Below are 43,495 nucleotides of genomic sequence, written 5' to 3'. Positions count from 1 at the left end.
TCACTTGACGCACTAAATGACATCGACGGCTTTATCGCCGCCGCGCTAGTAGACAGCGAATCTGGTCTTGCAATGGCCACGCTTGGCTCTGGCATCGACCTTGAGCTAGCAGCGGCTGGCAACACCGAAGTACTACGCTCTAAGCGCAAAGTAGCAGCAGCGCTAAATTTAGATGAGAACATCGAAGACATTCTTATCACTTTGAGCAAGCAGTATCATTTGCTACGTCCATTGGTACGTAATGACAGCTTATTTTTATACCTTGTACTTGACCGTCAAAAATCAAACCTTGCAATGGCGCGTCATATTCTAAAAGGTTTTGAGACGGAATTAGAGTTTTCGTAAGCCTGTTTATATTAAGTAATGAGTTATCTAAAGCATCTACCTGATAAGTAGATGTTTTTTTGCTTTATAGCTGTTTGATTTAGAGTAGCAGATTTGACTAATAGCTGTGCTGTTTAACCAATTTTATAAACCAAACAACCGTTATTTGAGCGCCAGTGAAGCTTACTGTATTTGTAATTGTACGTGGTTTTTGGGGCGGCTTTGGGCTAAACTGATGTGATTCTATAACCCGTTTTTTCGGTTGCACAGCGATTGTGTGGCGACCGACCATAACTAATAACAACAGATGACTATTATGAGTAATTTTGCGAGCAGCTTTGTCGATTTTAAAATTCCAAACTGGTTTGATAGCAAGCATTTAAGCGGCATGCTGCGCGGTATCGAAAAAGAAGGGCTGCGGGTTAAACCTGATGGCTACTTGGCGCAAACTCCGCATCCAGCCAAGCTTGGCTCCAAGCTCACCCATCCATTTATCACCACCGATTACTCTGAAAGTCTGCTCGAACTTATCACTGACCCAAAAACCTCTCCAAAAGAAACGCTAACCATGTTGCGCCAATTGCATTTATTGGTTTATCAAGGTATGCCTGAAGGCGAGCTGATGTGGCCATTGTCAATGCCGTGTATGCTGTCATCAAAAGATGAAGATATTCCGCTAGCAGACTATGGCAGCTCTAATACGGGTAAGCTAAAAACCCTCTATCGTAGTGGACTTGGTATCCGTTATGGTCGCCGTATGCAGACGATTGCCGGCTTGCACTATAACCTATCGTTTGGCGATGATTTATTTGCCGCGTGGCAAGCGCAAACGCCAAACGCGCAAGATTTGACCCTAACCGAATTTAAAAATGACAAGTATCTGGGATTGATTCGTAACTTTAAACGTCTGACCAGTTTGGTACTGTATTTATTGGGGGCAAGCCCTAGCGTTTGTCCGTGCTTTGTGTCAGGTATCGAGCATGACCTTGAGCTGCTCAATGACTCAACCTACTATAGACCGACGGCGACCAGCCTACGTATGGGCAAGCTTGGCTATACCAACAGCGTGCAAGAACATCTCGATATTCGTTATAATAATTTGCCCGAGTATATCAAAGGACTGCGCCGTGCGATTCAGACCCCGCATGCAAGCTTTGAGAAACTTGGCTTAGATGATGCCGACGGCAATCCGATACAAATCAATGACCATATTCTACAAATAGAAAATGAATACTATAGTCCGATTCGCCCCAAACAAATCGCGATGAGTGGCGAGAGCCCAACCGAAGCGCTTGAGCGTCGCGGTATCGCTTACGTTGAGTTTCGTGCTATCGACCTCGACCCTTATAGCGATATTGGCATTCGTTTATCTAGCGCCTGCTTTTTAGAAGTGATGGCGTTGTACTGCTTGCTGAGTGATTCGCCAGAGCTGCTGCCAGCAGAAGAAGAGGCGTTGGCGGTTAATTTAGAACGCGTGGTCAACGAAGGTCGCCGCGAAAACTTGCAAATCATTAATAATGGCGATGAACAAACCCTAGAAAGCTGGATGCTTATGCACTTAAGCCGTATGCAGCCATTGGCAGAGCTGCTTGACGCGCATTATGGTGGTAATGAATATCGGACAGCGGTTGCCTTGATGCAAGGTAAAGCGGGACATTCTGAATCAACCATCTCAGCACAAGTGAACTCGGATAGTAAACGTTTGGGCAGCTTATGGCAGCTTGGCTTTACTTTGGCGCAGCAGCATCGTGAGTCGATATTACAGCAGACGTTGAGCCCAAACACCCAAGCCAAATATGAAGTACTTGCCGAAAAATCTATCTTGCAGCAGGCAGAGCTTGAAGCCGCCGAAACCGAAGATTTTATGGAATTTTTACAACAGTATCGCTAATGGTTGATTAATTTGACCTTTTAACAGTCTACTTTTTATTAGTTTTATCCTATATCAATGAGCATTTTATAAGAGTATTCGCCCCATGCGACAGCTGACCACTTACCGTAATCTGCAAGTATTTTTAGTAATCATGGCCGTGATCGGTATGAGCTTTGCGCTATTTTTCTTACAGCGTTATATGGGATTTTCGCCTTGTCCGCTATGTATCTTTCAGCGCATCGGTCTGATGGTTATGGGCGGCTTTGCTTTGATTGCCGCTATATTTGACCCAAAATCAAAAATCGTCCGCTTACTATTATGGCTTGGCAGTTTGGCTGGGATTGGCTGGGCAGCAGCAGTTGCCGGTCGGCACGTATGGCTACAGCATTTGCCCGCCGACCAAGTGCCTTCTTGTGGGCCCGGCTTAGATTATTGGCTTGATACCCTACCGATGCAGCAAGTATTAAAAGAAGTATTTGCCGGCTCTGGTGAATGCGCGTCTATTGAGTGGACGTTTATGGGTTTGAGTATCCCTGAGCAATCTTTGATTTTATTTAGCATTTTGATATTGGTACATGTATTAATTTTATGGCGTATCGTGCGCCCTGCCCGCTAACCTGCTTCTACTACCCTTATGAGTAGCCAATAACCGTCCTGCACAATGCATGGACGGTTATTTTTTTGGCTCATATTTCAGGCGTTTTTAGCACGGTTAAAGCCATAGGGTTTAATTAACGACACGCTCTAGTCACTTTTACACTTTGATATATCCAAGGTGTTTATTTACCCTAATGGAATAACGGTAGTCTTAATTGCACTTTAAATGTATATAGCCAGTGTTTGCAAGACCTCAGCGCGAGCTTTGCTATCAAAACCATGAGGTTTATCACATAATTTAACGAAGTTAGGGTCGCAAGCGCTGCCTGTTGGCGCTAAGATTGTCCCTCACAATTTCTTTAACTTTTACCAAGACTTTAATTAGTTATCCTACTGACAAGGCTTAAACCCACTATTAAAAAATGTTTTTTGGTAACGCTATGATTACTCTCTTACCCTATTCCTCCGCTGCAATTACCGCTATGAGACGCTGTACGCGCCCCTTGCTAGCGCTGCCGCTCTGTTTGCTACTCACGAGCTGTGATAGCGCCTCATCTTCTACGACTGCCAATAACACAACGACGCAAGGTGCTCAGACTACCAATAGTGTCGCACTTGCTGACTTGCAGGATGTTGATGTTCAAAATAATCTGACTGACGATGCAGTGGATGAGGCAGATAATGCAGAAGGCCAATCACTGATAGCAGCGGCAAACTCAAGTGATAACAGTCGCCGCGCGCCGATGATTTCGGCCGCCAATAGCGACAGCAGCTTACAAGCCACCTTGATGGGCGATTATGGCGGTGTGGTACCGTGTGCTTCTTGCGATAATATCGAGGTTACCTTAAATTTATTCGCTGATGGCTCTGTGCTAAAAACCAGTGTTTTTAATGATGCAGCGCCGACCGTTCCGCCTTTGTTAGAATCAGGGGTTTATCGCCAAGATGACGATAAAATCACCATCGTTTATGAGAGAAAAAACATCGAAACCTATAAAATCAGTGACAACCATTTGATTATGATGGACGCTGATGCCAATCTTAACGATGACTACACCCTTTCTCGTAAATAAATAACTGCCTACCTCAGCCAAATTGAGAGTCCACACAACGCCTACTGACTAGGCGTTTTTTATTGGTCATCTTATGGTGTTTACTTTACAATGAGGCTTTGATTATTGAGCTGTCTACTAAACTGCCTGCTGCACCACTACCTGTTGGCTGACATTCAAGCTCAATCTCCTTTTTTTAAGCGTGTACGGAACGTCTATGCATATTCATATTCTTGGTATTTGTGGTACTTTTATGGGCTCGCTGGCGTTACTGGCGCGCAGCCTTGGGCATACGGTCACAGGCTCAGACGCCAATGTTTATCCACCGATGTCCACCCAACTTGAAAATGCAGGCGTGACCATTGCCGAAGGTCATTTGGTCGAGCATTTGCAGCCAGCGCCTGATTTGGTGGTGGTTGGTAATGCTATGAAGCGTGGCATGGATGTCATCGAATATATGCTCGATAGCGGCCTGCGCTATACCTCAGGGCCGCAGTTCTTATCCGAGCAAGTGTTGCAATCGCGCCATGTCATCGCTGTGGCTGGTACGCATGGTAAAACCACCACGACCACCATGCTGGCGTGGATATTACATTATGCCGGTATTGATACAGGATTTTTGATTGGCGGCGTGCCCTTGGTTAATACGAGCGATGAACACCTGCAACAAGTCTTTGCCCATAGCAGCTACTTGGGTGCTGAAAAAGTCGCTGATGGCAGTGGAGAAAAAATCGGCTACTTCGTTATTGAAGCCGATGAATACGATTCAGCGTTTTTTGATAAACGCTCAAAGTTCGTCCATTATCGCCCGCGTACCGCTATTTTAAACAATCTTGAATTTGACCATGCCGATATTTTCGCTGACCTAAACGCTATCCAAACCCAGTTTCACCATATGGTGCGTATGATTCCAAGTAGGGGCAAAATCATCATGCCAGCGGCGACCATCAGTCTAGAAGAGACTTTAGCAAAGGGTGTTTGGACGCCAGTTTGGCGGACAGCCGTTATTGATAAACAGTCAGTTGATTATAAAAAAGACGAGCAAAATTTACAGCACACTAGCGACTGGCAAGCCGAGCTTATCAGCGCTGATGGCGGTCAATTTAGCGTCAGCTTTGCAGGGAACGATGAGCATACCGCGATTGTCGATTGGTCGATGAGCGGCATTCATAACGTTAATAATGCGCTAGTTGCGGTTGCCGCCGCTTATAACATTGGAGTGGATATCAAAGCTGCGTGCGCGGCATTATCCGCCTTTGCTGGTATCAAACGTCGTATGGAGCTGATTGGCGATGTCAACGACATCTTGGTATTTGATGATTTCGCCCATCATCCAACCGCCATTACCACTACCTTAGATGGCGCTAAAAAGAAACTGGCAGACAGACGGATTTGGGCGATTATCGAGCCGCGCAGCAACACCATGAAAATGGGTATTCACCAAGACAGCTTGGCTGAGTCTGCCGTCCTTGCCGACCATACTTTATGGTATGAGCCAACCGGACTTGAATGGGGTCTAAAAGACGTCATTGATAATGCCAAAGCTAACAATCCCAATATCGCAAGCCAGCAAGTATTGTCTAGTACCGAGGCGATTATTGGGCATATTATTAATAACGCTCAAGCGGGCGATGCGATTGTCATTATGTCGAATGGCGGCTTTGAAGGTATTCACCAGCGTCTACTGACCGCGCTGCGCAATAAATAAATCTCCACTTATATAGCAAGCGTATTAAAGCCTGATTATTTCTAAAAGCATAGTTCGTTAAACGAGCTATGCTTTTTTTATGGTTACCTGCCGTTCTATAGATGACTTTTCTAACGTTTATAAGTTCATATAATTATTTGAATAATTTACACATTATAGTAATCAACGCTTTGTCACGTTAGCGACTTTACTACCGTTTTAACCTGCCGTTTACCTATTTCATCTGCTTGATAGCAAATATGGCTTTTTTCTCACATAGCCCGTACACAGATAACATTTCGTCGTTACTTTTTATAGTGGCTAATGATTACAATGAATTCATCAAATAAGTAACAGATTATAAATAACCGCATAAATTAAAAATATTAGGAGAATAACAATGAGCTTTATTTGGATGATTATCGTAGGTTTGGTCGCAGGTTTATTGGCACGCGCTATTAAACCGGGCAACGACCCGATGGGTTGGATTATGACCATCGTATTGGGTATCGTCGGTGCGATGCTTGGTGGTTTTGTCGCAGGTTTAATCGGTATCAATGCTGATGGTGGCTTTACTGGTCTTATCTTCTCAGTAATCGGTGCGATTATCTTACTATTTATCTATGAGATGATTATGAATAAACGCCGCGTATAACAAGCGCAAGCCATTACTTGTATTAAATTAGAGTATATAAAAAAGGTCTTACCCAGCGTAAGACCTTTTTTAATGACTGCATTTTCTATCTGAATTATGAGTCATAAGTTTTGCTTATGTTATTACCTAAAAAAAACAGGCTATTGATATGCATTACTTTTGCCCCCATTTATCTTATAATATCAGACCTATTTTATCTTTATCGTTGAGGTGAGCCTTATGGCGTTACTCCCTATTTTAAGCTATCCCGACCCGCGCTTACGCACGATTGCTAAGCCTGTCAAGGAAGTTACGGCTGAAATCAAAACCTTAATCGCCGATATGATTGAGACGATGTATGATGCGCAAGGTATTGGATTGGCGGCAAGCCAAGTCGACCGTCATATTCAGCTTATCGTCATGGATTTATCGGAAGACAAAGACAGCCCAAGGGTATTTATCAACCCGAAAGTCACGCCATTGGTAGAAGAAAAGCAGCCGTACGAAGAGGGCTGTTTGTCGGTGCCTGAAGTCTACGATAAGGTTGAACGTCCAACCAAAGTACGTATCGAGGCCTTGGATGAAAATGGCAATAAGATTGATGAAGAAGTCGAAGGCTTACTTGCTGTCTGTATCCAACATGAAATGGATCATTTAAATGGCGTTATCTTCGTCGATTATTTATCGCGTCTTAAACAAACGCGGGCGCGTGATAAAGTGCGTAAAGTCCTTAAAATACGCGAAAAACAGGGCGAGCAAATCGCGGATAAACAGCCACAAACCACCAACTCTTAATACATTTATATTTTAAGCCACGTTTGTTGTTCTCTCATTATCGTTAAAAATGATGGCTTTACGATGATAAGATTGGCTTTTATATTCTAACGTTTTAATTCTCTGCTATTTTTATTCTCCGACATTCACTGTCTTCATTAAGGGTTTCCCACCATGACCATGATCAAAATTGACCAATATTTTGACCCTGCCGGCTGGCAGAAATTTACCAAAGCTGCCGAAGGTCGCGAAACCCCGTTTTTGGTGGTCGACTTAAGCCGCATTAAAACAAAATATGCGGAAATGGTTGGTTTTTTTCCAAAGGCAAAAATTCATTATGCTATGAAGGCAAGCCCTGCGGTTGAAGTCATTAACTTATTGGCTGAGCTTGGGTCAAACTTTGACTGTGCGTCAATCTATGAGCTGGATCGGGTGCTTGATTGCGGCGTTGAGCCATCGCGTATCTCTTATGGCAACACCATTAAAAAAGCGCAGCATGTCAAATATGCCTTTGAAAAAGGTATTGATTTGTACGCAACCGATTCTGAAGCGGATTTAAAAAATATCGCTAAGCACGCGCCTGGTTCGAAAATATTTGTGCGTATCCTAGTCCAAGGCTCTGAAACCGCTGAATGGCCATTATCACGTAAATTCGGTTGCCATCCAAATATGGCGATTGACTTGTTGATTCAAGCGCGCGAATTGGGCTTGGTGCCGTATGGTATCTCGTTCCACGTCGGTAGCCAGCAAAAAGACGTCGCCGCTTGGGATGATGCGCTCGCCAAGGTCAAATATATGTTTGACTGGATGAAAAATGAGGAAGGCATTAAGCTACAAATGATTAATTTGGGCGGCGGCTTTCCGGCGAACTATATCAGCGAAGTCAATCCGGTCAAAGTCTATGCAGAAGAGATTACCCGTTATTTGACTGATGATTACAATGAAGATGAGATGCCAGAGATTATCCTTGAGCCTGGTCGTTCATTGGTTGGCGGCTCGGGTGTCTTGGTCAGCGATGTAGTGCTGATTTCGCGTAAATCAGATACGGATTTGACCCGCTGGGTATATACCGATGTGGGCTTATTCCAAGGCTTGATTGAGACTTTAGGCGAAGCAATCAAGTATCCCGTTTATACCCCAAAAATGGAAAACTCAACCAGCGAAGGCACGGTCGTATTGGCAGGCCCAACGTGCGACTCAACCGACATTATGTACGAGGAAGCGGGTTATCAGTTGCCAGAAGAGCTTGAGATTGGCGATAAAATCTTTTGGTTAACGACTGGTGCTTATACCAACTCGTATTCGTCGGTTGAGTTCAATGGTTTTCCGCCATTAGAGGTGGTTTATATTGATTAGTTTTTAACCAATCAATATCAATAACAAAGCGCGGTACTGTAATAAGCAGTGCCGCGCTTTGTTATCTTTGCTTCGCGACAATATTAATAATCAACTACTGTACCAATAATGAGATAGGTACGCTATTGCTGCTATTTAGCGTCCTATTACTGCCATAACCTGAGTTTTTACTTTGATTGTTTTGTGAGATTTGTCCAATATTGACCCACTGCCCGCGTGGCACGACAATGGTGCTATTCAATCTTTGCCCTTGCACGCTATTATTATAACCATAGTTATTATAAGAAGGATTAGCGCGCACGAGCTGTTCTTCTACTTGGGATAATTGTACTTCGACCTGCCCGTTTGGTAGTAGCCTTGGTGTCACCGCAATCCCTTGCGTCGTCGGCAATAATACTTGCTGCTGAATAATAATTTGCCCTGAAGAGCGATGAACATTCGAATAATTTGGATAGGCTAGATAGCTATTGGCAATATAGCTTTGGTTTAATGAGTAAAGCGTGCCGGTGCTAATGCTTGCTGCACTGCCAGACAAGGTTTGTACTTGATATAAATTATTACCATGTTGTTGGCTATTACTTTGGTTTATTACGCCAGTACCTTGAAGACCGCGATTGCTAATAATAACCCGACCTTGCTGGATATTACCTTGGGATTGGCTACTATTTCCAACACGCACAGCAACGGTCAATGCTTGCGGTTGACCGTCAATCTGATTGAGTAACTGCTGTACTTTTTGATAATTAGCAGCCGTGGTATGTAATACGAGCTTATCTTGATAAGTCGACACCGAGCCGCCGTCGCGACTGGCATTTAACTGCTGACGCACCGCTGGTAATAAGCGCTCGCCACCATAGGTATGAATGACATAGGTTTGATAAGCGGCCGCTTGTACGACTATTGGCAATACCGTCAAGCCTAACGTAAATGCTATCGGACGCGTATAACTTGTGGTTTTGGTAGCTTTTATCATAGCCAACGTACGGCCAAAACTTGTTATTAGATGTTCGCTAAACTTATTCATGTCTGACTCCTAGCAGTCATTCTGCTTTATCAATAAGTAACCGCTACCAAACCATCAATGAGAAACCTAATTCTTTAGGTTTAGTCATTTAAGCCTAAAACATCCTGCATGTTATATTGTCCAACTTCTTGCTTAATCACCCAAGTAGCCGCACGTACTGCACCAGCGGCAAAGGTCATGCGCGCTCGGGCACGATGGGTAATTTCAACCACTTCACCGTCAGCGATAAACATCACGGTATGATCACCGATGATTTCACCGCCGCGTATCGCATGAATACCAATACTGCCAGCTTCGCGCTCGCCTGTTTGCCCTTCGCGGCCATAAATGGCGACGTCTTTTAGGTTCTGTCCGCGCGCTTCTGCAACCGCCTCTGCCATCATATAAGCCGTGCCCGATGGGGCGTCGATTTTGTGTTTATGATGGGCTTCGATAACTTCTACATCGGCATCATTGCCAAAGGCTTTTGCGGCCATAGCGAGCAGCTTTAACGACAAATTAACGCCCGTTGAATAATTACCCGCATAGACGATAGCGATTTGCTTACTGGCTTCTTTTAATACTTGCTCTTGTTGCTCATTAAAACCTGTGGTGCCAATCACCATCGCAACTTTGTTCGCAGCGCAGATTTGCATATTTTGCTCGGTCGCATCCGGCAAACTAAAATCAATCAGCACATCAATGTCATTAATAACGGCTTTTAAATCATCGACAATTTGTACATTTAGACGACCGATAGCAGCAACTTCGCCAGCATCGGCGCCGACAAGGCTTGAGCCTTGACGTTCAATCGCGGCATTTAGCGTGGTTTGTGGGTTGTCCTGTACGGCTTCAATTAACATACGTCCCATACGTCCGCCAGCACCGATGACACCAACGTTAATAGTTTGCTCTTCTGTTTGTTGACTCATATCTTGTCCTAAATGTTTTATTTTCGATAGATTGGTTATTAAATTTATGAGGATAAGTTTAGCAAATATAATGGTTAAATAGTTTTTTATAGCATCACCAAAAAGGCCTATCGTTTCACGTGAAACAATAGGCCTTAAAATGACTTAAACAGTAGGGCTTAGCTATCAATCAAATAATTCGCCAATCTTTTTAAAGAAAGACTTTTTATGGGGAGACTGCTGATGCTTGCTGTCACCATCAAGCGTATCTTGGAATTGACGTAACAAGTCTTTTTGCTCGCGCGTTAGATTTACTGGCGTCTCGATGACCACACGACAAATCAAATCGCCTTTCATCGTCGTACGTACTGGCGTCACACCTTTACCGCGCACACGCAGCAATTTGCCACTTTGCGTCCCTTCGGCGACCTTGATTTTGACTTTGCCATCTAGGGTTGGGATTTCGACTTCTTTACCGAGTGCCGCATCAGTAATGCTCACTGGCACGTCCATATAGAGGTCAGCGCCTTGACGGTTAAAGACGTCGTGCGGTTTCACACGTACTTCAACGTATAAATCACCGTTTTGTACGCCAGCGCCGCCCGCTTCGCCTTCACCTGCTAGGCGGACACGGTCACCATCGTCAACGCCCGCTGGGATAGACACTTCAAGCGTGCGCGATTTATCTTTTACGCCGCTGCCATGACAGTCAGAGCAAGGGTTTTTAATCTGTTTACCAGAGCCGCCACACTGCGGACACGTCTGCTGCACGGCAAAAAAGCCTTGCTGCATACGCACTTGGCCTTGACCATGACACATCTGACAAGTGACCACGTCAGAAGCGTCTTTTGCGCCTTTACCATCGCAAGTATCGCACGGCGCAGGCGCGGTAAAGCTGATTTCTTTTTTACAGCCGCGCACCGCTTCTTCTAAGGTTAGCTCAATGACATAACGTAAGTCTGAACCGCGGCGCGAACGGCCACCGCCGCCGCGTGATTGACCAAAAATGTCACCAAAGTTGCCAAAAATATCGCCAAAAATATCTTGGAAATTGCCACCGCCGCCAAAACCGCCACCGCCCATGCCGTTTTCAAACGCCGCGTGCCCCATGCGATCATAAGCTGAGCGCTTTTCTTCATCGCTCAATACTTCATAAGCCATCGACGCTTCTTTAAATTTGTCTTCAGCATCAGGGTCTTCAGAATTACGGTCTGGATGGTATTTCATGGCCAGCTTGCGGTAGGCTCGCTTAATTTCCTTGCTGTCAGCGGTCTTACTGACACCTAATACTTCATAAAAATCGCGCTTACTCATGGGCTCTCCTATCGTCTTTACAGTCCACCGATCGGCCGATTCATCAACCCGAATCAATCTTCTCCTTTGCACTGCACGCACCTACTTACAGGTTTCACATGAAACGTGGGGAATAGGTAACAAAAAGAGGATAACTTATGAATCTTACGAGCGAATACGGCGGGATGCTGCTTAGCCAAATCAATTATTAAAAGTTTGCGCTATTTATGGAGATGATGGCAGGATTTATCAAGCACTGAGGCGTCTAAATTATAAATTATGAGGCTGTAGATGCCCTAAAAAAGGATTTATTAAGAATTGCACAAAGGTTTCCATACCTTTATAAGGCGTAGCCGTGCTAATATTTAGCGCGATATTGATATATATAAATACTGTTTTTAATTTTTTAACCATTAGATTTGCGCTAAGGTCGTATTTTTATGAAAAAGCTGATTGTTTTATTGATTATCATCGCCGTCGCTATCTATGGCGGTTCGCCTTATTACAGCGCTTATCAGCTTAAAAATGCCTATGACGCCAAAGATGGTGCAACGATCGCAGCGGCGATTGATTATGAGCAGGTGCGACCCAGTATTCAAAATCAGCTGACCAGCCAATTTGCAGTGACCATGACCAAATACCCATTGGTTGCCGAACTTGGCGGCGCGCCATTAACCGAAGCGGCCAACGGCTTTATTATCCAAGCGGTCGATGGCGCTATTACCGCGCAAAATATTGAAAAACTTATTAACACCCAAGGTCAAGCCAATACCGCAACCAAAGAGCTTGCCGCGGCATGGGCGATTGCTAGTAATCAAGTTGATTTAAAAAACCTGATTCAAAATCTAATCATTCAGCGCGGCGACGTTGATGCCGTAGTCAAAAACCAAATGCAGCAAATCATGCAAAAGCAAGCGGCCGAGCTAGAGCAACAAGCGGCGCAAGGTACCGATAGCGACAAGCCAAAACTGGCCTATTGTGGTATCAACTGCTTTACCATTAGCGGTCAGGTGAAAGGTTATCCGCTGACTATTGAAATGCAGCGCGATGGTTTGATCAATTGGAAAATCGTCGATATCATTTTGCCGCAATAATTGTTGCTAAAATATATTTACTAAAATCAAGGCTAAGCGCAATAAAAAATCGCCCGATAAATTATGTTTATCGAGCGGTCTTTTATAAACTGTTTGACTCAAAATGTCATATCATAAATTTATAACCACTAATCTACGCCCAAAAATTCTAAAAACTCTGGGCTCTCAAAGCTTGCTTGATAAAGAACGCCATCTTCGCGGTAAATAGCGGGCGTTGCCATGACCGCAAGTCCTGCTGATTTTTCACGGTTAGGCGTTACATAATCGGCTTTACAATTGGCTGGTGCAGGCGTCATTTTACCTTGTAGCATTGCTTTATCAAAAGCGCGGCGACGACCGTCTTCGCTAGCTTGACACCAGATAGCGCGCATCTGCTCAGGCGATTTTTCATAGATTGGATAACCGATGGTTTTTACCGTCACGCCTTTAGCATTAAGCATGGGTAGCTGTTGATGGAGACGGCGACAATAAGGACAATTGACGTCATTAGCGACATAAATAACCGCTTTCTCAGGGCTGGTGGCAGGATAAGTAATCAGTTGGCTGTGATCTAAGGTTGCAAATACCGCTTGGTTTTTAAGGGGCTCAAAGTTGCCATCAAGCCCGATAAACTGACCGTTTTCAATCACTGATATTTCACCATCGGTGATATATTGCCCATCGTCTGATAATAGAAATGGCACACCTTCTAAAGTCGCACCCCAAATGACTCCCGGCACGGCAGTATAAAAGAACGGCGTTTTGGCACTCATGTTTTTTAGCGCGCCCATATTTGCCAATAGGTCAGATTTTAGGCTGGCACTGACGGGCTTGCCCACTTGCAAGCTGCTGCTACGCGCTGGTTTTTTTGTGACGACGCGTTTGCTTGGATTTTTTTGTAGCTCGCCTTGGATGACATATTTGCCTTCTTTGGTGATATGCAGCGGCGGCTGGCCTGCCAAATTCACTTGATACATATTGGGTAATTTAGAGGGCACAATAGAAGTGATTTGCGTTTTGATACCGGCTTGGCTCAGCAGTTGGCGTAATTGACTATCCACAGCTTTGCTCACACTGCTAGTCGCTTGCGTACTTTGTATACTCGCACTATTCTGCGGCGCTTGGTTGACATTATTTTTGATAGTGTCAGTGGCGCTTTGCTGCGCACAAGCGGTGGTGGTCAATAATATGACACTGATTAAGCTGGCGGATTTTAACAGAGAGAATTTCACAGAAGACTGTCCTATTGATTTTTAATAGCAATACTTTAAAAATGCTCATTATTAATAAAGCTGACTATATTATGTAAAAATATAGATTAAAAAAAGATAGGCAGACTTTAGCACAAGGACAGTTTTTGCAAAGGTATTAGGGTTTAATTTTGCAAAACTGCTACTTAGCTTTAAGAGATAGGCAACACAGACAGTAGCCAGGGAATATAACGGTAAACAGTGGACATTAAAAAAGCAGCGCACTTTTTCATGGCTGCTTTTTTTGCAGAAAATTTTGATGACTGTTTAAGGTGCAGCAGAGCCTAATTTTAGAATTTAGCCACTTCTTCTGGCGTTAAGAAACGACTGTCGCCTTTCTCCAAACCGTCTAATGTGATATGACCAATGCTGGCGCGATGCAGCTCGGTGACTCGATTACCAAAATAGCCCATCATACGTTTTACTTGATGGTATTTACCCTGCTCCAAGGTCAAGCGTGCATGGGTTTCATCAATAAACTCAAGGGTAGCAGGCTTGGTTTCTTCGTGGTCGCCTTCTAAGAGGATACCTTCAGCCACTTCTTTGACCGCATTGGCTTGCGCGTCGCTGTCCATGGGACTTGCTAATGTGAGCTCGTATATTTTGGCATGCTCATGTTTAGGGCTGGTCACGCGGTGCAACCAACTGCCATCGTCACTGATAAGTAGGGCGCCCGTGGTATCGACATCGAGGCGTCCTGCAATACGCAAGCTGCCAAGCTCAGGTACCGCGATTAACTCGGTGACGATAGGATATTCTTTGGCTTTTAAAGAGCATTCAAAACCTTCGGGTTTATGGAGCAAGATATAGCGATTACCAGTCGCAACCGACAATGGCTCGCCCGCCCATAGTACTTCATCGTTGACGATATCGACATGCAGCCCTGGATCTTTGACCACCGCATCATTTACCGTCACTTCACCGGCGTGCAAAATCCGCTTTGATTCTTTGCGCGACAGCTCAGTGGCTTTACTTATAAATTTATCTAGACGCATACGCTTAACTACCATTCGTTTTATACTACCAACCTCGTATTAAAAGCCAACCATACAAGTACGGCTCTCGCGCTTGTCCGCTGTCTTAAACAGTGAGAAGTGGTACTATAATAAAAAATTAAATGAACACTGCGCCCAATACGGCAGGCAGTGAAAGTTAAGTAAGTTTACCATATCCAACCTAGACCTGATGAAATATGAGCTATCAAACGCTAAAACATGCGGTCAGCGCGCGCTTAGACATTAAAAAGTCTGAGTTTATTGCCTACGCCTATCCTGTGACCTCGCGCGAACAAGCGATGTTTCACGTGGAATATTTACGCGCGCAATATGCCGATGCGCGTCATCACTGCTGGGCGTATATCATCGGTGACCCCGATAACACCACCAGCGCAGGTTTTGACGATGATGGCGAGCCCAGTGGTACCGCAGGACGACCGATATTAAATGTCTTACAGCATAAATCTATCGGCAACGTGATTATCATTGTCGTCCGTTATTTTGGCGGTATCAAACTCGGTGCAGGCGGTCTAACTCGCGCTTATGCAGGTTCTGCGCAAGCGGCTGTTGATGAAATGGTTCTGCTACCCTACGTGCCGATGGCGCAAGTGCAAATAATCGCTGAGTTTGCCACCGAAGCACAGTGCCGCTACGTGGTTGAGGACTTGGGCGGTCATATTGATGATGTGACTTATAGTAAACAAGTGACCTTGACCGTAACGCTTGCTGAAGCAGATATCGATCGTTTAAAAAAGCGGCTGGCGATGGATGGGCGTGTCTTAGAGTCGCTATAATTGATAAGTATGTATGCAGAGCCATTTTTCTTAGTTCTTCTGAGTGGTAGTTCTAGATGAATTGCTTTGAGTGACCATTCGTTCACTGAGCGTTCACTGAAAAGCATTGGTTTTGGCAACCGCCGTCGGTATGATAAGGCATTGATTGTTAAAGACGATTTTAACGATCATTCATATAACCACTAAATAAGAAACCTTTATGCCAACATCGAAAACACATAAAACCTTTGCCCCTGCCCCTTTTAAACCGCCGTTTTGGCTAAGCAATCCACATCTACAAAGCATTTTACCCAAGTTTTTTGCCCCAAAAACGCCGACTTATCGCCGCGTGGTCGAAAAAGACTCTTTGGATGAAAGTGATATTGCTTATGACTTTTATGATGCTCATCCTATAGACGCCCAGTATATAAACTCAGCAGAAAATGGCGAACTTGAGCAAACGCCATTAATCGTGCTATTTCACGGTATGGAAGGCAGTAGCGACAGTCATTATGCGCGCGCGTTGGCATATCAGATGCATGCGCAAGGATGGCACTTTGTCGTCGCGCATTTTCGTAGCTGCGGCGGTATTCCTGCGAGCGGTCGCGTCTTTTATAACGCCGGTGACACCGGCGAGCTGCATCATATGCTTGAGAACTTGCGCAAAAACTTTGCCCATATCTATGCGGTAGGCGTGTCCTTAGGCGGTAATGCACTGGCAAAATATATGGGCGAATATGGCGACAAAGCGCTCTGTGACGGTGCGGCGGTGATTTCAGCGCCTGTCGATATGTCGTCTGCGGCGCTTAGTATGCACAGCTTTTTGAGTCACCGTATTTATACCCCGTATCTGCTGAATCCCATTATCAAAAAAGCCTTGGCGAATGACATTACCAAAGATGAGATTGACTCCATCAAAGCGGTCAATCGTATCAGTGACTTTGATGATATCTTTACTGCCCCGCGCCACGGCTACCGCTCTAACAACCATTATTATCACGCCTCATCGGCGCTGCCTTATTTGATAAAAGTGACTAAACCTTTATTATTAATCAGCGCTAAAGACGACCCTTTCCTTGGGTTTACCGCCACGCCAAACGATGTCTCCGATACTGTCACGCTTTTAGAAACTGAGCATGGCGGACACGTGGGCTTTATTCGTTATAACGTCGATAAAGACAAATCCACGCATCTTTATAAACAATCCAGATTTGATATCAATTGGTTGCCTGAAACGGTCAGCGCTTATTTTGAGTCTATTGGCGTAGCGTCTAACCATTTATAATGAGATTTGCCACTCTGCCAAACTTTACTTTTTTTACTTAACCTTTAACTCTTTGAGACTGCGCCATGTATCCATTTATTCGTTATGCCAGTACCATCGCTCGCGCCGCACTACAAGTAAAAAAGGGCAATACCTTAACGTTTAAAGATACCAGCGAGATTAGCTTTCGCTGTCGTCTGAGTGACATTGATAATTTCTTGGAGATGAATAATGGTCGCGTGCTGACGCTTTATGATATGGGGCGTACCGATTTTGCGGTACGGAGCGGACTTGGAACACAGCTCTTAAAACAGCGTTGGGGTTTAGTGGTCGCTGGTAGTACCATCCAATATCGCAAACGCATTCGCGCCTTCGATAAAGTCACCATGAAAACACGCATAGTCGGCTTCGATGAGCGCTGGATCTATATCGAGCAGTCGATGTGGGTCAAAGGCAAGCCTTGCTCCTCTGCCCTACTACGCACCGGCGTCACCGAAGGCGGCAAAGTAATCGAAACCTCGTGTGTCTTAGCGGCGCTAAATCAAGCAGATTGGGAGCTACCGCCGAGCGGCTATGTGGCAGAATGGATTATCAGTGATGCCGACCGTCCGTGGCCGCCGCAAGCTTAAGGCCAATAGCTCAACGGTTTTCGTAAGTCATAAGCACCACCTCTTAACCAAGTAACCTTATAAGTACTGTATAGCTACTATTTGCTAACAATACATTATATAAATAAGTATATTAAATGTTAGGATGGTAGTGAGGTTTTTTACTCAACTGAATAATGTTTAAATAAGAAACAGTCTACTAAGGAAAACAATATGGTTAATAATACGGAATATGTCGGCACGCTATTTGATAATAGTGACTCAAACCCAAGCAAAATCACTTTAGCTTTTACCATGGCAGGAATTGCCCTGAAGAAAGGGCACTCTGCTTCCGTGATTTTGATGGTAGATGCGGTGCATTTGGCATTACCAAACGCCTTGGATGACGTCAATATTGGCGCGCCATTTGAGCCAGCGGGCGAATTGCTCGAAGCCTTTATTGAAAAAGGTGGTCAAGTATTGGTCTGCGGCGCTTGTATGAAACATAATGGCGTTGAAGAATCAGCCATTGATAATCGCTTTACGGTCATCAGTGGTGATGACGTGGTTGAATTGCTGATGAATGCGAAAGGGTCGTTGCAATTGAATTAAGCGTTTAAGCTAAACAATAAGTTTAAGTAAATGGGTTTGTTTCCTAGTCGTCATTTTGATGGTTTGGAAGCTGACCTATTTTTTATTTGATTATTAATTACTAACCTTAGAAAAATATCGCTTTTATAGTGAAAATCTACTGCTTTTATCGCATAACGAAATAAACATTCTCTAACACGCACGCCGTTCAGCTTTGCTAAAGTAAGTCATGCAAATTTTCTCATAACATAACAAGGACGCCCGTCATGACCTTACTAAATACCTTTGATTTAACCTACCCTATCGTACAAGCACCGATGGCAGGAGCAACCACGCCTGAGCTGGCAGCGACAGTAAGTAATTTTGGTGGACTGGGGTCATTGGGAGGCGGAACGACGGCGCCAACGGTTTTAAATGAGCATATTAATACCCTTAAATCACTGACTGATCGCCCTTTTATGATCAATCTAATGGTGTTATCCGAGCACGATTCTACTACCTTGGATAACGAGATTCCTGCTTGGTTAGACGAGTATTATGAAAAAAACAACATAGATATGGCGTTACCTAAACGCCCTGCGCTCAATTTCTCTGAGCAACTTCAAGTCCTTTATGACAATCCCGTGCCTGTCGCTAGCTTTACTTTTGGTATTACCAGCGCCGAGCAGGTGCAGGGTTTAAAGGATTTGGGTACACGCGTCATTGGTACTGCCAATCATCCGTTGGAAGCGAAAGCATGGGCAGATATTGGCGTCGATGCGGTCTGTATTCAGGGCTCGGAAGCGGGCGGCCATCGCGGTGGTTGGCTGCCACAAAGCGCGAGCGATCCATTGGGTTTACTGACACTGATTAGTCAAACGCGTGCTTGCACCGATATTCCTTTGATTGCAGCGGGCGGTATTATGACGGGGCAAGCGATTAAAGCGGTGCAAACCGCCGGCGCTGAACTGGCGCAAATAGGCACGGCGTTTTTGACCACCGATACATGCGCTATTAATGATACGTATAAACAAGCGCTACTCGATGCCAGTCTGGGTAAGCGCAGTAGCGAAACACGTTTGACGCGACTGTTTTCAGGTAAGCAAGCACGCGGATTGTTAAATGACTATTTGCGCGATTTTGGTCAATTTGAGAGCGCGCATGAGTTACCGCCCTACCCACAATTAAATGCCATGACCAAAAACTTGCGTGCTCATGCAAAAAACAACCTCGATGCCGAACATCAATCTTTATGGGCAGGACAAGGGGTGGCGTTGGTCAGAGAAGAAAGTACGCTTGAATTGCTCGAGCGACTAGTAAAAGATTTATAACTTAAACGACTTTTTTAAAACCTTATAGACAATAAAAGAAACACCAGAGCATCTGATGTTTCTTTTTTATTTTAAAATAAATACTTTTAACCAATTCCTAACGCTGTGCGTCTACTATACTTCTAAACGCTTTGTAATCGTCTGCCGTTTGTTCCACCGCCTCGATCATTGGTACATGACCAATCTCTGGCATCATAATCACCTGCGCTTGCGGAATGATTTTTTTTATGAGATTGACCGTTTCAGGTTTAATAATCTGATCTTTATTACCCCAAACGACGAGCGTCGGAATGTTATATTGGGCAATGATTTTGGCGCGCTCTTCGACATTATCGGTGACGATTTGCTTGAGGATTTTGGCGTCCAGCTCTTTATTTTTGATACGCTCTTGCGCGAACACCGCTTTGACCGATTTTGGCAAATATGGCGGCTTATACATGACAAAATCATACATTTTGTAGAAGTCTTCATTGCTCTTAATCAACAGCGGATTGTTCTCTAATGTCGCGCCTTCTAATGATTTAGGAATGCCAGCTGACCAAAAACCTGCGCTATCGACGAGCCATAAACTTTTGACCTCTTTAGGATACTTTGCTGCATAAGCTACACTGATAGCGCCGCCCATCGAGTTGCCGCCGACATGAATATTGGACGCTAAGCCTTTGGCTTGCAGCAACTCATGTAAGCGCGTCGCTTGCGCCTCCGAGCGATAATCAGCGCTCATCGGTTTGCTCGACTCACCAAAACCAAGCAAATCAGGAATGATGAGATGATAGCCTTCTAACTGACGCGCGATACGGGTAAAGTTGTCTTTATTACCACCAAAGCCATGAATGAGTAATAACGGCTCACCAGCGACATTGCCATTTTCGGCATAGACCATCTTATCGCCAGAGGCCAATGTCAGCGCTTTGATTTCTAAATCAGACTTATTACGCTCATACTGGATAATCTTTTGGGTGGTATTGACCGCTAATTGGTTGGGCGCGGTGGTACAACCGACCATAGAAAGACTAAAAAGCGCGGCAAGAGCTAGGCGTTTTAAGAGCATCGAAACATCCTTGTTATAGTTATTAGAGAAAAAAGTTAAAGGCGGTTAAATCGCAATCTTAGCATAAGACTATTAAAGGCTAGTTTATTTAGTCAATAATTTATCGATGTAATCGGTAGCCTTGTCGTATCTATCATCATAGTTGCCGCTGATAATGTGATAGCGCACCCCAAACTCATTTAATAAAGATTTTAGAAATTGATTGTTTTTATCGCGAACTTGCACTTCACCAAAAGACCTCAAGCCGTCACCGACCCACTCAATATCTGTTTCCAAAAACAACCACAAGTCATAATCTTGTAGTTCGGCGATTTCATCAAGTATACTTTGTCTTATGCCCAGATAAGCCATCGAAAAAAACTGGGTCGTAATTGCTTCTGTATCCACGAAATACACCTTGTTTGCCGTTTTTCTAGCTTGCCTCTCATGATATTTATGTTCATAAGCAATCTGGGGAAAATCTTCAAGCAAGACAATTTCAGCGTTTATTTCCTCATAAAACTTGCGCCCTGCTTCTTCGACATAGCAAGTGTCGTAACGATGGGCTAAATTTTTTGCTAATGTAGTTTTTCCCGTACTTTCTGTACCAACGATAACGACACTTTTGGCAAAACAAGGCTTTACCGCGTCGGGCAACATATCCCAATACTCAATCGCGCCGTCACGACGTAGCTGGCTTGCGGATATAGGATAAAGCTTACGGTCGGCGTCGATGACAATATGCCTTGTTTTAGGATATAAGTCATCGAAGTAATCACTATAACTTGGTTCAGAACTAAAAATAAAATCAATGGGCTTGCGTATTAATGCTTTAATCCTATCAGCGCAGCTTTGCCAGTCAGGCTCAGCGTTAGCATGAGCTTGGGAATAAGCATTAGTACCAACATCGATATAAGTATCAGCATTTTTCTTAATATTGGTTTCTTCTATTGCATAGACGTGCACATTATCCAGCTCTTTAGTAATTTCATGCCACCAACGCAGTCTTTGCTCCACCGCTATCGGGGCGATTTTACTTTTATGAAAATAAACCTCACGCTCAAACATCACGTTATAAGTCACTATGAGGTAAAGCTTATCGACCATAGCTGCCGCTTTGCGCATCGCATGCACATGCCCTTTATGTACTATTAAGAACTTGCCACCAAACATACCTATCGTTTCTTTTTTCATATTGTCATTGTTTACTCTCGATTAGTTTTAGTACTACTACTGCCTATTACTACATTATATAAAAAAACGTTACCAGTCTAACCAAGATAGCACAGACAAGGTCATCTATAATGAGGGTTTTTATGTCATAAAATATAGCCAATTTGGATGGCGCAAAAGGATAAACATTGAGTAAGACAACTACCTCCACTGCTAAAAGCCGTGACCTCACCCAAGGGTCAATTGCCAAAACCATGCTGCTATTTGCCTTGCCAACCCTTGGCTCATCAGCCTTGCAGTCGTTGAACGGCTCGATTAATGCCGTCTGGGTAGGTCGGTTTTTAGGGGAAGAAGCGCTGGCGGCGACGGCAAACGGCAACATCTTGATGTTTATTCTCATCTCCTTCGTTTTCGGTTTTGGTATGGCGGCGACTATTTTGATTGGTCAAGCTATGGGGCGCCGTAACGACACCATGGTGAAAAGAACCATGGGCACGGCGCTGGGTAGTATTATTCCGATCAGTATATTGGTGTCGGCAATCGGCTGGCTATTTGCTCCACTGCTGCTTAACCTGCTCGGTACGCCAGCAAGTGCGGTAGAGCTTGCGCTGACCTATCTGCGGATGATTTTTGTAGCGATGCCTGTCACTTTAACTTTTACGCTAATCATGATGGCGCTGCGCGGAACGGGCGACTCTACCACGCCGCTTTGGTTTATCATTATTTCGGTCGTTATCGACCTGATTTTGACGCCGGTGCTGATTTTGGGTATCGGCCCCTTTCCTGAATGGGGTATCTTTGGCTCGGCTTTTGCAACCGCTGTCGCTAACGCGCTGGCGCTGATTGGCATGATTGTCACTATGTATTTGCGTGGTTCTGTGCTGACACTTAAGCTTCCCGAGCTGCATTTTTTACGCGCAGACAAAGAGATTTTGAATTCGATGTTTTCAAAGGGTCTGCCGATGGGGCTGCAGATGATTGTTATCTCATCAGCGGCGCTCACGATGCTGTCGCTGATCAATCGTGAAGGGGTGCAGACCACGGCCGCTTATAGCGCAACGCAGCAGCTTTGGACCTATGTGCAGATGCCGGCAATGGCGCTCAGTGCAGCGGCCAGTGCCATGGTCGCACAAAATATCGGTGCCAATCAATGGAACCGTGTTGCGGGCATCACGCGCTGGGGGCTTATCTTTAACGTGATATTGACGGGCGCTATGATTGGGGTATTAAGCATTTTTGATGAGACTATTTTGGAGCTATTCCTCGGTAGTAACAGCGCCGCCGTGCCGATTGGGCGCCATATTCAGTTGATGGCGACATGGGGCTTTATCTTTTTTGGCATCGCGCAAGTTTTCTTTGGTACCATGCGTGCCAACGGTTATGTGGTTTGGCCGCTGATCGTCATGGTGATTTCGATGTATCCTGTGCGCCTTGGCTTTGCGTTCGGGCTTTATCCATTCCTTGGAGCCGATGCGCTTTGGCTATCGTTTCCAGCAGGCATGGTAGCAACGGCGTTGATGGGCGCAGGATTATATCTATACGGCGGCTGGCGCAAAGGTAAAAATATGCCAGCCGAAGAAGCAGCGCAAAGGTCGGAGGAGTTTCGCGCCCAAACCGGCACCAGTGCCTCGTTTCGCGATATTTTACCGACCACGGTATGGAAACTCTCACCTTTACGCCGTATTACAAGGCTGCGTCGTCGACTACAAAAACGCCTGCAAAAACACCGTATGAGAAGAAAACATAAACGTTCCTCGCGCGGTTTATAGGTAGTCAATGCAATGGGTTTAAGTTCAACCGTTTTAAAATTAACTATTTTAAAATCACTAACCTTAAAATCAAGAACTTAATAAAAAATCCACCGCTGCTGCTGCATGAATTGCAGTGGTATCAAATATAGGGATTGGGCTGTCTACTTGCTGAATCAGCAGTCCAATTTCGGTACAACCCAAAATCACACCTTCTGCGCCTTTATCCGCTAAGTCTTCAATCACTTGCTGATAATACTGGCGTGAGCTATCAACTAGCTGACCTTGACACAGCTCCTCATAAATAATGCGATGTACCTCTGCTCGTGCGCCTGTCTCTGGTATCAACACTTGCAAACCCGCATCTATCAAACGCTGCTTATAAAAATTCTCTGTCATGGTGAACTGTGTGCCAAGTAGCGCAACTTTGGTTAGCCCTTGCTGCTTAATCGCCGCAGCGGTGACATCAGCAATATGAATAATCGGCAGATTGGTAGCGGCTTGGACGTCATCGACGACTTTATGCATGGTATTAGTCGCGATAAGCAAACCTTGCGCGCCAGCCGCTTGCAGACGTTTGCCGCTATTGGCCAATACTTTGCCCATTTCATCCCATGCGCCTTGTGCTTGCAGCGCCTCAATCGGTGCAAAGTCCACGCTATGAATCAGTAAATCTGCTGAATGTAAATTGCCAAGTCTAGCTTTGATACCCTCATTTATGAGTCGATAATAGCTTTCGGTACTTTCCCAACTCATGCCGCCGATGATGCCAAGCGTCCTTTGTTTACATGAATTTTTGGATAAATATTTTTCTACGTTCTGCGCTAAATTACTTGGATTGGCAGACATTTTTATCCTCATAGAGTTGTTTTGGACAGTGCTAAGTTTACTTCATCAGCATGAATGGCGACAAATTATTAAAACTGAATGATAACAATATAATAAGGCGAACTTGATGATTGATAATAACCATTTTACCTCGCCGTCATCACGCGTTATCATAGTCGCCGCTAAGCATGAGCAATGCTTTATCTCATCTTCTCTCATCGCAAAATATCACGTTTACAGCAGCAGTGAAACGTGGCTCTCATCAAGCAGGACAACAGAATATTATGGCAAACTTCCCGACCGTCAGAATACGCACGCGGCGCAAATACTATCGGCTGATTTTCACCTTTTTGATGGCGCTGATGATGTCGACGATTATCTCGACGGCCCTGCTACTGATCAATGTAGGATTTGTCGAAGGCTTTTTTATCACGCTGTTTAATTCGTGGAAATATGCCTTTATGGTCGCTTGGCCGAGCGCCTATATTTGCGCCTATTTAATCCAAGAGCACCTGCTAAGTAGGATTGAGTTTTATTGATGCTTTTATAAAATTTAGTAATTTATAAACTTTAGTACATTATGCCAGCGTAAAAACAGCTAAGATAGCCTAAAACTGTTTTTTAATCAGAGGCGACTATGAGCCACGCACGGCGTACTATCGAGCAGTTACTGCAGCAAGATATCCTCCCTCTTAAAAATGCCGAGGCAGCAGCAACGCATCTAGAAGTCTATCCGAGTAAACGCACGTGGCTCGACTTTTTTGATAAGGCGCTGCTAATTGTTGGCGCGGTAGCACTGGTCTTATCCCTAGTGTTTTTTATCGCTTATAACTGGCAAAACTTGGGCAAAATAGGCAAATTCGCCTTAGTTGAAGGGGCGCTGGCAATCACCATTGCGCTTTATGTGTCACTGTCTTTTAGGCAGCTTAGACAACGGTTTCAACTGATTCGGCAGTTGTTATTGCTGGTCGCTAGTATTATTACCGGTAGCTTATTGGCGCTATTTGGGCAGGTCTATCAAACGGGCGCTGATACGTGGCAGCTTTTCTTTGCTTGGGCAATACTGATTATCCCTTGGGTCGTTATCGCCCGTTTCCCTGCGTTATGGCTGCTGTGGTTAGGGCTAATCAATGCCTGTTTGGCACTCTATTTAGATGTCGCAAATCTACAATTTATCAACCATCACCTGCAAAACATCTCTCAAGTAGCCGTCCTCGCGCTATTTAATTTTATTGCCTTTTATAGTTGGCTGATTGGTTTCGATAATAAAGCCCCCTTCTCTACTTCCCATCTGTTTCATCGTATTAACGCTAAAAAATCCACTGCTCAAATAAACAGCTCACCAACCAAATCCAGCTTGCACTGGAGCACTTATGTCATCGGTTCATTAAGTACGTTTTTTATGACGTATCTGGCGATTGTCACGGTCTTTGATAATGGCAATATCTGGGCAACGCTTATCGCTACCCTCTTATGGTTGGGTTGGTGCGGCTTTATGCTTTGGCAGTTTTATCAGCGCCGTCCTGATTTACTGATGCTGACTTATTTTTCATTTTCTATCATTACTGTAGTGATGTTTTGGGTCGGCAAATGGCTATTAGATGATTTTGACGCGGGTGGATTTTTAGTATTAGCCTTGCTCCTTATCGGCATGAGCTCGGCGGCAGTTGTATGGCTGCGCAAAGTTGCTTATATCAACAATGATGACACTACCTCTTCTATTAGTAAGGGAGACAGTGATGAATGATGAGCTGAATAATGATATCAACCATAACCATAACCAGCAACAGCCCGAGATTTTGCTATTGCAGCAGCAGGGGCTTATCGACGCACAAAACGTCAATGATAAGCTTTTAAATAATGCAGCTGCAGCGCCTAGCCCGTGGTTTATCAGTTTGCTTTTTGGTTTTAGTGGCGTATTTGCCAGTCTATTTTTTATCGGGTTTTTGACCTTAATTTTAGACAACACCGGCTTGCTTGATAGTACGCTAGCGCTATTTATCATTGGCGCGATATTAAGCATTAGTGGTGGATTCTTATTTTATAATGCCCGCTTGCGCCATAGCGCTTTTTGGGATAGTTTAGCCTTTGCGATTACGCTAGCAGGTCAAGGATATATCGCCTATGCTTTACTGGCGAGTGAGATTACAGAGCCACTCAATATAATGCTATTGCTCCTTGTACAACTGTTGATGACTGTTGTAATACCCAATTTTATCTATCGTTTATTGAGCGCCACCTTAGCCTTAAGCTGCCTGTTTTACTTATTAAATTATTATCACTTATCTGAAGCAAGCTTAGGATTATTGGCATTAATCACTAGCGTGACTCATTTACAACGCTATAGGCTAGCTGCTTTTATTCCACACAAATGGCGAATGAACGCTCTAGAAATCATTAATGCTATTGGCTATGCGAGCGCCTATGTTTTGCTCAGTGTTTCCGTCTATTTTATCGCTGCTGAATATGGCAATAGCTTTGATAGTTATGGAGAAGCCTTTAGCTATAACTATTATCTGGCCCAAGGACTATTAACGCTTGCCAGTCTTTATGCCGCTTATCTCATTCTAAAGCGCTATCACATCAAACTATCATCAGCAGCAGGATTGCTCATTAGCGCTGCGATTATCATCCTTGGCGTGGTCTCCATTTATGTCTCAGGCTTATTAGCCACCAGTTTGATTATCATTATCGCCACTGCCAATAGCCAACGCGTGCTGTTAGGACTGGCCATTATTGCCTTGGTCGGTTATATATTTTGGTATTACTATCAGCTCGATACTTCTTTATTGGTCAAATCCGCCTCTATGCTGGTCATCGCTATCGCGCTATTACTGCTGCGTTGGCTGCTTATCAAAGGCTATTTTGCGCATATAAAACCGAGTGCTAACGACAATCAGGAGCGGCTGTCATGAATAATAAAATTTTGACCAAGCGCTTGATTAAGGACACATCGAGTGCGCATTGGCTACAAAAACCGGCAGTTACGATTATTATTGCCCTTCTTGGATTGGCGCTCGTATTGGTGGTGATGACGAGGAATATCGCAAAGTATGAAAACCATCTTACGACTGGCGATACGGTATTATTAGCGCTTGCACCCGTTGATCCGCGCGGCTTTATGCAAGGCGACTATATGACGCTTAGCTATACGCTAGAGCGTGACGTATTTGCCGCCTTAAATAAAGACCCCGGTAGCTATCCTATTAACGAACAAGGCTATGTCATTGTCGCTTTAGACAAACATAACGTCGGACAATTTGTGCGCTTAGCGGCCAATCAGCCTAAAAATCTAGCCTCTAATGAGATGGCGATTTATTACCGTATCCGTAACGGCGTAATGCAGCTTGCGACCAATGCTTTTTTCTTCCAAGAAGGCCATGGCGAAACATTTGAAGCGGCAGAATATGGGCTGTTTCGGGTCAATGATAACGGTGAACCGCTACTAACTAATTTGGTCGACAATAACTTTAAAGTGATTAGTCCAAAGCAGCTAGATACAGAAAAAGCTGCTCGTAGTACCAACTAGAAGTTGCTAAGTTATCGCTGACTACTTTGTTTTACCAAAGTAATATTGCGACAAGCAAGCTGGGTTTGCTACTGTTGATGGCTACAAATTTATTCGCTCGTCAAAAACATTTGAAAAAACGTAACAATTAAAAAAAGGATTTATTATGCGTAGTGCAACCTATGATCATTTTGGCAAACCAACTGAAGTATTAAGCCTTGGCGATAGCCCAATTCCTGAGCCAAAAGCCAATGAAGTGCGCGTCAAAACCATTCTCGCCTCCATCCATAATCATGACCTGCTTACCATTCGCGGTCAGTACGGCTTTAAACCTGAAATGCCAGCTATCGGTGGTAGTGAAGCATTGGGCGTTATCGATGCCGTTGGCAGTGAGGTTACAGACCTAAAAGTCGGTCAACGCGTCGCGGCTGCCAGTGTACAAGCAACATGGGCAGAGTATTTCGTCGCCGCCGCCGATATGGTGTTTCCTATCCCTGATAGTTTAGAAGATGAAATGGCCGCGCAGTTAATTGCCATGCCGCTGAGTGCGTTGATGCTATTAGAGTTCTTAGAAGTAGAAAGCGGTCAATGGGTTATTCATAACGCCGCCAACGGTGCCGTTGGTAAATCGCTTGCCATGCTAGCGGCGGCGCGCGGCGTCAAAACCATTAATCTGGTAAGAAGTGACGATGCCATAAAAGAGCTAGATACTCTCGGTATCAAAAACAATATCAACACCTCAGATAATGACTGGAAAGAGCAAGTCAAAGCGATCATCGGTAATGATAAAATCAGTGCGGCGGTGGATTCGGTCGGCGGCGAAAATAGCGGCGATTTGTTATCGTTACTCGGTCATGGTGGCACCTTCGCCGCCTTTGGCGCGATGTCGGGCAAACCTATGGTCATCAATCCGACCCATATGATTTTCAAGCAAGCGGTGATGAAAGGATTTTGGGGCAGTAAACTCAGTCAAGAGATGAGTGTGGAGAATAAGCAGCGCCTAGTGAATGAGTTGATCGATAGAGCGATGGATGGACAATTAAAACTGCCTGTAGAAGCGGTATTTGATTTGGCCGATATCGTAAAAGCGGTCGATGGCAAATTGCAGTCAGGCAAAAAAGGTAAGGTACTGCTAAAACCTTGAATTATTATTCATTTATTATTTAGCTAACCCTCGTTTTATTGACAATGGCAGCGTTCTTTATTAAGAGCGCTGCCATTTTTTATGGCAACCGGCTCTACCCTGCCTGGCAATATACTGATAAACAGCAACAACGTTCATTTACCAAAGTCAGGTTGCGGCTAGCAAGACCCGCTTGTTAAGGTTGATAAGCATTTATCTACTGACGTCGCTTAAAAATTGAAAACATTTAATTAAAATAATAAAGGAAATCATTATGCGCCACGCAACTTATAACGAATTTGGCAAACCTTCAGAAGTACTTAGTATCACCGACAGCCCTACCCCAGAACCCAAAAATAATGAAGTCCGTATCAAAACTATCCTGTCCTCTATTCACAATCACGACATCGTGACCATAAAAGGCGAATACGGCAATAAACCTGATTTGCCTGCCACTGGTGGCTCTGAGGCCGTCGGTACGATCGACGCTTTAGGTAAAGATGTTGAAGGGGTTAAGAAAGGTCAGCGCGTTGTTGTTTCAGGTATATCAGGCACTTGGGCGGAATATTTTGTCGCTCCGGCAAAAAGCCTTATCCCTATTCCAGATGCCATCGATGATGAAATGGCCGCCCAGTTAATTGCCATGCCGATGAGTGCACTGCTGCTGATTGAGTTTTTAAATATTAAGCCCGGTCAGTGGCTTATCCAAAACGCTGCCAATGGTGCGGTCGGTGAATCGATGGCGATGCTGGCGCCTGAGCGTCATATCAATACGATTAATTTGGTACGCAGCAAAGAGTCAGAACAAGAGCTTATCGAGCTTGGTATCACTGAAAATAACGTCGTGACCGATAACGACGACTGGAAAGAGCAAGTACAAAAAATCGTTGGTGACGCCAAAATAAGCGGCGCGGTCGATGCGGTCGGCGGCAAATCAGGCGGTGAGCTGCTGTCACTACTCGGTAAGCATGGCGCAATGGCGTCATTAGGATCAGTGTCTGGCGAACCACTAATGCTAAACCCAAGCAATCTGATTTTTAATTTGACTAAAGTTAAAGGTTTTTGGGCAAGCGATTTGATGCAAGAGATCAGCGCCGATGATAAGCAGCGTTTAATTAAAGAGCTGATTGAGCGTGCCTCAAGCGGTATCCTAAAATTACCTATTGGCGGTATCTATGATTTAGACGATATTCAAAAAGCGGTTTCAGAAGACGTCCAGTCAGAGAAAAAAGGTAAGATATTGATTAAGCCTTAAGCTGCTTGTGCAAAGAGCATTTACTATAAAAGCAATAAAAAAGGATTAATATCATGTCGAATAACAAAACCTTTAAAGCCTTAGTGGTTCACGAGACTAGCAGCGGTGAATTTAAAAAAAGCATTGAGCAGCGTAGTGTCAGCGACTTACCTAAAAATGACCTATTGATTGAAGTGCATTACTCATCATTAAACTTCAAAGATGCGATGTCGGCATCGGGCAATAAAAGAATCACCAAAAACTACCCGCACACTCCTGGTATTGATGCTGCAGGCGTGGTGGTTAATGACAAGTCTGGCACGTTTTCTGAAGGCCAAGAAGTCGTGGTCTTTGGTTATGATTTGGGCATGGATACCGATGGCGGTCTCAGCCAGATGATATCTATCCCTGCTGATTGGGCGGTCGAATGCCCATCTTCTTTAACGCTAAAAGAAGCCATGATATATGGTACTGGTGGCTTAACCGCAGCCTTAAGTGTGCAAAAGTTAGAGAAAATGGGCGCAAAGCCTGAAGACGGACCAGTCGCCGTCACGGGTGCAACCGGCGGCGTCGGTAGTATCAGCATCGCCATATTAAATCAGCTTGGCTATGAGGTCATCGCCTTTTCTGGCAAGCCGGAGCAAAGCGACTATCTAAAAGAGCTTGGTGCGGGCGAAGTCCGTCATCGCGATACCATCAATGAAATCGGCGATAAACCTGTCGGTCGTGAGCTATGGGCAAACGCTATTGATACCATCGGTGGCGATTATCTAGCCAACTTGCTAAAACAAACCAAAGCAGGCGGCGCGGTTACCTCTTGCGGCTTGGCGGGCGGTGCTGAATTTTCGATGACGGTACTGCCGTTTATCACCCGCGCAGTGTCCCTACTCGGTATTGATTCGGTCTATATTCCATTGGACGATAAAAAAGCCATTTGGCAGCGAGTCGCCACCGATATGAAATTGCCTAATTTAGAGAATTACTGCGAAGAGATTACGTTAGAGCAGACACCTGAGTATTTAGATCGCTTTATGGCGAGTCAAACGGTTGGGCGTTATGTGGTGAATGTGCGGGGTTAGGGTTTAGGTTTTTAACAGCTAAATTTTATAAGCAGTGGCGGTGTTCTTTACTTTGCAGAGCACCGCTATTTTTTTAGATTCACATAATAGGCTTTTATAAACTCCAAAACTTACAATTAAAGGCAAGAGACAGAACAACTGTTATCAACTATAGTAAACTCTATTAGCTTAATAAAAAAACAAGGAAGCCATAGTGTTTGAAATAGGAAAAATCTATAACCGTCGTTCTGATATACACGGTATATATAAAGGGCAACAATATGGTGGCATAGCAACGCCTGCCGAGCATCCATATATATTTATTTTTACCGGCGATGCTGGCGGCGAATATGGCTATATTGATGATTTTGACCCTAACGGCACCTTTAAATATACGGGTGAAGGCCAAGAAGGCGACATGAGAATGACCAAAGGTAATTTGGCAATTCATGACCATCAAAAAAACAATAAAGAAATTCTACTTTTCGAATCAACATCACGAGGCTTTGTACGGTTTTTAGGGTATTGTAATTACGTTTTTCATCATATTGAAGAACGGCCAGATAGAAATGGCGAGCTTCGTGACGCTATCGTTTTTCATCTAGATATGGTTAATACTAAAAATATTGATACAACTCAAACTCTGCCATCTAAAGTAGTTGAAGCCCCTAAAGCCGTTTATATCACTAAGCCTAGTAAAGGTAAATCATTACAGCAATTACGAGAAATTGCCTTAAGTTCAACACCAACCCACGCAAGCACTCAAGAAAAAATTCAATCTATTCAAAACCGTAGTACAGCAATTAAGCTGTATGCAAAAAAAAGAGCTAATGGTATATGCGAGGGATGTAATGAGACAGCTCCATTTGAAACTAAATCTGGACCTTATCTGGAAGTTCATCATCTAACCAGATTGGCAGATGGTGGTGCGGACTTACCTCAAAACGTTATTGCGTTATGTCCTACCTGTCATCGAAAAGCTCACTACTCTTTAGGCCATTTAGAATTTAATAATAAGTTAATAAACAAAGTTGCTGCTATCGAAGCAAAACTTATCGAGTAAAACTTTTATGTTTAAAACAAAAAACACCCAACTAAGTTGAGTGTTTTAACTAAAGAGAAGTGCCGCTAAATCAAATTATTTTTTCTTCTTTTTCTCAGCACGTTTTTTCTCAATCAGGGTTTGAGCGGTAGTATTTTCTTCCCACCAATCGCCCATATCTTGCCAGTAGAGATAAGCCTGCTCTTTACCACCAATTTCGATACCATAACTATTGATACCCATACCGCGTGGTCTAGGATGACGCTTTTTAAGAATTTCATGCGCCACTTCAGGCAAGTTATCTTTTGCGATATCCCACTCTTTTTCAGCCTTATCTAATTTATCTTGATAACAGTAAGCCAGCACCTTACCGAAAGCGATATTTGCAAGCATATCCTCTGGATAGTTGTCGCAAATTCGAATTATTTTCTGATACTCTTCGGTAAACATGTACCATTCTATCAGCGCTTCACGCATACCTAGGTTGTCATTAGGGCAAACTTGTAGCAGCCTTTCTCCCTGCTCGCAGGCTTCATCAAAGCTCATATTGTCAGCATAGACATTTGCCAGCTGAAACAGCGCTCGCAAAAAGGGACGGTTCTCCATGATGCCCCATGGCAGCTTACTTTTTTGCCAATTAAAGTTTTTGGGGAAATACTCTAAGTATAGGCGCATACATTCGCGGCTACTCAATAGTGCTAAAAAGCTGTCATCATGCTGCTCACACAAAAATGCTAAGTTAAAGTAAGCATCAGGGTCATTCATATTCTCTAATACTAAAAACTGAGCAATATCACGAGCCACTTCATAACCTTCTTTCTCCAGCGTCATCTGTATCACTTGGAATGAGGTTGGCGGCTGCTCATCAAAGTCTTGCACAATTTCATGCTGAAATTTGGTCATGACTTCATTCATAATATCGTTGATATCACGACCTCTTTTTACCTCGGCATCTACAAAGGCTTTTATTTTAAGATTAAGCGCTCTACCAGCGCCAAGCGCATTTGATCTATTGTCAGCCGACTTATCGCTAACGTCATCTTCAAACATCCACTCGTTTTGTCCCACATGAACCAGTTTCATAGTCCATCACTCCTTTGCGTTGATATTACAATCATAGCATATGAATAATTATTCCCACTCAATCGTCGCCGGCGGCTTACTCGACACATCATACGTCACGCGAGATACTTCCGCGATTTCATTCATGATGCGATTCGATACTGTCTCGATCAAATCATACGGTAGATGGGCAAAGCGCGCGGTCATAAAGTCTACAGTTTCAACGGCACGTAGCGCGATGACCCACGCATAGCGGCGGCCATCACCGACCACGCCGACCGATTTGATTGGTTGGAATACGGCAAAGGCTTGCGCGGTCTTGTCATACCAGCCTGAACGCTCAAGCTCCTGCATAAAGATAGCGTCAGCGAGGCGCAAGACATCGGCGTATTCTTTTTTCACTTCGCCAAGGATTCGCACGCCCAAACCTGGACCTGGGAATGGATGACGATAGATCATTTTGGCAGGTAAGCCAAGCGTGATACCAAGTTTACGCACTTCATCTTTAAATAGATCGCGTAACGGCTCAACCAATTCAAACGCCAAGTCATCTGGCAAACCGCCAACGTTATGATGGCTCTTAATGACGTGTGCTTTACCTTGATGTGACTTAGCAGATTCGATGACATCAGGATAAATCGTACCCTGTGCTAAGAACTCAACAACTTTACCATCGCTCTGCTCGCTCACTTGACGCGCACTATCAGCGAACACGTCGATGAAGGTTTTACCAATGATTTTGCGTTTTTTCTCTGGATCAGACTCGCCTGCTAGCGCATCTAAGAACAAATCTTCGGCATCAACACGGATGACTTTTACGCCCATGTTTTCTGCAAAAATTTGCATGACCTGATCGCCTTCATGCAGACGTAGCAGACCATTATCCACAAACACACAAGTCAGCTGATCGCCAATGGCTTTGTGCAATAGTGCTGCAACGACTGAGCTGTCCACGCCGCCCGATAGTCCGAGCAATACTTGCTTGTCACCGATTTGCTCTTTGAGCTGCGCAATACGCATATCAGCGATATTGTCTGGAGTCCACTCACCAGCACAATCGCAAATCTGATGGACAAAACGACCTAGCAGCGCTTGACCTTGTAGGGTGTGCGTCACTTCAGGATGGAACTGTAGACCGTAGTATTGCTTGTCATCATTAGCCATAATCGCAATCGGGCAGCTTGGCGTACTAGCAACGATGTCAAAGCCTTCAGGCGCTTCGATGACTTTATCACCATGGCTCATCCAAACGTTTAGCTTGGCAGCCGCGCCGTCAGTCTTGCTGTCTTCGATACCGTCAGTCAGCTGCGAGTGACCATTTACTTCGATGGTCGCCGCACCAAACTCATGAATATCACTGGCATGAACCTGCCCGCCAAAACGATCTGCCATCGCTTGCATACCGTAGCAAATACCCAATACAGGCACGCCTAGGTCAAACACCGCGTCATTGATACGCGGGCTGTTATCTGCATGGACGCTCTCAGGGCCACCCGATAAGATGACGCCTTTTGCGCCAAAATCGATGATACGCTGAGTGTCGATGTCGTAAGGGAACATCTCACAGAAAACGCCAGAATCGCGCACACGGCGAGCGATTAACTGGCTGTACTGCGAGCCAAAATCGAGAATGAGGATGCGGTCTTCTTTGATAGTAGGCATAGTAGGTAATGCAGGAGTGGCAGCGGCAGTGGTCATAAATCGATGTCCATCAAGAAAAATTAGTGCCCTATTTTAACAAGTTTGCGCCCATTAATGGCTATTAGATGGTTAATTATTCACGTTTTTTGCGAGTTATTGATGGTTATGAATATTTATTGATAGCGAATACTGATATTAAGGATTATTTGAATGTTATAAAGACAAGAGTCAAAAGAGAAAGGTAGCAATTTTAAGAGTTAATAAAGGACATAACGAGAGTTTGTTAATTCATCAGAAGGCAACAATCATGCTTACCGTATGAATTTTTATTATACAAATGACGAGTTTGTATAAATTTTTCGTTTATATTGTGCTATGCTCAGAGAATAAGCAATTTGGCTTTAACACGATAGATTTAGCAGGGTTGGTTCAAGCTAATTATCAGTCGTTCAGCTATCGTTAAATTGCTCCTGATTATGAAAACCAGACCTAAATCTCACCCTAAATAAAAGTGATAGTCGGTTCAAGATAATTTGGATACAGGGAAGACGAGTGAAATGACTACAGGATAGTAGACTGCGCGCGCCTGACCCATGTCCGATTTATATAAAGTTTGACTATATAATAAATTGACAGGTATGTCCCTATGAGCAAAATAAAATCCCTTTTTAGTAAAAACTCCACCTCTACCGCAGTAGCCATCAATGATGCTGACAGCATCATTTTAGATACCCCTGCAAAAGATAACAACCCTACCGATGCATCCAATAGCACGTCCGGAAACACCCCTATTGAGCAGACACGCTGGAACGGTTGGGGCAATGTCAGTATCAATAAGAAAGTCTCGTCACATGGCGCAAAGCTGATCAAATCACATATCGGCAAAACCAAAAAACTCTCCTCTGTCAGCTTACAACAGGTACTAAAAACTGTGCCAAAATCGCGCCTGCCTGCTGCGATGACTAAGCTTGCAACCGTATCTATCGATAAAGAAGTGAGGCTCAGACACGCACGCGGTCAAAGCTTCCCAGATTGGATAGCCATGCACAGCGGCGACTTTGAAGTGTTCCCTGACGGTGTTGCTTTTCCCGAATCGACCGCTGATGTCGAGACTTTATTGAAACTGGCTCACGATCACGACCTTATCGTCATTCCTTTTGGCGGCGGCACCTCAGTTGTTGGACATATCAATCCGCAAAAGGGCTCACGCCCGGTACTCACCATTGCCATGAGTAAGATGGATCAGCTTATCGATTTAGATACCGAGAGCCAAATTGCTACTTTTGGCGCGGGTACACAAGGGCCAGCGGTTGAAGCACAATTGGACGCACAGGGTTACCGCTTAGGACATTATCCGCAGTCTTGGGAATTATCGACGCTTGGCGGTTGGATTGCCGCGCGCTCTAGTGGTCAGCAGTCATTGGGCTACGGGCGTATCGAGCAGATGTTTGCGGGCGGTACGTTGGTCACCCCGCAGGGTGTACTTAATATCGCTGATATTCCGGCGTCATCAGCAGGGCCTGATTTGCGCGAGATGTTGATGGGTACCGAAGGTCGTGCTGGTATTTTTACCGAAGTCAAAATGCGCGTACAGCCGCAGCCTGAGGAAGAACTATTTAAAGTGGCTTTCCTACCCAATTGGGAAGCTGGTAAAGAAGTACTTAGACAAGCCGTGCAAAAAAATGTTCGCTTGTCCATGCTACGTTTAAGTAATGCTGTCGAAACTGATGCGCATCTACATTTAGGCACGTCACCGAGCCAGTTTTTAGCCATTAGCACCTATCTAAAAGCTCGCGGGCTGAGCTCAGATAAGGTTATGCTCACTTACGGCGTATCAGGCGATAAGGCGCAGAATAAATTGGCGCTAACGCAGTTTAATAAGCTGTTGAAGCAGCACGGTAGTGTCACTGGTAAAATCACCGATATTATGGGTAGCGTGTGGGCGCATGGACGTTTTAAATTCCCTTACTTGCGTGGCACTTTATGGGACAAAGGCATCATGGTCGATACCTTTGAGACGGCAACCAATTGGAACAACATCGACGAGCAAATGCAGCAGATGCAAGAAGCGGTGCAAAACGCTTTGGGAGATGAAGGCGAGGAGGTCATGGCCTTTACTCATATCTCACACGTCTATAAACAAGGTGCCAGCCTTTATACCACTTACTTTTTCCGCGCGGCAAAAGACCATGCGACTACCTTACAGCGCTGGCAAAAAATCAAACATGCTGCCTGTGTTAGCCTTGCTAATGGTAAAGCGACCATCTCGCATCAACACGGCGTTGGCCGTGATCATGCGCCGTACCTTGCCGCTGAAAAAGGTAGGCTTGGCATGCAAGTAACCCATGATATGCTCAAAAGTTTAGACCCTGAAAAGCGTATGAACCCGGGCGTATTGCTTGAAAAGTAATAAACCAATTAAGAAGAGTGAGATATGACTCAAACCAAGCAACGCCAACAAGCATTAGCGCCTTTATCTCGTGGCTCGTCTCAAGCAGAACCTTGGGATATGCTGATTATCGGTGGCGGTATTACGGGCGCTGGAATTGCGCGCGAAGCGGCACGGCGCGGCCTTAAAGTATTACTTATCGAGCAAAAAGACTTTGCTTGGGGCACGTCCAGCCGCTCTAGCAAAATGGTACATGGTGGGTTACGTTATATTGCCTCGGGTGACTATAAAACTACTTTACTGAGCGTGCGCGAGCGTGAGCGTATGCTCAGTGAAGCAAGCGGCCTTGTGAATGAAATGCACTACATCATGCCGCATTATAAAGGCAAGTTTCCACCGCCATGGATATTTAATACTTTATTACGCGTTTACGATGGACTGGCGGGCAAGCGCTATTCTAAGTACTTTAAAAAAGACGCCTTTCTTAGCCTGAACCCAAATATCAAACAAGACAAATTTTTGGGTGCTAGTCAATTTAGCGATGCGGTGACCGATGACTCGCGGCTGGTGATGCGCGTCCTTGCTGAGGCGATTCACGACGGTGCGCAGGCGATTAATTACCTAAAAGCCGAAACGTTGATTACCAATGAACAAGGCTTGGTAGTAGGCGCAACGCTCAAAGACACTTCTTCTGAGGACAATGCTCAAAACAATATTCAAAACAATGTTCAAAGCAATGCTCAAAGTTACAATATTTACGCCAAAGTGGTGGTCAGTGCCACAGGCGCTTGGGCGGATACCTTACGGATGCAAGCCAGTAAACAGACTGAGCAAAGTTTTCATAAGCAAATTCGTCCGTCACGCGGCAGTCACTTGGTCGTGAGCAAAGAGCGCTTGCCAATCGAGCAAGCCTATACTTTTTTGCATCCTGTCGATAAAAGAGCGGTATTTGTCTTTCCGTGGGAAAATCGCACCGTGCTTGGTACTACCGATTTGGATCATCCACCTTTGGACGATAGCGAGGTCGGCATCACGAATGAAGAGGTCGATTATCTATTAACGGCGACTAACGAGCTGTTTAATGATGCCAAGCTTAACCGAAAAGATGTCATCAGTACGTGGGCAGGCGTGCGTCCGCTGATATCAGAAGGCGGTGATGGTAAGCGCGTAAGCCCAAGTAAAGAAAAGCGCGACCATAGCGTATGGCTAGATAACAATCTGGTCACCGTTAGCGGCGGCAAGCTAACGACCTTTCGCCTGATTGCTTTAGATGTCCTTGCGAGATGCCAAGAAGTGCTTGAACTTGATAAATCTGTTATTCAAAAGCAAACCATAAATGGCGATCACGTCTTTAGCAATACCGCGCCAACCCATCCTAAATTTTTTACTTTACCAAAAGCTCTACAACAACGCTTGCAAGGGTTTTACGGTCGCCAGCTTGATACTTTACTAGAGCTTGCGTATGAGGAAGATTTGGCTTATATCACCGACAGCAATACCATTTGGGCAGAGATTCGTTTTGCCGCGCGCCATGAGCAGGTCATTCATTTAGATGATTTACTACTGCGACGTACACGCTTGGGTTTAATCCTGCCGCATGGCGCAATGACGCCGCTTATCAGCACAAGACTAAAGCAAATATGTCAGCAAGAGCTCGGCTGGAATGAGCAGAAATGGCAGCAAGAAGTTGAGCGTTATCAAAAATTATGGCAGCGCTACTACCATTTGCCTGCGGCTTAATTTATATGACTACATAGTTAAGGACGACTATGACCACGAACCTTGATGACCCTATTTATTTCTTAGCCATTGATAATGGTACGCAAAGTGTCAGAGCGCTTATCTTTGATCAGTTTGGAACTGAGATAGCCAAAGCTCGCGTCCCTATTGAACCCTATTTTTCTACTCAGCCCAATTTTGCCGAGCAACATGCCGATTATTATTGGCAAAAGCTAAGCGAGGCTTGTCAGCAACTGTGGCACACCAGCGATATAACACCCGCCCAAATCGCAGGCGTCAGTCTCGCCACCCAGCGCTATACCATGATTTGTCTCGATAAAGACATGCAGCCACTGCGTCCTGCTATTGTTTGGATGGATTTACGCCGCGGCGAAACCAACGATATTGGTTTTTTAAGCCCACTAACCAAAATTATTGGCATGGGCGAGCTGGTACAAGAGGCACAGCAAAAAGCCCGCTGTAATTGGCTTGCACACCATGAACCAGAGATGTGGGCAAAGACCGCTCATTACGTCAATCTATCTGCTTACCTGACATATCAGCTTACAGGAGAACTTGCCGACTCCACTGGTCACGCCCTAGGCTATTTGCCTTATGACTATAAAGCGCAAACATGGCTAAAATCCAAAGATTTAAAATGGCGTCTATTTAGCTGTCGACCTGAACAAATGCCTAAGATAGTACCGCCAGGTCAGCCACTTGGTCATATCAGCGCAAAGGCAGCTAAAGCCACGGGGATTTTAGAGGGCACGCCGATGATTGCTGCCGCTAGCGATAAAGCTTGCGAAGCATTAGGTTCAGCAGGTCTGGCAGCCGACACTGCCTGTTTAAGCTTTGGCACTACTGCGACTATTAACACCACCTCGAGCAATTACGTCGAAATCCTTAAGCACATGCCCGCCTACACTGCTGCTGCGCCAAACTACTACAATCATGAGTATATGATTTATCGCGGCTTTTGGATGGTTAGCTGGTTTAAGGAACAATTTGCTCACTATGAAGAGCAGCTAGCAAAGACCCAAGGCATCGATACCGAAAAACTCCTCGATCAGGCAGTCAAAGATATTCCGGCGGGTTGTATGGGGCTAATGATGCAGCCGTATTGGTCACCCGGCGTCCGTCATCCAGGACTTGAAGGTAAAGGCGCGCTCATTGGTTTTGGGGATGTGCATACGAGGGCGCACGTTTATCGCGCTATCTTGGAAGGACTGGCTTATGAGCTAAAACTTGGCTTCGATACCATTGAAAAGCGCACGGGCAAAACCATTAAACACCTGCGTGTCTCCGGTGGCGGCTCCCAAAGTGACTCAGCGATGCAGCTTACTGCCGATATCTTTGGTATACCCGCTTATCGCCCGCACACTTACGAGGCTTCAGGTTTAGGCGCTGCCATCAACTGCGCAGTTGGACTGGGTATCTACCCTGACCATGCAACCGCAAGTGAGGCCATGACCCATTTAGGCGATGAATTCTTGCCTATTGAGGCCAATGTCCAGCTCTACAAACGCCTTTATAACGAGGTTTATCTTAAAATGTATGAGCGCTTAAAACCTTTATATCAAAGTATTCAAGACATCACAGGATATCCCGCTAAGTAGTCTGCACAAGTTTGAAGTGTAGGAGTATTGGAAGTGGTCAAAAGGTGGGATGATTTTGGCTAAGAGGTTGTGGGAGCTGATCCTGCCATCCGCTATTATCTGCCAGTCTAGGCGAGGCGGTCGTTGTCGTTTGAGCCGTTCCTGTTACCTCGAGACCATCTCAAAACGATACGCCCGCAACTCGCCTAGCCCGTCAGGATAGCCGCTACTGTCAGGGCTAAAACGCGTCACAAGACAACTATTATTCATCAGAAAGCACACGGGTTTGTAATCTTGTAGAGAGTATTTTCTTGCCAACTGGATTACCTTTTGGTCTTGTTGGCTTAATAACTTTCATTACGATTTGCTTAAGATTCAACTCGTGTATTAAAGCTCTATTTTCATCAGTGTTTTCGAACTCTACTGCTTGACCGTTGTCTAGTTTCTGATAAGGCTCGTCCAATAGTCTGAGAATTTCTAAGATTTCCTGCTTATTTAAATACTTAATTTGTTTTAACAGTAACTTTTTTAGTTCCTCAGAGTCAGCATGTTTAAGAAGCTGGTCATAAACAGGCAAAGACATTCTCTCACTTTCATATATCTCAATAATTTTCTTACGAACAGTGTCATTACTTACTATAAGGTTGATAGCTTTAGACTCAGCTAAAACTTGCTTGTGCTGGTTAATAATTTCATCAGAACAAAATAAGGCTTCGATATCTTCTGGACGAAGCTCAATAGAATCCAAATCATATATTAATGTATAATGATATTTAACTAAAAAAGCCAACACAACCTCATTAGATGCGTGTTCTTTGACTTGTTCCCAGTTTTCAGAAGTTAAACTTAGCTTTTCAAGAGATATTAGAGTCTGTATTTTTTCTTGGCTTATACTTTCTAGATCTGAATTATCCCAATTATTATCAGTTATACCTATTACTTTTTTATATACTTCATTACTTAATTGATAACTTAAAAAAAGATGTCTGTCAAACTCAGCTTTAATGCTCTGCCAGTCCTCATTTTCTAAAACGTCCAACTCTATATAATCAGTAGCTTGCAGATCACTCTTTCCATCTTCTAAGAACTTGATAAGTGCAGCATCTATTTCTCGATAAACACCTTGATCGTCTTGGTCTTCATAAGACTCAGAAAAATATCTAAAGACATTGGACCACGAGTAATAAACTTTCGAATTTGCAACAAGATACTTTCGAATCTGCTCGTTCTCAACTTTACTTATATCTTTAATCTTAGTAGAAGTGATGTCAATAAATCTCTCTATCATTGAATTTGGACTACCAAACACATTTAAGACTTTTATATAAACATCTTCATCTTCAGAATATAAAGTATGCTCATCTGCATCTAACAAAATAATTCTTATGTATTCTGATAGGTTTTCAGACCAAAAATCTTTAACTAAATAGTTGATTTCAGAATCACATATTGTTGTTAATGGTGCATTTTTAAGCCTATCTTCTAGCTCATCTAATGATAGTAATAAATTACCCATCAAAGCAGCCTTAATTATACCCAACTCAATAGAAAAAAATCCTTGTTCACCGAGCCAGTTGAATAAATCAAGGTTTGTAGCATCTAGGCGAGAGAACTTAGGTTGTATGGAAAGACTGAGCTGTTTGAATTTCCCTTCATTCTCTGAAAGAGAATTCATTACAAAATCGATATAATCGTTTCTTTGGGATAAAAATATATTAATTTTTTCAGATAGATAGCTAGAGGTATCTAGAATATCAATACCATATCTGATAATTTTTGAGTAATTATTAGTTGTCTGTTCGTCTTCAATATCATCCAGTATCTCATCAAAAACAGTATCATCTTGCTCTATAAGTATAGGAATGAGTAAGCTTAGATAACTGACTTCCTTATCGAACAAAATAGCTAAAAACTCAACTGAGATATCTGATTTATCACAAATTTTATATAAAAAATTCTGTTTATGCTTCACAAAATCAGTAGTCTGCAACAAATATCCTAACATGCTAGTATTTAAGACACTAGATGTACTCATCTCATCTTCTGATAAGTAACTTGATAACAGTTCGCCTTGATGGGTTAACTCTAGTTCAAACTTAGGCATTTGACGTCCATTGACGACCATCGCGTAGTTCTTATCTGATCTCGATATAGAAGATTCAAAAAACAGAGAAATATAATCAGGATAGTTCTCATTAATATAGCCATTTATAATAAAAAACATCAACTGTTCAGGTATATCAGGTATTTCTTCATCTTGAAGTAATTCTTTTATATCTATATCCTGAAGCAGTTCCTTTATTGGCTTATTTTTAATAGTGTAAAGCTCATCCTTGAGTCTGCTTAAATTATTAGATATCTCTTTTTGCCCTTCGTTGTTTTTAGCTCTTATAATAGCTAAGCGCTCACTATATATGAGCTGCGAATTAGTTAAACCCTCAACATCCGAAAAAGACACATCGCTAGAACTAAACCAGTAAGAGTTACTATTTTGCGAGTTAAACTCAATTTTTTTATTTTTTGAACTTTCAAGCTTTAGAAATACGTCTTCGTCATACCTATCAATATCAACCGTTTCACTATCAACCTTTATGCATCTAACAATATCATGTTTCTTACGAATCAGACTATTTAAATAGTAGCTATAAACAGCATTAAGCTCATCAATAGACAATAGCATTTCATTTAAAATCTCTGACTTACTTTCCTCTATTTCATGAATCTTTTCAGTAATTTGAGTTATCTTTTTATCTATCAAACTGAGTTTTACATCATTAAATATATTGTATATCAGACCCCTGTTCGAATTCAGTTTTGAAAAATCGTTTGGATAGTAGTTTTTATATACAACTATAGCAAAAACTTGGTTCTTATCTAGCTGTAAATATTTTAAATGATTATCGTAGTCTTGATATTCATTTAAAATATTTTTCACCAGTCTCATATCATCAAAATATAAACAAGTATTCCTCAGAAAACGTTTATCTATATCTCC

General features: G+C 43.9%; 37 protein-coding genes. 26 read left to right on the top strand and 11 right to left on the bottom strand.

The genetic code is table 11. The annotated features are described in order from the left end of the window. From CXF58_RS03585 to CXF58_RS03550, 8 genes are all read left to right on the top strand, one after another. A partial coding sequence (locus CXF58_RS03585) for a hypothetical protein (protein ID WP_102076620.1) occupies window positions 1-345 on the top strand: 345 nt, incomplete at its 5' end. Window positions 346-640: 295 nt separating this feature from the next. Then, on the top strand, window positions 641-2,215 hold the full coding sequence (gene gshA, locus CXF58_RS03580) for a glutamate--cysteine ligase (RefSeq protein WP_082894365.1): 1,575 nt from the start codon (window positions 641-643) through the stop codon (window positions 2,213-2,215). Between the two features lie 85 nt (window positions 2,216-2,300). Next, on the top strand, window positions 2,301-2,813 hold the full coding sequence (locus tag CXF58_RS03575) for a disulfide bond formation protein B (protein WP_068407305.1): 513 nt from the start codon (window positions 2,301-2,303) through the stop codon (window positions 2,811-2,813). A gap of 421 nt (window positions 2,814-3,234) precedes the next feature. Next, window positions 3,235-3,867, top strand: a complete 633-nt coding sequence (locus tag CXF58_RS03570; protein WP_102076621.1) for a copper resistance protein NlpE N-terminal domain-containing protein — start codon at window positions 3,235-3,237, stop codon at window positions 3,865-3,867. 196 nt (window positions 3,868-4,063) lie between these two features. Continuing rightward, window positions 4,064-5,554 carry a UDP-N-acetylmuramate:L-alanyl-gamma-D-glutamyl-meso-diaminopimelate ligase gene (gene mpl, locus CXF58_RS03565; RefSeq protein ID WP_102076619.1) on the top strand — a complete coding sequence of 497 codons (1,491 nt, stop codon included), beginning with the start codon at window positions 4,064-4,066 and terminating at the stop codon, window positions 5,552-5,554. Between the two features lie 379 nt (window positions 5,555-5,933). Beyond that, complete coding sequence (locus CXF58_RS03560; protein WP_068408390.1) at window positions 5,934-6,188, top strand: GlsB/YeaQ/YmgE family stress response membrane protein; 255 nt, start codon at window positions 5,934-5,936, stop codon at window positions 6,186-6,188. 219 nt (window positions 6,189-6,407) lie between these two features. Beyond that, window positions 6,408-6,962, top strand: coding sequence for a peptide deformylase (def, locus tag CXF58_RS03555; RefSeq protein WP_068408392.1), 555 nt, complete (start codon window positions 6,408-6,410; stop codon window positions 6,960-6,962). Between the two features lie 159 nt (window positions 6,963-7,121). Beyond that, window positions 7,122-8,297, top strand: a complete 1,176-nt coding sequence (locus CXF58_RS03550; RefSeq protein ID WP_068408400.1) for a type III PLP-dependent enzyme — start codon at window positions 7,122-7,124, stop codon at window positions 8,295-8,297. Window positions 8,298-8,391: 94 nt separating this feature from the next. Here CXF58_RS03550 and CXF58_RS03545 read toward each other — a convergent pair whose 3' ends face one another. The 3 genes from CXF58_RS03545 to dnaJ all read right to left on the bottom strand — a co-directional run bounded on the left by CXF58_RS03545 (window position 8,392) and on the right by dnaJ (window position 11,525). Then, window positions 8,392-9,321, bottom strand: coding sequence for a hypothetical protein (locus CXF58_RS03545; protein WP_102076618.1), 930 nt, complete (start codon window positions 9,319-9,321; stop codon window positions 8,392-8,394). 80 nt (window positions 9,322-9,401) lie between these two features. Then, window positions 9,402-10,232 carry a 4-hydroxy-tetrahydrodipicolinate reductase gene (gene dapB, locus CXF58_RS03540; protein WP_068408396.1) on the bottom strand — a complete coding sequence of 277 codons (831 nt, stop codon included), beginning with the start codon at window positions 10,230-10,232 and terminating at the stop codon, window positions 9,402-9,404. Window positions 10,233-10,397: 165 nt separating this feature from the next. Beyond that, window positions 10,398-11,525: a molecular chaperone DnaJ gene (gene dnaJ / locus CXF58_RS03535; protein WP_068408398.1), complete on the bottom strand. Its 1,128-nt coding sequence runs from the start codon at window positions 11,523-11,525 to the stop codon at window positions 10,398-10,400. 419 nt (window positions 11,526-11,944) lie between these two features. On the opposite strand from dnaJ, the gene CXF58_RS03530 reads away from it, so the two are divergent. Then, a complete protein-coding gene (locus tag CXF58_RS03530) occupies window positions 11,945-12,598 on the top strand; it encodes a DUF2939 domain-containing protein (protein WP_102076617.1) in 654 nt (217 codons plus the stop codon). 128 nt (window positions 12,599-12,726) lie between these two features. On the opposite strand, the gene CXF58_RS03525 is transcribed toward CXF58_RS03530, so the two are convergent. Both CXF58_RS03525 and CXF58_RS03520 read right to left on the bottom strand, forming a co-directional pair. After that, entirely contained in the window at window positions 12,727-13,809 is a 1,083-nt protein-coding gene (locus CXF58_RS03525) for a disulfide isomerase DsbC N-terminal domain-containing protein (RefSeq protein WP_102076616.1), read from the bottom strand. Window positions 13,810-14,117: 308 nt separating this feature from the next. Next, window positions 14,118-14,822 (bottom strand): pseudouridine synthase, encoded by a 705-nt coding sequence (locus CXF58_RS03520; RefSeq protein WP_068405762.1) that lies wholly within the window; start codon window positions 14,820-14,822, stop codon window positions 14,118-14,120. Between the two features lie 197 nt (window positions 14,823-15,019). Between CXF58_RS03520 and CXF58_RS03515 the strand changes: the two genes are divergently transcribed. The 5 genes from CXF58_RS03515 (at window position 15,020) to CXF58_RS03495 (ending at window position 19,347) form a co-directional block, all read left to right on the top strand. Beyond that, entirely contained in the window at window positions 15,020-15,616 is a 597-nt protein-coding gene (locus CXF58_RS03515; RefSeq protein ID WP_102076615.1) for a YigZ family protein, read from the top strand. Between the two features lie 199 nt (window positions 15,617-15,815). Further along, window positions 15,816-16,880: a YheT family hydrolase gene (locus CXF58_RS03510; RefSeq protein ID WP_102076614.1), complete on the top strand. Its 1,065-nt coding sequence runs from the start codon at window positions 15,816-15,818 to the stop codon at window positions 16,878-16,880. Window positions 16,881-16,945: 65 nt separating this feature from the next. Continuing rightward, a complete protein-coding gene (locus CXF58_RS03505; protein WP_102076613.1) occupies window positions 16,946-17,488 on the top strand; it encodes an acyl-CoA thioesterase in 543 nt (180 codons plus the stop codon). A gap of 192 nt (window positions 17,489-17,680) precedes the next feature. Beyond that, window positions 17,681-18,058, top strand: coding sequence for a DsrE family protein (locus tag CXF58_RS03500; protein WP_102076612.1), 378 nt, complete (start codon window positions 17,681-17,683; stop codon window positions 18,056-18,058). A gap of 245 nt (window positions 18,059-18,303) precedes the next feature. Then, window positions 18,304-19,347 carry an NAD(P)H-dependent flavin oxidoreductase gene (locus CXF58_RS03495; protein ID WP_102076611.1) on the top strand — a complete coding sequence of 348 codons (1,044 nt, stop codon included), beginning with the start codon at window positions 18,304-18,306 and terminating at the stop codon, window positions 19,345-19,347. Between the two features lie 97 nt (window positions 19,348-19,444). Here the strand turns inward: CXF58_RS03495 and CXF58_RS03490 are convergent, their stop codons facing one another. Further along, window positions 19,445-20,398: an alpha/beta hydrolase gene (locus tag CXF58_RS03490; protein WP_102076610.1), complete on the bottom strand. Its 954-nt coding sequence runs from the start codon at window positions 20,396-20,398 to the stop codon at window positions 19,445-19,447. An 84-nt stretch (window positions 20,399-20,482) separates the two neighbouring features. Then, window positions 20,483-21,571, bottom strand: a complete 1,089-nt coding sequence (nadR, locus tag CXF58_RS03485) for a multifunctional transcriptional regulator/nicotinamide-nucleotide adenylyltransferase/ribosylnicotinamide kinase NadR (RefSeq protein WP_102076609.1) — start codon at window positions 21,569-21,571, stop codon at window positions 20,483-20,485. Between the two features lie 167 nt (window positions 21,572-21,738). Between nadR and CXF58_RS03480 the strand changes: the two genes are divergently transcribed. Further along, a complete protein-coding gene (locus tag CXF58_RS03480; protein ID WP_102076608.1) occupies window positions 21,739-23,319 on the top strand; it encodes an MATE family efflux transporter in 1,581 nt (526 codons plus the stop codon). A 69-nt stretch (window positions 23,320-23,388) separates the two neighbouring features. Here CXF58_RS03480 and CXF58_RS03475 read toward each other — a convergent pair whose 3' ends face one another. Beyond that, complete coding sequence (locus CXF58_RS03475; RefSeq protein ID WP_102076607.1) at window positions 23,389-24,147, bottom strand: aspartate/glutamate racemase family protein; 759 nt, start codon at window positions 24,145-24,147, stop codon at window positions 23,389-23,391. A gap of 167 nt (window positions 24,148-24,314) precedes the next feature. Between CXF58_RS03475 and CXF58_RS03470 the strand changes: the two genes are divergently transcribed. From CXF58_RS03470 to CXF58_RS03435, 8 genes are all read left to right on the top strand, one after another. After that, window positions 24,315-24,665, top strand: a complete 351-nt coding sequence (locus CXF58_RS03470; protein WP_228706529.1) for a DUF2798 domain-containing protein — start codon at window positions 24,315-24,317, stop codon at window positions 24,663-24,665. 98 nt (window positions 24,666-24,763) lie between these two features. Continuing rightward, entirely contained in the window at window positions 24,764-25,873 is a 1,110-nt protein-coding gene (locus CXF58_RS03465) for a DUF2157 domain-containing protein (RefSeq protein WP_102076606.1), read from the top strand. Then, a complete protein-coding gene (locus CXF58_RS03460) occupies window positions 25,866-27,041 on the top strand; it encodes a DUF4401 domain-containing protein (protein ID WP_180952521.1) in 1,176 nt (391 codons plus the stop codon). Before CXF58_RS03465 ends, CXF58_RS03460 begins: the two co-directional genes overlap by 8 nt. Beyond that, on the top strand, window positions 27,038-27,655 hold the full coding sequence (locus tag CXF58_RS03455) for a GDYXXLXY domain-containing protein (protein ID WP_102076604.1): 618 nt from the start codon (window positions 27,038-27,040) through the stop codon (window positions 27,653-27,655). The genes CXF58_RS03460 and CXF58_RS03455 overlap by 4 nt, the downstream gene beginning before the upstream one ends. Window positions 27,656-27,800: 145 nt before the next feature. Beyond that, window positions 27,801-28,778, top strand: coding sequence for a zinc-binding dehydrogenase (locus CXF58_RS03450; RefSeq protein ID WP_102076603.1), 978 nt, complete (start codon window positions 27,801-27,803; stop codon window positions 28,776-28,778). A 253-nt stretch (window positions 28,779-29,031) separates the two neighbouring features. Next, window positions 29,032-30,012 carry a zinc-binding dehydrogenase gene (locus CXF58_RS03445; RefSeq protein ID WP_102076602.1) on the top strand — a complete coding sequence of 327 codons (981 nt, stop codon included), beginning with the start codon at window positions 29,032-29,034 and terminating at the stop codon, window positions 30,010-30,012. Window positions 30,013-30,065: 53 nt separating this feature from the next. Beyond that, the gene (locus CXF58_RS03440) at window positions 30,066-31,070 is read left to right on the top strand and encodes an oxidoreductase (RefSeq protein ID WP_102076601.1); all 1,005 of its coding nucleotides are present in this window, start codon (window positions 30,066-30,068) and stop codon (window positions 31,068-31,070) included. Window positions 31,071-31,263: 193 nt separating this feature from the next. Next, window positions 31,264-32,112 (top strand): HNH endonuclease, encoded by an 849-nt coding sequence (locus CXF58_RS03435; protein ID WP_102076600.1) that lies wholly within the window; start codon window positions 31,264-31,266, stop codon window positions 32,110-32,112. 75 nt (window positions 32,113-32,187) lie between these two features. Here the strand turns inward: CXF58_RS03435 and CXF58_RS03430 are convergent, their stop codons facing one another. Continuing rightward, window positions 32,188-33,174, bottom strand: a complete 987-nt coding sequence (locus CXF58_RS03430; RefSeq protein WP_102076599.1) for a tetratricopeptide repeat protein — start codon at window positions 33,172-33,174, stop codon at window positions 32,188-32,190. Between the two features lie 48 nt (window positions 33,175-33,222). Next, window positions 33,223-34,851 carry a glutamine-hydrolyzing GMP synthase gene (guaA, locus tag CXF58_RS03425; RefSeq protein ID WP_102076598.1) on the bottom strand — a complete coding sequence of 543 codons (1,629 nt, stop codon included), beginning with the start codon at window positions 34,849-34,851 and terminating at the stop codon, window positions 33,223-33,225. 589 nt (window positions 34,852-35,440) lie between these two features. Between guaA and CXF58_RS03420 the strand changes: the two genes are divergently transcribed. From CXF58_RS03420 to CXF58_RS03410, 3 genes are read left to right on the top strand one after another with little or no spacing between them, the layout of a single operon-like run. Beyond that, window positions 35,441-37,204 carry an FAD-binding oxidoreductase gene (locus CXF58_RS03420; protein ID WP_102076597.1) on the top strand — a complete coding sequence of 588 codons (1,764 nt, stop codon included), beginning with the start codon at window positions 35,441-35,443 and terminating at the stop codon, window positions 37,202-37,204. Between the two features lie 24 nt (window positions 37,205-37,228). Continuing rightward, the gene (locus tag CXF58_RS03415; RefSeq protein ID WP_102076596.1) at window positions 37,229-38,923 is read left to right on the top strand and encodes a glycerol-3-phosphate dehydrogenase/oxidase; all 1,695 of its coding nucleotides are present in this window, start codon (window positions 37,229-37,231) and stop codon (window positions 38,921-38,923) included. Window positions 38,924-38,952: 29 nt separating this feature from the next. Further along, window positions 38,953-40,521, top strand: coding sequence for an FGGY-family carbohydrate kinase (locus CXF58_RS03410; protein WP_102076595.1), 1,569 nt, complete (start codon window positions 38,953-38,955; stop codon window positions 40,519-40,521). A gap of 241 nt (window positions 40,522-40,762) precedes the next feature. On the opposite strand, the gene CXF58_RS13830 is transcribed toward CXF58_RS03410, so the two are convergent. After that, window positions 40,763-43,495 (bottom strand): YobI family P-loop NTPase (locus CXF58_RS13830; RefSeq protein WP_180952520.1); only part of this gene is annotated, 2,733 nt, incomplete at its 5' end.

The organism is Psychrobacter sp. Sarcosine-02u-2, from assembly GCF_002836335.1.
Lineage (GTDB): Bacteria > Pseudomonadota > Gammaproteobacteria > Pseudomonadales > Moraxellaceae > Psychrobacter > Psychrobacter faecalis.
Note: the sequence above shows the minus strand (reverse complement) of the source record. Positions and strands in the feature narration are given on the sequence as shown.

Bases quoted from the DNA above. Each gene is read 5' to 3' on its own strand.
- gshA (WP_082894365.1), top strand. From the start codon at position 641: ATGAGTAATTTTGCGAGCAGCTTTGTCGATTTTAAAATTCCAAACTGG.
- CXF58_RS03575 (WP_068407305.1), top strand. From the start codon at position 2,301: ATGCGACAGCTGACCACTTACCGTAATCTGCAAGTATTTTTAGTAATC.
- CXF58_RS03570 (WP_102076621.1), top strand. From the start codon at position 3,235: ATGATTACTCTCTTACCCTATTCCTCCGCTGCAATTACCGCTATGAGA.
- mpl (WP_102076619.1), top strand. From the start codon at position 4,064: ATGCATATTCATATTCTTGGTATTTGTGGTACTTTTATGGGCTCGCTG.
- CXF58_RS03560 (WP_068408390.1), top strand. From the start codon at position 5,934: ATGAGCTTTATTTGGATGATTATCGTAGGTTTGGTCGCAGGTTTATTG.
- def (WP_068408392.1), top strand. From the start codon at position 6,408: ATGGCGTTACTCCCTATTTTAAGCTATCCCGACCCGCGCTTACGCACG.
- CXF58_RS03550 (WP_068408400.1), top strand. From the start codon at position 7,122: ATGATCAAAATTGACCAATATTTTGACCCTGCCGGCTGGCAGAAATTT.
- CXF58_RS03545 (WP_102076618.1), bottom strand. From the start codon at position 9,321: ATGAATAAGTTTAGCGAACATCTAATAACAAGTTTTGGCCGTACGTTG.
- dapB (WP_068408396.1), bottom strand. From the start codon at position 10,232: ATGAGTCAACAAACAGAAGAGCAAACTATTAACGTTGGTGTCATCGGT.
- dnaJ (WP_068408398.1), bottom strand. From the start codon at position 11,525: ATGAGTAAGCGCGATTTTTATGAAGTATTAGGTGTCAGTAAGACCGCT.
- CXF58_RS03530 (WP_102076617.1), top strand. From the start codon at position 11,945: ATGAAAAAGCTGATTGTTTTATTGATTATCATCGCCGTCGCTATCTAT.
- CXF58_RS03520 (WP_068405762.1), bottom strand. From the start codon at position 14,822: ATGCGTCTAGATAAATTTATAAGTAAAGCCACTGAGCTGTCGCGCAAA.
- CXF58_RS03515 (WP_102076615.1), top strand. From the start codon at position 15,020: ATGAGCTATCAAACGCTAAAACATGCGGTCAGCGCGCGCTTAGACATT.
- CXF58_RS03510 (WP_102076614.1), top strand. From the start codon at position 15,816: ATGCCAACATCGAAAACACATAAAACCTTTGCCCCTGCCCCTTTTAAA.
- CXF58_RS03505 (WP_102076613.1), top strand. From the start codon at position 16,946: ATGTATCCATTTATTCGTTATGCCAGTACCATCGCTCGCGCCGCACTA.
- CXF58_RS03500 (WP_102076612.1), top strand. From the start codon at position 17,681: ATGGTTAATAATACGGAATATGTCGGCACGCTATTTGATAATAGTGAC.
- CXF58_RS03495 (WP_102076611.1), top strand. From the start codon at position 18,304: ATGACCTTACTAAATACCTTTGATTTAACCTACCCTATCGTACAAGCA.
- CXF58_RS03490 (WP_102076610.1), bottom strand. From the start codon at position 20,398: ATGCTCTTAAAACGCCTAGCTCTTGCCGCGCTTTTTAGTCTTTCTATG.
- nadR (WP_102076609.1), bottom strand. From the start codon at position 21,571: ATGAAAAAAGAAACGATAGGTATGTTTGGTGGCAAGTTCTTAATAGTA.
- CXF58_RS03475 (WP_102076607.1), bottom strand. From the start codon at position 24,147: ATGTCTGCCAATCCAAGTAATTTAGCGCAGAACGTAGAAAAATATTTA.
- CXF58_RS03470 (WP_228706529.1), top strand. From the start codon at position 24,315: ATGAGCAATGCTTTATCTCATCTTCTCTCATCGCAAAATATCACGTTT.
- CXF58_RS03465 (WP_102076606.1), top strand. From the start codon at position 24,764: ATGAGCCACGCACGGCGTACTATCGAGCAGTTACTGCAGCAAGATATC.
- CXF58_RS03460 (WP_180952521.1), top strand. From the start codon at position 25,866: ATGAATGATGAGCTGAATAATGATATCAACCATAACCATAACCAGCAA.
- CXF58_RS03455 (WP_102076604.1), top strand. From the start codon at position 27,038: ATGAATAATAAAATTTTGACCAAGCGCTTGATTAAGGACACATCGAGT.
- CXF58_RS03450 (WP_102076603.1), top strand. From the start codon at position 27,801: ATGCGTAGTGCAACCTATGATCATTTTGGCAAACCAACTGAAGTATTA.
- CXF58_RS03445 (WP_102076602.1), top strand. From the start codon at position 29,032: ATGCGCCACGCAACTTATAACGAATTTGGCAAACCTTCAGAAGTACTT.
- CXF58_RS03440 (WP_102076601.1), top strand. From the start codon at position 30,066: ATGTCGAATAACAAAACCTTTAAAGCCTTAGTGGTTCACGAGACTAGC.
- CXF58_RS03430 (WP_102076599.1), bottom strand. From the start codon at position 33,174: ATGAAACTGGTTCATGTGGGACAAAACGAGTGGATGTTTGAAGATGAC.
- guaA (WP_102076598.1), bottom strand. From the start codon at position 34,851: ATGACCACTGCCGCTGCCACTCCTGCATTACCTACTATGCCTACTATC.
- CXF58_RS03420 (WP_102076597.1), top strand. From the start codon at position 35,441: ATGAGCAAAATAAAATCCCTTTTTAGTAAAAACTCCACCTCTACCGCA.
- CXF58_RS03415 (WP_102076596.1), top strand. From the start codon at position 37,229: ATGACTCAAACCAAGCAACGCCAACAAGCATTAGCGCCTTTATCTCGT.
- CXF58_RS03410 (WP_102076595.1), top strand. From the start codon at position 38,953: ATGACCACGAACCTTGATGACCCTATTTATTTCTTAGCCATTGATAAT.